At 42.1% G+C, this 57,671-nt stretch carries 50 protein-coding genes and 2 tRNA genes (1 of these 52 running past the window's edge); 11 read left to right on the top strand and 41 right to left on the bottom strand.

Annotated elements, in window-relative coordinates:
* The 6 genes from ACQKIC_RS18100 to ACQKIC_RS18075 form a co-directional block, all read right to left on the bottom strand.
* On the bottom strand, positions 1 to 2,037 hold the beginning of the coding sequence (locus ACQKIC_RS18100; protein WP_427592079.1) for an amino acid adenylation domain-containing protein. The gene continues 5,136 nt to the left of window position 1, outside the view; the window shows 2,037 of its 7,173 coding nt (coding positions 1-2,037); it begins with the start codon at positions 2,035 to 2,037; the stop codon falls past the left edge of the window.
* Positions 2,038 to 2,072: 35 nt separating this feature from the next.
* Positions 2,073 to 2,981, bottom strand: a complete 909-nt coding sequence (locus ACQKIC_RS18095) for an isochorismatase family protein (protein ID WP_402991405.1) — start codon at positions 2,979 to 2,981, stop codon at positions 2,073 to 2,075.
* Positions 2,982 to 3,002: 21 nt separating this feature from the next.
* Positions 3,003 to 4,640: a (2,3-dihydroxybenzoyl)adenylate synthase gene (locus ACQKIC_RS18090; RefSeq protein WP_427592095.1), complete on the bottom strand. Its 1,638-nt coding sequence runs from the start codon at positions 4,638 to 4,640 to the stop codon at positions 3,003 to 3,005.
* Positions 4,641 to 4,661: 21 nt separating this feature from the next.
* Positions 4,662 to 5,879, bottom strand: coding sequence for an isochorismate synthase DhbC (gene dhbC, locus ACQKIC_RS18085; RefSeq protein WP_407406613.1), 1,218 nt, complete (start codon positions 5,877 to 5,879; stop codon positions 4,662 to 4,664).
* 57 nt (positions 5,880 to 5,936) lie between these two features.
* A complete protein-coding gene (locus ACQKIC_RS18080; protein ID WP_402991399.1) occupies positions 5,937 to 6,722 on the bottom strand; it encodes a 2,3-dihydro-2,3-dihydroxybenzoate dehydrogenase in 786 nt (261 codons plus the stop codon).
* Between the two features lie 220 nt (positions 6,723 to 6,942).
* Positions 6,943 to 7,809 carry an alpha/beta hydrolase gene (locus tag ACQKIC_RS18075; RefSeq protein ID WP_402875604.1) on the bottom strand — a complete coding sequence of 289 codons (867 nt, stop codon included), beginning with the start codon at positions 7,807 to 7,809 and terminating at the stop codon, positions 6,943 to 6,945.
* Between the two features lie 418 nt (positions 7,810 to 8,227).
* On the opposite strand from ACQKIC_RS18075, the gene ACQKIC_RS18070 reads away from it, so the two are divergent.
* The 4 genes from ACQKIC_RS18070 to ACQKIC_RS18055 are packed head-to-tail and all read left to right on the top strand — an operon-like array spanning position 8,228 to position 12,087.
* Complete coding sequence (locus ACQKIC_RS18070; RefSeq protein ID WP_427592080.1) at positions 8,228 to 9,196, top strand: iron-hydroxamate ABC transporter substrate-binding protein; 969 nt, start codon at positions 8,228 to 8,230, stop codon at positions 9,194 to 9,196.
* Positions 9,197 to 9,218: 22 nt separating this feature from the next.
* Entirely contained in the window at positions 9,219 to 10,226 is a 1,008-nt protein-coding gene (locus tag ACQKIC_RS18065) for a FecCD family ABC transporter permease (RefSeq protein ID WP_427592081.1), read from the top strand.
* Between the two features lie 28 nt (positions 10,227 to 10,254).
* Positions 10,255 to 11,247 carry a FecCD family ABC transporter permease gene (locus ACQKIC_RS18060; protein WP_402991445.1) on the top strand — a complete coding sequence of 331 codons (993 nt, stop codon included), beginning with the start codon at positions 10,255 to 10,257 and terminating at the stop codon, positions 11,245 to 11,247.
* A gap of 15 nt (positions 11,248 to 11,262) precedes the next feature.
* Positions 11,263 to 12,087, top strand: a complete 825-nt coding sequence (locus ACQKIC_RS18055; protein ID WP_427592082.1) for an ABC transporter ATP-binding protein — start codon at positions 11,263 to 11,265, stop codon at positions 12,085 to 12,087.
* Positions 12,088 to 12,138: 51 nt separating this feature from the next.
* On the opposite strand, the gene ACQKIC_RS18050 is transcribed toward ACQKIC_RS18055, so the two are convergent.
* Both ACQKIC_RS18050 and ACQKIC_RS18045 read right to left on the bottom strand, forming a co-directional pair.
* Positions 12,139 to 15,264, bottom strand: a complete 3,126-nt coding sequence (locus ACQKIC_RS18050; protein ID WP_427592083.1) for an MMPL family transporter — start codon at positions 15,262 to 15,264, stop codon at positions 12,139 to 12,141.
* Complete coding sequence (locus ACQKIC_RS18045; RefSeq protein ID WP_427592084.1) at positions 15,265 to 15,729, bottom strand: MarR family winged helix-turn-helix transcriptional regulator; 465 nt, start codon at positions 15,727 to 15,729, stop codon at positions 15,265 to 15,267.
* Positions 15,730 to 15,900: 171 nt separating this feature from the next.
* Here ACQKIC_RS18045 and ACQKIC_RS18040 point away from each other — a divergent pair, with 171 nt between their 5' ends.
* Positions 15,901 to 16,434 (top strand): YtxH domain-containing protein, encoded by a 534-nt coding sequence (locus tag ACQKIC_RS18040; protein ID WP_402875593.1) that lies wholly within the window; start codon positions 15,901 to 15,903, stop codon positions 16,432 to 16,434.
* A 42-nt stretch (positions 16,435 to 16,476) separates the two neighbouring features.
* On the opposite strand, the gene ACQKIC_RS18035 is transcribed toward ACQKIC_RS18040, so the two are convergent.
* The 11 genes from ACQKIC_RS18035 to ACQKIC_RS17985 all read right to left on the bottom strand — a co-directional run bounded on the left by ACQKIC_RS18035 (position 16,477) and on the right by ACQKIC_RS17985 (position 31,375).
* A complete protein-coding gene (locus tag ACQKIC_RS18035; protein ID WP_427592096.1) occupies positions 16,477 to 18,258 on the bottom strand; it encodes an ABC transporter ATP-binding protein in 1,782 nt (593 codons plus the stop codon).
* A gap of 31 nt (positions 18,259 to 18,289) precedes the next feature.
* Entirely contained in the window at positions 18,290 to 20,032 is a 1,743-nt protein-coding gene (locus tag ACQKIC_RS18030) for an ABC transporter ATP-binding protein (RefSeq protein ID WP_402875591.1), read from the bottom strand.
* A 280-nt stretch (positions 20,033 to 20,312) separates the two neighbouring features.
* On the bottom strand, positions 20,313 to 21,203 hold the full coding sequence (locus ACQKIC_RS18025) for a peptidylprolyl isomerase (RefSeq protein WP_407406621.1): 891 nt from the start codon (positions 21,201 to 21,203) through the stop codon (positions 20,313 to 20,315).
* 226 nt (positions 21,204 to 21,429) lie between these two features.
* Positions 21,430 to 22,503, bottom strand: a complete 1,074-nt coding sequence (locus tag ACQKIC_RS18020) for an ABC transporter substrate-binding protein (protein WP_402875589.1) — start codon at positions 22,501 to 22,503, stop codon at positions 21,430 to 21,432.
* Positions 22,500 to 23,303, bottom strand: a complete 804-nt coding sequence (locus ACQKIC_RS18015; protein ID WP_402875588.1) for an ABC transporter permease — start codon at positions 23,301 to 23,303, stop codon at positions 22,500 to 22,502. The genes ACQKIC_RS18020 and ACQKIC_RS18015 overlap by 4 nt, the downstream gene beginning before the upstream one ends.
* Position 23,304: 1 nt before the next feature.
* Positions 23,305 to 24,108 carry an ABC transporter permease gene (locus ACQKIC_RS18010; RefSeq protein WP_402875586.1) on the bottom strand — a complete coding sequence of 268 codons (804 nt, stop codon included), beginning with the start codon at positions 24,106 to 24,108 and terminating at the stop codon, positions 23,305 to 23,307.
* Positions 24,098 to 25,207: an ABC transporter ATP-binding protein gene (locus ACQKIC_RS18005; RefSeq protein WP_403125207.1), complete on the bottom strand. Its 1,110-nt coding sequence runs from the start codon at positions 25,205 to 25,207 to the stop codon at positions 24,098 to 24,100. The genes ACQKIC_RS18010 and ACQKIC_RS18005 overlap by 11 nt, the downstream gene beginning before the upstream one ends.
* Before the next feature lie 72 nt (positions 25,208 to 25,279).
* Positions 25,280 to 25,822 (bottom strand): helix-turn-helix domain-containing protein, encoded by a 543-nt coding sequence (locus tag ACQKIC_RS18000; protein ID WP_402875580.1) that lies wholly within the window; start codon positions 25,820 to 25,822, stop codon positions 25,280 to 25,282.
* A gap of 328 nt (positions 25,823 to 26,150) precedes the next feature.
* Complete coding sequence (locus ACQKIC_RS17995; RefSeq protein ID WP_427592085.1) at positions 26,151 to 27,533, bottom strand: protoporphyrinogen oxidase; 1,383 nt, start codon at positions 27,531 to 27,533, stop codon at positions 26,151 to 26,153.
* A gap of 268 nt (positions 27,534 to 27,801) precedes the next feature.
* The gene (locus ACQKIC_RS17990; RefSeq protein ID WP_402875650.1) at positions 27,802 to 29,835 is read right to left on the bottom strand and encodes a Na+/H+ antiporter; all 2,034 of its coding nucleotides are present in this window, start codon (positions 29,833 to 29,835) and stop codon (positions 27,802 to 27,804) included.
* 643 nt (positions 29,836 to 30,478) lie between these two features.
* Complete coding sequence (locus tag ACQKIC_RS17985) at positions 30,479 to 31,375, bottom strand: diacylglycerol/lipid kinase family protein (protein ID WP_427592086.1); 897 nt, start codon at positions 31,373 to 31,375, stop codon at positions 30,479 to 30,481.
* A 431-nt stretch (positions 31,376 to 31,806) separates the two neighbouring features.
* Here ACQKIC_RS17985 and yhfH (ACQKIC_RS17980) point away from each other — a divergent pair, with 431 nt between their 5' ends.
* The 4 genes from yhfH (ACQKIC_RS17980) to yhfH (ACQKIC_RS17965) are packed head-to-tail and all read left to right on the top strand — an operon-like array spanning position 31,807 to position 32,454.
* Positions 31,807 to 31,941 carry a protein YhfH gene (gene yhfH, locus ACQKIC_RS17980; protein WP_402875574.1) on the top strand — a complete coding sequence of 45 codons (135 nt, stop codon included), beginning with the start codon at positions 31,807 to 31,809 and terminating at the stop codon, positions 31,939 to 31,941.
* Positions 31,942 to 31,986: 45 nt separating this feature from the next.
* Positions 31,987 to 32,127 carry a protein YhfH gene (gene yhfH, locus ACQKIC_RS17975; protein ID WP_427592087.1) on the top strand — a complete coding sequence of 47 codons (141 nt, stop codon included), beginning with the start codon at positions 31,987 to 31,989 and terminating at the stop codon, positions 32,125 to 32,127.
* Positions 32,128 to 32,149: 22 nt separating this feature from the next.
* A complete protein-coding gene (yhfH, locus tag ACQKIC_RS17970; RefSeq protein ID WP_402959255.1) occupies positions 32,150 to 32,290 on the top strand; it encodes a protein YhfH in 141 nt (46 codons plus the stop codon).
* Positions 32,291 to 32,316: 26 nt separating this feature from the next.
* Positions 32,317 to 32,454 (top strand): protein YhfH, encoded by a 138-nt coding sequence (yhfH, locus tag ACQKIC_RS17965; RefSeq protein WP_402959257.1) that lies wholly within the window; start codon positions 32,317 to 32,319, stop codon positions 32,452 to 32,454.
* Between the two features lie 154 nt (positions 32,455 to 32,608).
* Here yhfH (ACQKIC_RS17965) and ACQKIC_RS17960 read toward each other — a convergent pair whose 3' ends face one another.
* The 11 genes from ACQKIC_RS17960 to ACQKIC_RS17910 form a co-directional block, all read right to left on the bottom strand.
* On the bottom strand, positions 32,609 to 34,240 hold the full coding sequence (locus ACQKIC_RS17960) for a PucR family transcriptional regulator (RefSeq protein ID WP_427592088.1): 1,632 nt from the start codon (positions 34,238 to 34,240) through the stop codon (positions 32,609 to 32,611).
* 259 nt (positions 34,241 to 34,499) lie between these two features.
* Positions 34,500 to 34,715, bottom strand: coding sequence for a hypothetical protein (locus ACQKIC_RS17955; RefSeq protein ID WP_402875565.1), 216 nt, complete (start codon positions 34,713 to 34,715; stop codon positions 34,500 to 34,502).
* A 13-nt stretch (positions 34,716 to 34,728) separates the two neighbouring features.
* Positions 34,729 to 36,213, bottom strand: a complete 1,485-nt coding sequence (locus tag ACQKIC_RS17950) for an NCS1 family transporter (RefSeq protein ID WP_402875563.1) — start codon at positions 36,211 to 36,213, stop codon at positions 34,729 to 34,731.
* Between the two features lie 44 nt (positions 36,214 to 36,257).
* Positions 36,258 to 37,676, bottom strand: a complete 1,419-nt coding sequence (gene hydA, locus ACQKIC_RS17945; protein ID WP_402875561.1) for a dihydropyrimidinase — start codon at positions 37,674 to 37,676, stop codon at positions 36,258 to 36,260.
* Positions 37,677 to 37,690: 14 nt separating this feature from the next.
* Positions 37,691 to 38,977, bottom strand: a complete 1,287-nt coding sequence (gene preA, locus ACQKIC_RS17940; protein ID WP_402875559.1) for an NAD-dependent dihydropyrimidine dehydrogenase subunit PreA — start codon at positions 38,975 to 38,977, stop codon at positions 37,691 to 37,693.
* A gap of 26 nt (positions 38,978 to 39,003) precedes the next feature.
* The gene (locus tag ACQKIC_RS17935) at positions 39,004 to 40,362 is read right to left on the bottom strand and encodes an NAD(P)-dependent oxidoreductase (protein WP_402875649.1); all 1,359 of its coding nucleotides are present in this window, start codon (positions 40,360 to 40,362) and stop codon (positions 39,004 to 39,006) included.
* A gap of 559 nt (positions 40,363 to 40,921) precedes the next feature.
* The gene (gene hflX / locus ACQKIC_RS17930) at positions 40,922 to 42,184 is read right to left on the bottom strand and encodes a GTPase HflX (RefSeq protein WP_403125198.1); all 1,263 of its coding nucleotides are present in this window, start codon (positions 42,182 to 42,184) and stop codon (positions 40,922 to 40,924) included.
* Between the two features lie 331 nt (positions 42,185 to 42,515).
* Positions 42,516 to 44,636 (bottom strand): heavy metal translocating P-type ATPase, encoded by a 2,121-nt coding sequence (locus ACQKIC_RS17925; protein ID WP_427592089.1) that lies wholly within the window; start codon positions 44,634 to 44,636, stop codon positions 42,516 to 42,518.
* Entirely contained in the window at positions 44,629 to 44,991 is a 363-nt protein-coding gene (locus tag ACQKIC_RS17920) for an ArsR/SmtB family transcription factor (protein WP_402875647.1), read from the bottom strand. Before ACQKIC_RS17920 ends, ACQKIC_RS17925 begins: the two co-directional genes overlap by 8 nt.
* A 319-nt stretch (positions 44,992 to 45,310) precedes the next feature.
* On the bottom strand, positions 45,311 to 45,511 hold the full coding sequence (locus tag ACQKIC_RS17915) for a cold-shock protein (RefSeq protein WP_034304915.1): 201 nt from the start codon (positions 45,509 to 45,511) through the stop codon (positions 45,311 to 45,313).
* Between the two features lie 289 nt (positions 45,512 to 45,800).
* A complete protein-coding gene (locus tag ACQKIC_RS17910; RefSeq protein WP_402876098.1) occupies positions 45,801 to 46,322 on the bottom strand; it encodes a TetR/AcrR family transcriptional regulator in 522 nt (173 codons plus the stop codon).
* Positions 46,323 to 46,420: 98 nt separating this feature from the next.
* Here ACQKIC_RS17910 and ACQKIC_RS17905 point away from each other — a divergent pair, with 98 nt between their 5' ends.
* A complete protein-coding gene (locus ACQKIC_RS17905) occupies positions 46,421 to 47,239 on the top strand; it encodes an SDR family oxidoreductase (RefSeq protein ID WP_427592090.1) in 819 nt (272 codons plus the stop codon).
* A 173-nt stretch (positions 47,240 to 47,412) separates the two neighbouring features.
* On the opposite strand, the gene ACQKIC_RS17900 is transcribed toward ACQKIC_RS17905, so the two are convergent.
* The 8 genes from ACQKIC_RS17900 to sigW all read right to left on the bottom strand — a co-directional run bounded on the left by ACQKIC_RS17900 (position 47,413) and on the right by sigW (position 55,921).
* The gene (locus tag ACQKIC_RS17900) at positions 47,413 to 48,408 is read right to left on the bottom strand and encodes an HAAS signaling domain-containing protein (RefSeq protein ID WP_402991439.1); all 996 of its coding nucleotides are present in this window, start codon (positions 48,406 to 48,408) and stop codon (positions 47,413 to 47,415) included.
* A 272-nt stretch (positions 48,409 to 48,680) separates the two neighbouring features.
* Positions 48,681 to 50,483 carry a glutamine--fructose-6-phosphate transaminase (isomerizing) gene (gene glmS, locus ACQKIC_RS17895; RefSeq protein ID WP_402876101.1) on the bottom strand — a complete coding sequence of 601 codons (1,803 nt, stop codon included), beginning with the start codon at positions 50,481 to 50,483 and terminating at the stop codon, positions 48,681 to 48,683.
* A complete protein-coding gene (locus tag ACQKIC_RS17890; RefSeq protein ID WP_427668725.1) occupies positions 50,453 to 50,830 on the bottom strand; it encodes a hypothetical protein in 378 nt (125 codons plus the stop codon). The genes glmS and ACQKIC_RS17890 overlap by 31 nt, the downstream gene beginning before the upstream one ends.
* Positions 50,831 to 50,941: 111 nt before the next feature.
* Complete coding sequence (gene glmM / locus ACQKIC_RS17885; RefSeq protein WP_402876104.1) at positions 50,942 to 52,291, bottom strand: phosphoglucosamine mutase; 1,350 nt, start codon at positions 52,289 to 52,291, stop codon at positions 50,942 to 50,944.
* Between the two features lie 53 nt (positions 52,292 to 52,344).
* Positions 52,345 to 53,682 (bottom strand): CdaR family protein, encoded by a 1,338-nt coding sequence (locus tag ACQKIC_RS17880; protein ID WP_427592091.1) that lies wholly within the window; start codon positions 53,680 to 53,682, stop codon positions 52,345 to 52,347.
* Entirely contained in the window at positions 53,675 to 54,499 is an 825-nt protein-coding gene (cdaA, locus tag ACQKIC_RS17875) for a diadenylate cyclase CdaA (protein ID WP_402876108.1), read from the bottom strand. Before cdaA ends, ACQKIC_RS17880 begins: the two co-directional genes overlap by 8 nt.
* Positions 54,500 to 54,711: 212 nt before the next feature.
* Positions 54,712 to 55,341 carry a zf-HC2 domain-containing protein gene (locus ACQKIC_RS17870; protein WP_427592092.1) on the bottom strand — a complete coding sequence of 210 codons (630 nt, stop codon included), beginning with the start codon at positions 55,339 to 55,341 and terminating at the stop codon, positions 54,712 to 54,714.
* Positions 55,342 to 55,357: 16 nt separating this feature from the next.
* The gene (sigW, locus tag ACQKIC_RS17865) at positions 55,358 to 55,921 is read right to left on the bottom strand and encodes an RNA polymerase sigma factor SigW (protein ID WP_402876112.1); all 564 of its coding nucleotides are present in this window, start codon (positions 55,919 to 55,921) and stop codon (positions 55,358 to 55,360) included.
* 175 nt (positions 55,922 to 56,096) lie between these two features.
* Between sigW and ACQKIC_RS17860 the strand changes: the two genes are divergently transcribed.
* Positions 56,097 to 56,276, top strand: a complete 180-nt coding sequence (locus tag ACQKIC_RS17860) for an aspartyl-phosphate phosphatase Spo0E family protein (RefSeq protein ID WP_402876114.1) — start codon at positions 56,097 to 56,099, stop codon at positions 56,274 to 56,276.
* Between the two features lie 138 nt (positions 56,277 to 56,414).
* Here ACQKIC_RS17860 and rocF read toward each other — a convergent pair whose 3' ends face one another.
* The 3 genes from rocF to ACQKIC_RS17845 form a co-directional block, all read right to left on the bottom strand.
* Entirely contained in the window at positions 56,415 to 57,317 is a 903-nt protein-coding gene (gene rocF / locus ACQKIC_RS17855; protein ID WP_402876116.1) for an arginase, read from the bottom strand.
* Between the two features lie 158 nt (positions 57,318 to 57,475).
* Positions 57,476 to 57,551: transfer RNA gene (locus tag ACQKIC_RS17850), tRNA-Ala, on the bottom strand.
* A gap of 25 nt (positions 57,552 to 57,576) precedes the next feature.
* Positions 57,577 to 57,648, bottom strand: a tRNA-Gly gene (locus ACQKIC_RS17845).
* Between the last annotated feature and the right edge of the window lie 23 nt (positions 57,649 to 57,671).

Raw genomic sequence — 57,671 nt, 5'->3', positions numbered from 1 at the left:
GACGCAGCTGGCTCCATTAAGAAGTGGCAAGTACATTTCTAAACCGGATATGTCAAATGCGATGGTGGTGACCGCCAGAAGCCTATCTTCTTGATTCAAGGAAAATTGGCTTTGCATGGAAGAAAGGAAATTAATCAGGCCTTCCGATTGAATGACGACACCTTTTGGATTCCCTGTGGAACCGGATGTATAGATCATATAAGCTGGGTTAAGAGGTGATAGGGCTCCATTCCTGTTTGACTCATCCACATTTCCATCGGAATATTTTCCTGATGAAAGAGCATGCTCTGCCTCATCCAATAAGATGAGTTCCGCTTCACCACCACTTGGTAGTTTTGAAGCAATTTCACGGTTTGTTATTAGACAAATAGGCTTCGCGTCGTTCAATATGTATTCAATGCGGTCAATGGGATAATCGGGATCGATTGGTAAATATGCAGCCCCTGTCTTTAATACGCCCAACATGACCACGACCATGTTCGCAGAGCGCGGTAAAGCAATCGCCACGAATTTTTCCGGACCTAGATCTTTTTCCAATAAAAGATGGGCAAATTGATTGGCACGCTTATTCAATTCCTCATAACTAAGGATCGTCTTTTCATCTACCAGGGCTGTTAGGTATGGGCTTTTAGCTACTTGTTTTTCAAACAGGCTTGGCAAGTTGGCAGACGGAATCTCCTCGGCGGTTTGATTCCACTGGTGCATGACCCTCTCACGTTCTTCAGGTAAAAGCACTTCAAGTTCCCCGATCATGTGGACCTCTTCTGCAGTGGCCACCTTCTCGAACAACCTTAAGAATCGGGTATGGTGAATGCCTAGCTCTTCCAAATCGTACACTTCCGGGTTAGCATCCAAATCGATTCTTAATCCATTTCCATCAGACTTGTCATATATGTTTATCGATATGTCATCGACCGGGCCTGTGGCCAGCTTATGTGTAATGGCTTGATTACCCGCAAAGTCCAATCCATAATCAAAAGGCATGACATTGATTTGCGGACCGAATAATCTTTGATTATCACCAAGAAGCTTAAGGTCACGGCGAAGTTCTTCATGTCTATAGTTTTGATGGCGGCGGATAGTACGCACTTCGCTTGATACTTGCTTCACTACTTCCTTCAACGCCATATCCGGTCGAACGGTTACACGCAATGGAAGTAAGTTCATCACCATACTCGGAATATTGATTGAAGCAGAGCCCAAACGCCCCATCATCGGCAGGGAGAGGATGACGTCTTCCGTTCCCGTCAGACGATGAATATATACAGCAGCGACAGCCATTGCCACTTCATGCCACGTCCCCGAGTATTTATGAGCATTTTTTTTAAAAGATTGTGTGGCAACAGTCGATAAATAACCCGTTTGGCTAAGAAAACCGTTAGATGTCCTAGGAGCCCGTTCAGCAAGGCTCATGACTTCCGGTTGATCAGCAAAGCGCTCCCGCCAAAACTGACGATCGGCTTCGAATTTCTCGGACGCCCTGTATCTAGCATCTTCCTCCAATAGCTTAACGAAAGGACTAAAGGCTGCCTCTTCACATGGTCGACCTTGGACAAGTGCCGTATACAGCTTCGCGACCCGCTGCGATATTAGTGAAAATCCAAAGGCGTCCATTACTATATGATGAATCCGCTGATACCAGAAATACCGTTCTGGTCCAACCTTAAACAATGCTTGAGAGTAAAGGCTGTCCATTTTTAAGTTAATGGGGTGAAGCAGGTCTTCTCTCATCCATTGCAAGGCCTTCTCTTCAGGATTATCTTGATCGCTTACATCCAAGAACTGAAAGGGTAGTTCAGTGGAGTCCACCAGGACTTGATAAGGTCCGCTTTGGTCCTCCCCAAATTGAATATGTAAACTTTCTGCCTCCCTTACTGCCTGCATGAGCGCTGCTTCAAACTTACTTACTTCTATTTTCCCTTTAATCTCTATGTATTCACCCGTATTGTAAATCGGGTTATCCGGCTCTAGTTGCTGCGCAAACCATATGCCGGACTGTGCGCCGGACAATGCCATGCGAGTTTTTTGGTTCTCCATATTACTCACCTCATTTACCTCCTTTTCACATCGGATCAAGCTAAAACTTTCTGGGAAGATAGCAGGTTCCACCAATCAGCAATTGTCGGTTTCTCAGCCATTTGCATGAAATTGATTTCCGCCCCTTTTCCTCTCAACATTTCCACAAGGCTCATCATGCGAATGGAGTCCATTCCTCTATCGATTAAATCCTCATGATCTTCAAGACCTTCTGAAGGGTCTTCGCCAAGAAGGTCGAAAATCATCATCCTTAATTCCTCTATTGTCCAATCGGCTCCTTCCTGACTAGCAGGTGATGATTGTTCACTGACTTGTAATTGGTCAAGCAACTGAAGCGTTGAAGTTGTAAACGCACATCGCTCTGCGGCATATTTCAGGGCCATTTTATGTTCTTCCAACGAAAAATCAGCGACCGCATCTGCCACCAGGAATGGTTGTATATCTTGCATAAACGCTTCGCTTGCCGTTAAAAGGCATCCAATATGGGCATATACTCCACAAATGATAAGTTGATCACGTCCCTGTTCTTCCATTAATTCAAGAAGATTGGTTCGTTTGAATGCACTGTATCTCCACTTAGTCAGCATGATGTCGTCATCAGACGGAGCAACGTCGCCCACGATTCTTGTCTGGTTCGGGTCATCATCGAGCCCCGTTCCCCAAAAATCTGTCAGGAGCGCACGGTCCTTAGGATTTTGATCTCCCGGTTGCGCCGTATAAACTACCGGTATGCCTAATTCCACACAACGATCCTTGATGGTTGTTATGTTCTTCAATAGTTCCGGTATGGGTGAATCATTTTTTTCGAAAAAATCGATAAAATATTGTTGCATATCATGAATGAGAAGAACCGAACGCTTCGGTTCCGCCTTCCATGCCACCTTGTTTTTTGGTAAATCAGATTCAACTGGCATTGCATATGGTGTGATAGCGGGAATAGCCATCAAATCACTCCTTTTTCTAATTTATTTTAATAATGTTGTTATTTTACGTTCATTTAGCTTGTCAGAAATGATTTGTCTAAGTGCCTTTTTGCTTACTTTTCCTAATGGCGTTTTAGGAAAGGTCTCGATGAATTCCACTCGGTCGGGAATTTTAAATGTAGCCAGACCCCTATCCTTCAAGAACTGTTTGAGCTCTCTGGCTTTAGGGGTTTCCCCCCTTGGTATCACGAATGCGCATGACCGCTCCCCAAGGTATTCATCAGGCATCGAGACAATCGCTGCATCATGAACGGCTTCATGGGCCAGCAGATGGTTTTCCACTTCTTCTGCCGCAATTTTTTCGCCACCTCGATTGATTTGATCCTTATCTCGGCCCTCAACGACTAAGTAGCCTGAAGAATTTATGCTTACCAAGTCACCCGTACGGTAAAATCCATCTTTAGTAAAGGCCTTCTCATTATGTTCCGGTGCCTTGTAATAACCGCAAATCGTATAAGGCCCCCTTGTCAATAATGTCCCTACTTCACCGGGCGCAACTTCCTTATCTTCTTCATCAACCACACGAATTTCATCAAATTCTGACATTGGACTTCCTTGAGTGTTCACGATGAGCTCATTTGAATCATCAAGCCTCGTATAATTCACTAGTCCTTCCGCCATGCCGAATACTTGCTGTAATTTACACTGAAAGGCCGGGCCTACTCGGCGGGCCGCCTCAGCGCTAAACTTCGCCCCTCCAACTTGCATCACTTGAAGGCTGGATAAATCATCATGACGTGATGAAACCGCTTCAAGCCATCTCAATGCAAGGGGCGGTACGAGTGCAGTAATCGTCGCACCATGTTTTTCAATGAGAGGAAACGCTTCATCAGGGCTAGGGCCAGGTGAAAGGACAATCTGTCCCCCACCATACAACGTGCCTAGGATGCCAGGGGAACTCATCGTAAAGTTATGGGCGATGGGAAGCACCGCTAGATAGATGCTATCTTGATTGATTCCGCATATTTCAGCGCTTAACCGTAAACTGTATATGTAATCATCATGTGTTCTTGGAATTAACTTTGATAAACCCGTACTTCCGCCGGATAACTGTAGGAAAGCGACATCGCTAGACTGGACGGGTGTTTCCACCAATTCGTCAGGTTCTCCGTATAACCCTTCCAAACTTGTGAACTCCTCTGCATCCCCTGTCACGATCACATTCAACAAGCTATGATTCTTACTTTGAACGCCTCGGGCAAGTGTTCTGTAGTCAAATCCACCATGTTTATCTGGAATGATGTAAGCAACGGCTTCCGTGAACTCGCAAAAATACCCGATTTCATTGCTGCGATGGGAAGGAAGGGCATATACAGGAAGAGCCCCGATCCTGAATAAGGCGAAAATGACTTCAAAAAACTCAATGACATTAGGAAGCTGGATGACGACCCTGTCATTCTTCTTTATTCCTAACTTTTGAAGGCCGACCGCTAACCGATCGGCACGGTCGTCCAACTCTGCATAAGTCAGGTTTCTTTCCCCTCCGGTAATGGCAATCCGATCTCCATGCTCCTTGGCACGGTCACGTAGTATGCCGCCAAAGGTCTCCCCTTTCCAACAACCTTCTTTTCTATATAAATCAGCCAAATCCTTAGGCCACGAAGTAAAACCTTCTAACATCATCTTTCCCCTCCATGCCAATTACTTTGATAATTCCGTATCAATCCCCATTGCGCGAAGCATGGTTTGAAACTTAGCCGAAGTTTCGGCAAGTTCTTCTTCCGGTTTAGATTCTCCGACCACGCCGGCTCCGGCAAACAAACGAAGCGCCTTTTCTTCCACTTCTGCGCATCGAATCGTGACGATCCATTCACCGTCACCATTTGCATCACACCATCCAACCATTCCCGTGAAATATCCCCGATCGAAAGGTTCAATCTCCAAGATGGATTCCCTTGCCCGCTCAAACGGCGAACCGCATACGGCAGGAGTCGGGTGAAGCGCGATGGCAAGCTCCAAAGAAGAAGTTTCAGGATCCGCAAGTTCCCCCTTCACTTCTGTCGATAGATGCCACATTGTCTCTGTACTTATTACCGATGGGCTTTTGGGGACTTCCATCTTCTTGAAAAATGGACGAAGTGCTTCCGCCACTGCCTCTACTACGACAGCATGTTCATGTAAATCTTTTGAAGAAGAAAGCAATTCCTTCGAACGTCTTTGATCTTCCACTGGATCGTCACTTCGCGGTCGGGAGCCTGCCAACGGATTAGCCACCACGTGTAAGCCAGTTCTTGAAACTAGTAGTTCCGGGCTTGCGCCGATTAATGTTTTGGTGCAAACGCTTGAATCTTCTTGCTCTCCCAAATCAACGGCAAATGTATAACCCTTTGTATTTTGTCTTGCCAAGTTATGAAGCAACTCATTGATATTTACACTTATCGAAGATGTAAGTTGCAAGGACCGAGCCAAGACGATTTTGTCCAGATGACCACTGGCTATCTGTACTAGTCCTTCTTCGACACCTTCTTTATATTGGGCAGGCTCTGGAACCGATTTAATTTGGTATGTAGGGACTGAATCCGTCTCCACTGTTCTACTAGGACCATATTCTTGAACACGTACAGTTGAATGTATCGTCTCTGGCACATGCAGATTAGCGGGCTTCTTATAATCGAACGGTATGGCGCCGGTGACGATTGGATTATCCTGTCCAAGCCTTTTTGCTCGCTCCAACGTTGCTGCAACCCTGTTAGCAAGATCCTCCATCTGATTCTCTTTTTCTTCATTTCCCGGAACCGTTAGCAAGGAACCTTTTCCCAATAAGGTTTGGTTCGGGCTTGATAGAAAGAAGTCGCCATCTTGGTAATCTTCCAACATCGGTTTTTCCAATACAGTCGAATTATATGGATGTTTAGTCATGTGCTATAACCCCTTCGTTATTGAATATTCAGATATTATAGTGGTCTTCCGAGCTTATTAGACTCCTAATGTAGCTCCACCATCTACACAAAGATTACTCATGGTAATATGATTTGATTGGTCGGATATGAAGAAAAGAATGGCATCGACAATGTTAGAAGGTTCCGCAATTTTTTTCAGTGGAATTCCTACTTTATATAATTCAGGCATGCCATCGATGACCGGTTTTACCCCATTATCACCTTCCCATAAAGACCACTGCATTTCCGTAGCGGTCGAACCAGGAGCAACGATGTTACAACGAATATTATGCTGAGCTAATTCCAAGCCTAGGCACTTAGTAAACATGGTGGCCGCTGCCTTGGATGCCGCATAGGCCGCTAAATTGATTCGTGGGACACTCGCTGCATTGGAACCCACTGTAACAATCGAACCTTTTTTCCTGTTTATCATATGTTTACTCACGGAACGGGAGACATTGAAGACACCAGTGGAATTGACGGCAAAAGTCCTTTGCCAGTCTTGATCACTATAGGACTCGATTAGCCCCGGGCTAAGAACCCCGGCTACATTCACCAATATTTCTATTGGACCAATCTCTCGCTCGACCGTATCAACAATGCGGTCGATGGCTGGACTATCACTTACATCTGCTGAAAACCCATATACCTCTAAACCTTCAGACTTCAAGGCATCTACGTGTTTCTGTAATTTATCTGTTTGGAAGTCAACCGCCGCTACTACGATACCAAGCTTGGCTAACGACTGAACGACTGCACCTCCAATCCCTTGTGCTCCTCCCGTTACGAGTGCCACTTTCCCCTTACATTCCTGAAAGTACATGCTTAACTCTCCCTTTCTTAATAAAAGAATCTAGTGCAACCATGCAACAGATTCTCAGTTTCATTACAAAAATCGTTTGGTAGAGAACCCTTTAACCAGCTCTCCCTCTATCTTTTATCAATAATGATAATCATTATCATTTAAATTCTACAGGTAATGTTATACATTTCTATCTTCACGGTCAATGGGTATTCATCGATTTGCTAAGAAAGACCTATTCCTACACAGGTCCATTTGCCCTTAAAGCAAAACGTAGTCCCTTGTTAATTAATGGAGGTAAAACAGACACGTGATTTTCCTCCTCGAACTCCGTGAACTTTACATGTAGCCGGCCTTTCGTTGAAGTTCTTAAACGGTTAGAGAGTTCTAATGCATTTTCATTCATGCCACTTTTGTGATTTTTTTCGAATTCCCCCACACCTACAAATAAGGAGATATCCCTATCATCCCTTCCCAATCGACTCAGGAAATGATTCTCTTCTTCCGAAAACCACTTTTTATTCCAATGAATCGAGGGACTACCCGCGATATATGTTTGAAAAGCTTGAGGATTACTGAATAAGGTATACAGGGTAAACAAGCCACCTAATGAATGACCGAGAAGCGCTTGTCTACCCCGGTTGATGTTAATGGAACTCATAATCTCGGGCTTGAGGTCTTCTTCAATGAAATTCAAGAAGTTCGCCGCCCCTCCATGTGGAGGCCAATCCCCCCCATCAGGTTTCTTTGGCAATTCTGAATAATCGACGGGCAATGTGAAGTCATAATAACGGTCGGTGGAAAATGCTCCGTCTATCGGATATCCAATACCGACGATAACGGCAGGTACGATCCCTGTCTTTTCAGGTCGCTTCGACTGCAAACGCATGGCCTCGACAATGGTTCCAAACACCGAATTGGCGTCGAGCACATATATGACTGGAAATCCTCCTGCTGGCTGTGCCTCTTTTGGTCGATAGATGAAAATTTGGTACATCCGTCCTTCCCTACTAGATTTCATGAGGAATTGACTCGTCCCTTTCAAGACTACTTCTCTATCTTCCCTAAAGTGACCCACCATTGCTGCCTTATCCTTTTCTTTCTCCATATTCTTTCATTCCTCCCATTACTTAATTTTCGACTATTAATCTTCACTTCTAGTTATCATGTATTTCATAACCCATTTATTGATAGTACTTACTTCCCACTAAATGATAATGTTTCTCATTTAGTTTATCAACAATGGTGAAATTTGCAACCACGCCTTTTCCTGAATAACTTTTTCTTAGAAAATTAATGATGATATTTTATTTTTTTACAAAAATGCTATTGATAATTTTGCAGATTACCTATATATTGTATATTGCATGATAATGATAATCGTTATCACTAGTTACCTTCGTTTAACTCACTAGATTCCTAGTTGGACAGGTATCGAAATAAATTTTTAACTGCGCTAGAGAGCATCTACATATTGTTTGTAACACATTTTTAAAAAAATATTTTAGAATAAGGGGAGTTAGAACATGAAGAAAAAGTTAATGGTACTTGGCATGGCGGCAGTCTTTAGTATTGGACTTGGAGCTTGCGGTAATGCTGAAAACAGTTCAGGAGATACTACTGAAAAAAGCAGTGCGACCGAAACGAAAAAGCAAGAGACACAAAAGATAAGCTATCTTGGCAAGGAATATACGATTCCTTCTGAAGTTAAAAGAATAGTGACAGCAAGTTTGGAGTCAATGGAAGATGCCGCTGCATTAGGAGTTAAACCAGTGGGTGCTATAACGGTAGGTGGAAAACTTCCAGAATATTTGGCGAAAGACCTTGAGGGTGCAGAGTCAATTGGTGAGAAAATGCAGCCAAACTACGAAACCATTCTTGGCCTTAAACCAGATGCTATCATGTGGACATCCAAATCCGACGGTACGGTAACGGAAAAATTAGATAAAGTGGCTACAACATTCCCTTACTCACATATTTCTACTGATTGGGAGGACAACTTACGGTTAATGGCCAAGCTGTCCGGCACGGAAGACAAGGCCGAATCCATCATCTCTCAATACAAAGAGGATGCTGAAAAAGCAAAAGTGGAAGTCGGCGAAAACCTGAAGGATAAAAAGGTAATGGTTGTGAGGGTAAGAAACGGTAGTCTATTCCTCTATCCTCAAGATGTATACTTCAACCCAGTGTTATATGCTGATTTAGGATTAACGGTTCCTGAAGAAATTAAACCAGTCAAAGCGCAAGAAATGATTGCATTAGAGAAATTTGCTGAAATTAACCCGGACTATATCTTCCTACAGTTCTCAGAAAGCGAAAATGCTGAAAAACCAAAAGCTTTAGAAGAATTGGAAAGCAACTCCATTTGGAAGAGCATCGAGGCTGTTAAAAACGATAAGGTGTTTGTGAACTCTGTTGATCCGCTTGCACAAGGTGGAACAGCTTGGAGTAAAACAGCCTTCTTAAAAGCTGCATCGGAAAATTTAGCTAAATAAGCAGTAAGGTGCGTTGATTGATATGGCAAAAATAAATTCATTACCGATCATAATTCTATGTATGGCACCCGTCTTAATTATTCTGACAACCATTTTGTCCATTCTTTATGGTGCAAAAAATATAGACTTAATAACAGTATGGAATGCATTTTTGCATTATGACCCAGAGAACGTCGATCATGCTATTATAATCACTTCACGATTGCCAAGGGTTCTGGGTGCCCTTCTTGTTGGGGCATTTTTAGCCATATCAGGAGCACTCATGCAGGGGATGACAAGAAACTATCTTGCATCCCCTTCAATCATGGGAGTGACCGATGGCTCTGCATTTGTCATCACTCTTTGCATGGTTTTCGCTCCTGGCATGTCTTCTTTCCATATGATTCTTTTTTCGATGCTGGGTTCTGCCTTAGGGGCTGGCATAGTTTTTGGTTTTGGTTCATTACTACATAATGGTTTATCCCCGGTACGCCTAGCCATAATCGGTACGGTAATCGGAACATTTTTGAGTAGTATATCGGCTGCGATAGCCTCCTACTTCCAAATTTCCCAGAGTGTTAGTTTTTGGTATAATGCAAGATTGCATCAGATCAATCCGGACATCCTGAAACTTTCGATCCCCATTGGGGCAATTGGCATCATCCTTGCTCTATTCATTTCCAAATCCATCACCATTCTATCTCTGGGGGATGAAGTCTCCATCAACTTAGGTCAACGTACGAAACTAGTTAAGCTTGTCTCCCTACTCTCTGTCGTATGCCTAACGGGTATTGCAGTAGCACTCGTCGGCAAGATTGGATTTATAGGGTTGATCATCCCACACATCACACGCTTTTTAATAGGAATCGATTATAAATGGATCGTTCCCTGTGCTGGTGTAATCGGTGGAATTTTCCTAGCATTATGCGATGTAATCAGTAGGTTCGTTAATTATCCATTCGAAACGCCGATCGGAGTGGTCACCTCCTTAATCGGCATCCCTTTCTTCCTATATTTAATAAGAACGAAAGGAGGAGAAAAAAGTGTATAGTCAATCATCGAAACGCTTGGTTATCACAATGACAGTCGGTATCTGCCTAATCATAGCGACAAGCTATTTAAGCTTGGTAAGCGGTACCTTTGATATGACCGTCATGGATGTCGTTCGGACGTTATTCCGTATAAACCCGGTCGCAGACTACGATTTGGTCATTTTTGATTTTAGGCTCCCCCGCATTGTCATTGCCGGTCTAGTGGGACTTGCACTAGGTATTGCAGGAGCTGTCATTCAAGGTGTAACGAGAAACGGTTTGGCGGATTCAGGCATCTTGGGAATAAATGCAGGGGCCGGAACTGCCATCGTCATCTTCATGTTTTTCTTTCAAGGTAAATATATTGGAGCAGGTTCTGATTGGCTGTCCATCATGAGCGTTCCGTTGTTTGGATTGGTTGGTGGAATTTTAGCCGCCCTCATCATATTCCTTATTTCGTGGAAAAACGGATCCCTTGATACGAGTCGTTTCTTACTGACCGGGATTGCGATTGGCTCGGCATTTGGGGCCCTTTCCCTCTACATATCTTTGAAGATGAAATCTTCGGATTTTGAAATGGCCACTGTATGGATCTCAGGCAGTATCTACTCGGCCAATTGGAAATACATCGTCGCCATGTTACCTTGGCTAATAATCTTAATACCCATCATTATGAGGAAGGCCTATTTATTGGATTTGTTTCAATTGGAACAGACCAGTATAAAAAGCCTCGGAATATCAGTAGAAAAGGAAACTTCGATTCTCTTGCTCAGCAGTATCGGCTTAGTGAGTGCATGTGTTTCCGTATCAGGTAACATCGGATTTATCGGGTTGATGTCCCCACACATTGCAAAACACCTTGTAGGAATCCACCACAAACATGTGCTTCCTGTGTGTGGGGTGATTGGGTCCTTCCTGGTAATCGCTTCCGACTATATCGCAAAGACGGTGTTTGCACCGGCTGAATTGCCAGTAGGAATCGTCATTTCCATTATCGGTGTTCCCTATTTTCTCTATTTATTAATAAAAGAAAAAAGATAAAAGGAGAGATGGCCCGTGAGCATTCTGCAGATGGAAAATCTGGAAACCAATTATGAAAAATTCACAGTGTTCAAAGAATTAAATTTGGAAATAAAAGAAGGACTGATCACAACCATCATTGGACCGAATGGATGCGGTAAATCCACTTTACTAAAAACAATAGGGCGCATCCTTAAGCAAAAAAACGGGACCATTTATCTGCAGGGGCAGGATTTACAGTCCATTCATACAAAGCGGATTGCCCAGTTAATGGCCTTGCTTCCCCAAAACCCTGTCGCACCTTCTCAATTGAAAGTGGAGGAACTTATTTCATATGGTAGATATCCACACCGCAATAATGTCAATAAATTAACCAGAGACGATAAAGAAAAGATTGAATGGGCTATGGACATTACCAAGACCCTCCCTTTTCGTGATAGGGAAATAGCCAACCTATCCGGTGGGCAGCGTCAAAAGGTTTGGCTCGCCATGGCATTAGCACAGGAAACGGGCATATTATTATTGGATGAACCTACGACATACCTTGATATGGCTCATCAATTGGAAGTTCTACGGATCGTTGAAAGGTTAAACATAGAACAAAATAGAACCATCGTCATGGTTTTACATGACATCAATCATGCGGCCCGCTTTTCTGATGAAATCATCACCATGAAGAATGGAAAAATCATGAAGGTTGGAACCCCTTCCGAGACGATTACACCGGAAGTCTTGAAAGAGGTCTTTCAAATCGATGCACGGATCATGATAGACCCCTCCAATGGGGCTCCCGTATGTTATGGATATGATAATATCGGCCAACAAGAAGAAGCAGCAAAAGATGTTTATGTAACGAGTTAATGCTAAGAAAACAAACGAAAGGCACCCAGGTGGGGTGCCTTTCGTTTTGTATCATTTCTCAGATTGCTGTTGGTTCATAAACGGCCACCAGTTAGCTTTTCCGAACGTTGCAACCATCACTGGGATAAACAGTGGCAATATGATGAACGCGTATAGAGCTAGGCCTACCAATATTAAAGTCGCAATCTCTAGGAGTGACAGAACGCCTGCAGGCATCATGGCCGCGAAAGTCCCACCAAGGATCACGGCCGCGGAGATAATGACCGTCCCCATTTTCCGCATCGATAAATACATCGCTTCTTTTACCGGTTTACCTTTCCACTCATTAAAGCGATCCATCAAGAAAATACTATAATCGATTCCGAGTGCTATTAAGATAACGAAAGCGAAGAATGGAACGGCCCAGCCTATGCCCGCATACCCCAGAATGTTAACGAATATCAATTCTGTAATCGCCGCTGCCGTGAAGTATGTCAAAACAAGAGACACGATTAAATAGATTGGCATAACCAACGATCTAAACATAAAGAATAGAACGATTGCAATACCTGAAAGCATCAACACCACTGTCTTAGAGAAATCAGCCTCTGACATCATGCTCAAATCATGATGGGTGCTTGTAATTCCGCCGATAGCAATGTTGGCATTTTCTAGTTTTGTTCCTTTCGTTACATTTTTGACCGCATCCTCAATCCTATCAATTTGTTCAATGGATTCGTTGGAATATGGATTCGTCTTGAAGATTACATCAAGTGTCATCACTTTGCCGTCGTCAGATAGATAGGTATTCAGTGATTCTCCAAATTCCTTGCTTTCCAACACCTCTTTTGGAATGTACATGCCTGTGGCCGTTTTATCCGTCTTCGCAAGACCGGATAAATAGCCCTGTGCAGATGATAATCCATCATGGACTTCATTCAGGCCATCGGCACTTTTATTTAAACCATCTTCCAATTGGTTTAGCTGACCACCCATGCTGGAAAAGCCATTCAATAGCTCTTGCTGACCACTGCTTAAGCTTGTTAGGCCCCCTTCAAACTGAGATAGATTTTTAATGACTTCGCTTTGTCCATTGGCCATGGTCGTTAATCCTTTTTGCAAGGTATCCACGCCTATGATCAACTGGGTTAGACCTTTCCCCAGGGCTTTTTGTCCGTTCACGATTTCCGCCATGCTTTTATTCGCGGTATTCAAGCCACCAGATACAAGGCCGAGATTCTTATTGAGTTCCGTTAGTCCAGCTGCCATCGTCCCTACCCCACTCTGTGCGCCCTGGACCGTTTGTTTGATTGTTTGGTAGTTCACATCTTGCTGAAGCTCCGGATTACTAGCTTCCATTTTTTCAAAGGATGCGTTCAGCCCCGTAAGACTTTTCGACACCTCATTAAGATTTGTCTGAATATCTTTGTACCCGCCTTTAAGTTCATTCAATCCAGATGTGGACTGCTGGTAGCCTTCCAAAAGCTTTCCACTGCCTGTAGCCAGCTTTTCAAGGTTAGACTTGACCTCTTCCAGTCCTTTTTTCACGTCCCCTGTACCTAAGGAGCCATCACGGATACCTGCTTCAATACTCGTTAAAGCGGTCTCTACCTGGCCTACCCCATTTTTCAATTCATTGGTTCCAGAGATCAGGCCTCCGATTCCGTCTGTCGCCTTCTTTAAACGCGGACCAGATTCTGAAAGTTCACTTCCTGCCGTCTTTAATCCGTCACTAATCTGTTCAATCCCTTGATTCCCTTCTCCGATTCCTTTTTCCAACGTTTTGGCCTGATTGGAGACAAACAAATCCTCTATAGGCTCACCGGTCGGACGGGTTACAGAACGGACGACATCGACGTCATCCACCTTCGTGATTTCCACACTGATCTTCTCCGCAAGCCCGACATAATCCTCTGAATCCATCCGCTCATCATTCTGGATGACGATCTGGGTTGGCATGGATTGTCCCGGACCAAATTCGTCGGCAATGATATTGAAGGCCATGATTGAGGGAACATCATTCCCAGCCTCTTCAAGAGAGTTATAAGAAATCTTCCCTTCATACATAAATAAAAAGGGAACACAAACAATCGCCACGATAAGCAAGGCCAGCAAAGGACGATTTAAGGAGAAGTTTCCTAATCTGCCCCACAACTTACTATCGCTATGTTCAAGCTTGCCTTTTGAAGGCCAGAATAGCTTCTTGCCAAGCACTGCCATGAAAAATGGAACGATTGTATACAGGGCAACCATCAGGATAAAGACTCCGATGGCCACGGCAGCTGCTGATTGATATAGCTTAAACGTGGAAAAGCCAATGGCCGCAAATCCGATCATCACGGTCAATCCGCTGAAGAAGACCGTTTTACCAGCCGTACGATACGTTTCTACAATGGCTTCCGTCAATGACTCCTGTCCTGATAATTCCTCTTTAAAACGACTTAACAAGAGAATGCAATAATCCGTTCCGATCCCGAACAAAATCCCGACCAAGAAAATCTGGGTATAGGACGAGATGGGAAAATCCCAACGGTCCACCAAAAAGGAAACGATGGATTGGGAGCATAAATAGGTGAAGCCTACTGTAATCATCGGAATGAGAGGCGTCACTACCGAACGGAAGACCACCAATAATACCACCAATATGAAGATGACGGTGATTCCCTCCGTTTTTTTTAATCCTTCCTGGGAATTGGTATTAAGATCTTCATCGATTATCCAACTGCTCGTGTAATAATGATCAACATCTATTTGATCCAATTCCTTATAAAGCGCTTCAATGACGTCCTTTGCCTCACGGTCTCCCTTGGTCATGGTGATGGAGGTCAGTATCGTGGATTGATCTTTCGAAACTAACTGTTCTTTAAGGGATGGTTCTTTAAAATGGGTCAGTATTTCTTTGATGCCCAGTTCCCCTTTATTCACTTCTAACCTTTGTATCCCCTTTTCAATCTCTTGCCTTTCATCTGCAGTCAGCTTCTTTTCACTATGAAAAACCAGGGCCACCTGCGATTCATCCTCATTTTGCACTTGCTTCAAAAGTTCATTCGCCATTCCGGAAGAATACTCTTTCGGAACATCCAACTGTCCCTTTTCCTTGACGAGTTCCGCCATATTAGGAGCTATGAACAATAATCCAACTGTAATGGCAATCCAGATAATGACGATTGCCCATTTTCCTTTTATAATTGCTCTCATTTACCTTTCCTCCCTTATCCCCGTCTTCATCTCGGCAAAAGTCCGTGAAAGCTTTTCATATGTATCCAGGAAACTAACAATCTCTTCATATTTAAAATTCCCCATGATTGTCTCTACGACTATATGAATCTTCTGCTCCATTTCCTGAAATAATATTTCTCCCTTTTCGGAAAGCCTCAAATGGACCACCCTTCGGTCATCAAGGTCACGTGTACGCTCTATCAAGCCTTTGCCTTCAAGGCGGTTAATGTTCGATGTGACTGCGCTTTTATTGACATGGAAAGCCTCACTAAGCTCGGTCGAGGTACAGAATTGCTGTTGTTTTATGAAACGCAAAGTATAATATTGTTCATTTGTCAGTACATCACAAATCTCGTCTTTAATGAGAAGCTCCCCCATCTTATTCACATGAAAGGAAACCTTCATGTATCGATCAATCAATTCGGTAACTTGTTTATCACTCATCCCTTCACCCCATAAAAAGTAGTTCAGTCACTTAACTATTTGCCATCTTACTATAAATTGGATTAATATGTCAATTAGATGACAGTTTTATTGTTATCCGTTTAAATCATGGAAAATTAGGGAAACAAGAAAGTAAGAACATACTAACCATTCTTAAAGGAGGAAGTATAGATGACTCAATCAAATAATCAAAACGAATCGAATAGCAAACTACTAAAAGGTATTATTATCGGAGGAATTGTCGGCGGTGCCTTAACATTATTGGACTCGAACACAAGAAATAAAATGAAACGTTCTGCAGTTCTTTTAAAAGACAATTCCATGAATATGATTGAACAGGTAAAACAAAATCCCGGTGAAGTGAAGGAACAAATGGTATCCGGCGTTAAGGGTGCAACCGAAACGATCAAAGAGGCAATCAGTGACGTTGAAACCCTATATGAAACCGTTAATGAAGAAGTCGTAGGAAAAGTATCGGAAGTGAAAGAGATTTCCACCAACGCCCTCGGTTCAGCGAAAGATGCAACAAGTGAATTGAAGGACATTAGCTCCAAAGTCGTAGTGGCTGGGAAGCAATTGAAGGAAACTCCTGCACAATCCCTGAAAACGGAAAAGGAAGATAATAAAAAAGGCGAAAAAGATAGCGATGAAATGGTCACCAAATCCCAACTATCAAATGAAAAATCCATCTCATCCAACTTCTAACACATAAAGAAAGAGCAGAGAAAACTCTGCTCTTTTTTCGTACTAAATATTGAATTGACTATCGTACAAATCCTTATAAAACCCTCGACTCATCATAAGTTCGTGATGGGTACCCATTTCGATGATTTCACCATCTTTTATAACCAAAATCTTGTCGGCGGTTTCTATTGTTTTCAATCGGTGGGCGATGACGAAGCTCGTGCGCCCCTCCGTCAAGCGGTTCACTCCTTTTTGGATTTCAATTTCCGTCCTTGTATCAATACTCGATGTCGCCTCATCTAAAATCAACACATCCGAATCCGCCAAGATGGCCCTGGCTATGGCCAAAAGCTGCTTTTGCCCTTGACTTAAATTCAAACCGCCTGTTGTGATCCGGGTCTGATACTGATCTGGCAAGTGTTTGATGAAGCCATGTGCCGAAGCAACCTTAGCCGCTTCAATCACTTCGGAATCCGTTGCATCTAACCGGCCATATCGGATGTTTTCTAAAATGGTCCCCGAAAATAGAAAAGTATCCTGGAGAACAATACCGATTTTCTTTCGTAAATCACTAATTTTATAGTCTTGTATGTTTCGACCATCCATGTTGATTTGACCCTGGTCCACTTCATAAAACCGGGATAGCAAATTAATAATCGTCGTTTTCCCCGATCCGGTCGGACCAACAAGGGCAATGGTCTGCCCGGCTGATGCCGTAAAGTTAATTCCCTTTAGAATCGGTTGATCCTTGGAATAGCCAAAATGGACATCTGTAAACTCTACATCCCCCTTAAAGGCATCGACGGGTATTGCACCCTTTTTATCCTTCATATCAGGCGTTTCATCCAAGATTTCAAATACACGTTCGGCTCCTGCAATGGCTGATTGAAAGGTATTTAGTAGACTGGACAGTTGATTGATTGGTCGGAAAAATTGCCGGGAGTAGGTCACAAAAGCGGCAATGAGTCCCACCGTGACCGTTCCCTTTACGGCCATCAAAGCACCGACACCGATGACAATAGCTAAGCCGATGTTGTTAATGAAGTTATTAATTGGCCCCAAGAACCCGGAAACTGTATCAGCGGCCATTGAAGAACGGCGAAGCCTCTCATTAACGGTGGAAAACTGGCTGAAGACCTTTTCTTCTTTTCCAAATAAAGTGATGACTTCCGTTCCTGAAATGGATTCCTCGATGAACCCATTTAACTCCCCTAAGTCACGTTGCCTTTTTATGAAGTTACTGCTGCTGTATTTGATGATCTTTTTAGTCGTCAGTATCATCAGCGGGACAATCAGTAGGGTTACCACCGCTAAAATTGCATTCATGGAGAACATCGCTATCGTCACACCGGCAATCATGAGCAACGAATTAAAAATTTGGATGACACTTTGACTTAATGCATTGTTCAATTGATCAATATCGTTCGTCACCCGGCTCATCAAATCTCCATGAACCCGGTTATCAAAAAATCGTAAGGAAAGCGTGTGAAATTTATTATATAAGTCTTTACGCAGCGTTCGAATGGTCCGTAACGATACATTTATCATGATGGCTGTCTGCATCCAGGTGAACAGAGACGATCCGATATAGACAGCTGCAAGTACCCCTAGCATTCTTACCGTACCCGTAATATCTTTCGGAATAATATAGTGATCTATGATTCTTCCAATCAGATAAGGTCCTGATAGACCAAGTAATGTCGAGAGCACCACAAATAAAATCGATATGATCAAACCCGCTTTCTGCTTCTCTACATACTGCCAAATCCTTTTAACCGTCTGTTTTTTATTCTTTGCTTGAACGACCGGACCACCAAATCCTCTTGGTCCGCGGGCTTTCCCCATCACATCTGATACTGGAGGTTGATTCATCTGCTTATTCATGGGGAGCTATCTCCCTTCCGCTTTGCGTCCGATAAATATCCTGGTAAACACGACTTTTGGCGAGTAGTTCTTCATGAGTACCCTTCGCCTCAATCATTCCGTCATCCATCACAAGAATCTGATCGGCATCCATAATCGAAGATATCTTGGATGAAACAATGAACACCGTCGAATCGGTAAATTCCCGCTTCAACGCCTGTAGGACCTTTGCTTCCGATAGGGCATCTATCGCTGACGTCGAGTCATCCAAGATCAAGATCCTAGGCTTTCGGATAAAGGCCCTTGCAATAGACAACCTTTGCTTTTGCCCACCTGACAAATTGTTGGCACCCTGAGTCAGCCTATACGAGAATGCCCCCTCAAAGCCCTTAACAAAATCAAGAGCGGCCGCGGATTGAGTCGCTGCTTCCATATCTGCCGTCCCCGCCTCCTCTTTTCCGAACCGTAGATTTTCTTCAATGCTTCCGGAAAACAGCGAGGCCCTTTGAGGAATATACCCAATCTCACCCCTTAGGCTTTTTAGAGGATAATCCTGTAAAGGGATGCCATCAATAGTAATCGTACCGGTATCAGGATCATATAAACGCGGAATCAACTTAACGAGGGTGGACTTCCCACTGCCTGTTGAACCGATAATACCTATCTTTTGTCCTCCTCGGGCATGAAAACTAATATCTTTAATCACATATTCACCATTTTTGCTATAACTGTAATTCACACGTTCAAACTTCACATCCCCCGTCCTTGCCTGAACAGATGCTGGTTTGGAAGGTTCATTAATATCAATTTCCGTATCCAACACTTGTTGAATCCGGTCTGCCGAAGGAAAGGAGCGCGTGATCTGCATCAAGACGTGACTACTCGACATCAATCCGTTCATGATGATATTCAAGTAGTTGATGAAAGCTAATATGACACCGACCTGCATCGTTCCGTTTTCTACCCTGATTGCACCCATCCACATACCAGCCACCACACCCAAATTGATAACAAATAACAAAATGGGCATTAAGGCCATAATGGTCTGCTCTGCCGCTACATTTCGTTTCGTCAGCTTATCATTAAACTCCTTGAAACTCTCCTTTTCAAATTCCTGGCGGTCATATGCCTTAATGACCCGGATGCCACTCAGTGTCTCCTGGAGCTTTGTATTCACATGATCCATGGCTTCTTGAACCCGTTTAAATAACTTCCCTGCCTGTGAGGAAAAATAAATAATGGCGACCATCAAAACAGGTACAGCGACCGCTAATACCGGAAACAATTCACGTGCTGTCACCCAGACGATAATGACACTCCCAATAAACATGAGCGGCCCCCGGACAAATATCCGTAAGGTCATCATAAGAGAAGACTGCACAGAGGTAATATCATTTGTCACAATCGTGATCAGCTTACCTGTCCCGAATGAATCAGTATTCTTACTAGAAAAAAGTTCTGTTTTCCAAAAAACATCCCTACGTACATCTGAAGCAAAATGAACAGCGGCTTTCGTGCTGTAAACGGTACAACCCAATCCACCTATCAGTCCAATCACTGCAGCTCCCAGCATCAAAAAGCCTAGTTTGGTCACATACACATTGTCTTGGTTGGCTATTCCCTCATCAATGATATGCTGCATCATAGTGGGTTGTAGTAAATCCATCGCTACCTCTATACACATACATAACGGTGCTAAAATCGCAAACAGCGTATATGGCTTCAGATAGGGCAATAACTTTCTTAACGACTTCACTTGCCTTCCCCTTCTTTCTAAAACAGTTCCTATTGGTTTAAAGGCTTTAACATTATTTTCACATGAAACTTTCTTCCATCACCCATTCCGTATACCTTGTAAAATAGCCCGTCAACATGTCCATTTTATGTAAACCTTTCTTCATATCGATTAATTTTAACACCGTAAAACCACTAAAAACAATTGAAATATCGCCAGATTTCATCTCACAAAATCGTATATAAACAAAAAATGGTGCAAAATCGTATGTTACCGATTTTGCACCATTTTCCCTCGTATCTTATTTCGTTGCTTCGAATTTATTCGTTATATCGTAATCTTTCTTCACTTCTGCTAACCAAACCGTGTATTCTTCTTGTAATTTATTATTTAGAAGCGCTTCTTTGATTTCTGACTTGCTATCTTCTAAATTCGCTTTTTTAGCTTCTTTTTTACCCGTAACTTTTATGATATGGTATCCATACTCCGTTTTGACCGGGTCACTGACTTTATTAACGTCCATGTTGAAGGCAACGTCTTCAAATTCTTTAACCATATTACCTTTTCCGAAGTATCCTAAGCTTCCGCCTTTTTCCTTCGTTCCAGCATCAGTGGAATACTTGGTTGCCAGCTCAGCAAAGTCTCCGCCAGCAGCAAGTTCTTTTTCTACTTTTTCCGCTGTCTTTTTGTCTTCCACTAAAATATGACTAGCTTCCACTTGTTCTTCTTGGGCAAACGTATCTTTATTTTCTTCAAAATACGCGCTGATTTCATCATCAGTAACAGTAATCCTAGGTTCAACTAATTTTTTCGTATGAAGATAAACCACGATGTCTTGTTTCAATGCCGCTAGGGAAGAACCGCTCGCTTCCAATTGCTCTTTTAAAGCATCTTCTCCACCGTATGATTCAGCTAAGGTATCGATTTCTTTTTGGATTTCTTTCTCTGTAATTTTAATGCCTTCCTTATCTGCTTCTAATTCAACGATTTTATCAGTGATTAATTGATCGACCGTTTCTGCTCCATAATTTTTGACAAGCGTATCTTGTAGCTCTGCCTCTTTAATTTTCTCTCCGCCTACGCTCGCGACTGTCTTATCAGTAGAGACTACCATTGCATATATTAGGATGGCGGCGATAATTAATATGGCGCCTGCCCATACATATGTCTTCGTGCTTTTCAATAAATTCATATTCTCTCTCCCTTGATTTTTCATTTTATAATAGCAGGAAATTATTAAGAATATCTTAAGATTCCTCTTCACTCTGCTCTTAATGATTATACTAACATAATTTTTTCTCCACCGACATTTTAGAGTATCAAAGGAAACCGGCTTATCCAGTGGGCGACTTATCTACTATGCAAAAAAAAGCCTGGTCCGAGAAGGAGGACAACACCTTCTCAAACCAGGCTTCCATTTATTTGCGATGCATCTTGAATTCTAGAAAAAGGTCGTTATAACGGGCCAGATTTTTCTTTCCGATGTTTTCGTACACTTCTAGTTTATCAGTCAGTTCAGGAGATGGATAGAACCTCTCATCCTTCACTACTTCTTCCGGTAAATACTTCAAGGCTGCTTTATTCGGAGTGGAATAGCTTACATATTCCGCATTCTGTGCAGCCACTTCGGGATCTAACATGAAATTAATAAACTGATGGGCCGCATTCACGTTTTTCGTTGTTTTTGGGATGACCATATTATCGAACCATAAGTTCGATCCCTCTTTGGGCACCACATATTCAAGGGCTTCGTTTTCCGCCATGATTTCGGAGGCCACTCCTGACCAGACGATTCCAATAGCTGCTTCCTGCGTTTCCAGGAGCATGCGGCTCTCATCTCCAACAATCGCTTTTACATTTGGAGTAAGGCTATCAAGCTTCGTTTTCGCTTCTTGAAGGTGTTTTTCATTCGTATCATTTAGGGAATAATTCAACGAGTTTAGACCCATGCCGATTATTTCACGAGCACCATCCGTCAAAAGGATTTGATTTTTCAAATCTTTATCCCATAAGTCTTCCCAGCTTGTTATTTCTTTTCCCCCAAGCATCTTGGAATTATAAACAACCCCAACGGTGCCCCAGAAGTAAGGGACCGAAAACTTGTTTTCCGGGTCGAAAGGTAAATCGATAAATCGCTCATCGATGTTTTTCAAATTTGGAAGCTTGGAATGATCCAGTGGAATCAACAGATTTTCTTTACGCATTTTATCAATCATATATTCGGACGGAATAGCCACGTCATAGGTGGTACCGCCCTGTTCAATCTTTGTCATCATTGCTTCATTCGAATCGAATGTCTCGTAAATGACCTTGATTCCGGTTTCTTCCTCGAATCGGTCAATCAAATCCGTATCGATATAGTCTCCCCAATTATAAATGGTCAGTGTATCGCTACTTGTAAACCCTTGCGATGAGTTCAACTTCGATGTCACATATAACAGCAAGGCAGAGGTGATTGAAATGACTAGGAACATTTGGACAATCTTCTTCATCTTTTCCCCCCCATTCCTGTATGCTTGACTCGCTGCGTAACAAAGTAATAGACAACGACCAATATTAGTGTGACAAAGAATAGCAAGGTCGATAACGCATTAATATTCAAGGAAATCCCACGGCGGGCCAATGAATAAATTTCCACTGATAAAGTAGAGAATCCATTACCCGTTACAAAGAACGTAACCGCAAAATCATCCAGTGAATAAGTCAATGCCATAAAGAAACCGGCAAAAATACCCGGTGAAATATAAGGCAGAATGACTTTCGACATTACATTCCATCGGCTCGCCCCTAAGTCTCGGGCTGCATCAATCAAGGTAGGGCTCATTTCTTGAAGCTTTGGAAGCACCAGTAACACAACAATTGGAATGCTAAAAGCGATATGTGATAGCAGTACCGAGTAGAACCCAAGCTTGATGCCAGCCATTGTGAAAAGAATCAAAAAGGAAGCACCAATAATGACATCTGGACTTACAATCAGGACGTTATTGAGGGATAAGAATGAATTCCTCATTTGGCTGTTTGTAAAAGAACGGATCCCAATAGCACCGATGACCCCGATAATCGTGGCGATTAGCGCCGACAATAAGGCAATCACAAGCGTATTTAAAACAATGATCAACAGCCTTGTATCCTGGAAAAGCTCCTTATACCAATCCAGCGTGAAACTCTCGAAGTCATACATCGTTCCACCGCTGTTAAACGAATAAAAGACTAAAAAGAAAATCGGCGCATAGAGTACCAGAAAAATCAGGACAAGGAAAACCCTCGATAACGGCGATAGTTTTTTTCTCAATTTACACACCCTGCTTTCGGTTACCCGTTACGAACATAATCAGGAACATAATAATGATTAAAAAGACGGCAATGGTAGAACCCATTCCCCAATCCTGGGTCACCAAGAAATGCTGTTCAATTGCAGTTCCGAGCGTAGTGACCCGATTTCCAGCAATTAGCCTTGTCAGCATGAACAGTGAAAGGGCTGGGATGAAAACAACCTGGCAGCCGGTCTTAACGCCATCGATCGTTAACGGGAATATCACGCGTCGGAAAGTCATCCAACGTGATGCGCCTAAATCATTAGCCGCATCTACAAGAGTCGGATTCATTTCGTCCAACGCATTGAATATTGGTAAAATCATGAATGGAATAAAAATATAAACGGAAACGAATATGAAACTGAAATCAGTAAAGAGTATCTGTTGTTTTCCAATTCCTATCGCTTCCAAAAAGGCATTCGTCATGCCATATGTGCCGAATATGCCAAGGAACGCATAGGCTTTTAATAACAGATTGATCCATGATGGCACAATGACCAGCAGCAGCCAAAGTTGCTTGTGTTTGGTCTTGGTCAGAAGATACGCTGTTGGATACGCTACTAATAGCGAGATCGCTGTAATTAAAAAGGCATACCAAAACGAACTGAGTGTCATCTTCAAATAAACGGGAGTGAAGAACTTTTGATAGTTAATTAACGACAGATTGCCTTCGATATCGAAAAAGGAATAATACAGAACCAGTAGTATCGGCGCAATGACGAAAAATGCAATCCATAAGATATAAGGGATAAAGTAAATATTTCTAGAAAACTTATTTTTCATGGCTTTCTCCACCATGGTACGCTTCTAAACGCTTATCGAACTCTTCCTCTGTTTCTCCCAAACGCATGACGTGTATGGCCTCTGGGTCAAAATATAGACCGATTTCATCCCCGACGGTCACCTTTTTCGTCGACTGGACTAGCCATTCATTTCCATCATGGTCATAACAGCTGATTTCATAGTGCACGCCACGAAATAACTGAGAGTCCACCCGAACTTGCAGTTTCCCTCGATCGACTGAAGTAATCTCTAAGTCTTCAGGTCGGATGACAATTTCCACGGCTTCATTACGATTCAATCCTTGGTCCACACATTCGAATTGTCTCCCTACAAACTCGACAAGGTAATCTTCAATCATTTTTCCTTTTACGATATTGGATTCGCCAATAAAGTCGGCAACAAAGCGATTCAAAGGTTCATCATAAATATCAATAGGCGTTCCGCTTTGTTGGATTTTCCCTTTATTAAGGACGAAAATTTCGTCTGACATCGCTAGCGCTTCTTCTTGGTCATGAGTGACGAAGATAAAAGTAATGCCAAGTCTTTGTTGCAATTCCCGCAATTCATACTGCATTTCGGTACGCAGTTTTAAATCCAGGGCTGATAATGGTTCATCTAGAAGAATGACTTCCGGTTCATTCACAATCGCCCGTGCAATCGCTACCCTCTGACGCTGACCGCCTGACATCTCCCTGATTTCGCGTTTTTCATAGCCATCCAAATTCACGAAACTTAGGGCTTCTTTCACCTTAACCTCGACGTCGGCGTTCTTCATTTTTTTAATCCGAAGTCCAAATGCCACATTCTCAAACACATTCAAATGTGGAAATAGGGCATAGTCTTGAAAAACCGTGTTGACCTGACGTTTATTGGCCGGAACATTGTTGATTTTTTCACCCTCAAAATAAATATCACCTTTTGAAGCTTCCGTGAACCCTGCTATCAATCGTAGGATGGTCGTCTTACCACAACCCGATGGACCCAGTAGTGTATAAAACTTCCCTTTTTCAATTTCAAAACTGACATTATCCAGAACAACTGTATCGTCATCGAATTGCTTCGTAACATTTTCAAACCGTATAATCTTTTCATTTGCCATAGAGACTTCCCTCTTTCCATTGAACCGCATGTTCTACTTTTCAAATAGACAAGCGTTTGCAATCACTAAATTCTATAAATATGATTCCGTCACCACCAGCAGTAATTCGGATGCCCCATCAAAATCATTGATGATTTGATGTTCATCGGATGCATGAAAGTAAATGGATTCCCCAGCTTTTACAAAATAGGTATGTGTACCAAGCTTCACAATCACCCTGCCACTCAATACATATCCAAAGGTTTCTGACAACGAGGGTTCAAACTGCTTGAACTCCCCTTTTTCCTGAAGTGTCAGCCGAATCGGTTCCATTTCTTTTTCATTGGATTCTGGTACAAGCCACTGAATCTGATAACCGCGCTCTTCATCAATGAAAAAGGTTTGCGTTTCTTCCTCATACACTACCTTTTGAACTTGCTCCTCTTCATCAAAGAAGTCTTTTGGAGTGCAGCCAAGTACTTCAAGGATATTAAAAAAAGTCTCTATTGAAGGTGAACTTAAATCTCTTTCCAGCTGCGAGATATACCCTTTACTTAAATCCGTTCTCTCTCCCAGCTCTTCCTGAGTCAATCCTTTTTTTAAACGGAGATTTTTAATCTTTTTGCCAATATGCATAGTATTACCTCAATCCGTTTAGGAATAGTAAACTTACAGTCAATAAAGTTTTGTATTAGTAAACTTTAAGTTTAATTTAATTTTAATTTAACGGTCTTTATTATACAGGAATTAAGTAAAAGTTCAACGGTAATGCAAGGAAAAAATCCCGTTACGATGAGATGGCTAGATAGTCCGCCAACAACTGGGAAAAAGGAAGGCTGACTCTTGTATCCTTACCAGTATTTAATCAATCGTTTAATGAAAGTTTACCCGTTTAGATGCCCAATCCATTCTGCCGAAAGATGTGCATAATAAAAGGACCGCCATTTTCGGCAGTCCTTTTTCATCATAATCTGGCCGCAATCTCCTGGGCCCTTTTCTCTCCATCCGTAATACAATCAGGGATCCCTACCCCATAATATGAGCAACCTGCAAGAAGTACATTCGGATAGTTCGCTTTCATTTTCTGCTCTAGGGATTGAACAATGTAAGGGTGTTGAATGTGGTAATTCGGCATGTTGTCCTGCCACTTCGTAACTTCGCTTGATACAGGATACTCAGAAATATCCAAGCTTTTTTTAATATCCCCTAATGCCACTTGTATTAATTCTTGCTTCGATAATGACTGTAACCGATCATAATCAGGGTTGGAGCTTTTATAAAAGAGCCGGACTAGCAACTGGCTATTTTCTGAAGTATGCTCCCATTTCCGACTAGTCCAGGTACAGGCATTGCACATCAAATCACTATTTTCACCGACAATGAATCCTGTTCCATCAGGCAGTGTACTGTCGGGGATATCGAATCCAAGGTATATGCTGATCATCGAACTATTAAGCAATCCGGCAAAGTCCTGGTCCAGTTCAGTGTCGCCCAATAGTTTTTGCGTAGTCGTATGTGGCGTACTTAGAACGATGAAATCCGTCTCGATGGTTTCTCCATTTACCAAGGTAACCGTATAGCGCTCTTCATTTTTCCTTATTCTATCAACCGGATTCCCTTTTAAAATGTCCACACAATCGAGGAGTTCTTCCAACCGTTCAACCAACATCGATAAACCATTCTTAAACGAAAGGAACTTTTTGTTCCCCTTGCTCCTGTATTTATCCTTATTCTCCGATAAGCCGCGGATGATGCTCCCATATTCATTTTTATAATCCAACATTTCCGGTAATGTCTTGGCAATGGTCAGGTCATGTAACTTACCTGAATAAACGCCAGATAAAACTGGAGAAATCTGCTTCTGAACGAGTTCCTTACCCAGAAAGCTTTCCAGAAATAAACCGATTGAATCATTCTTCGTAAACGTCTCGTTTTTTGTATAAAAATCTCTTAACGCGTCCACCTTACCCTGTGGAGAAATGAGTTCGGTTTTTGCCAAGGACTCCAGGCTCATCGGAATACCGAATAGAGCGTCTTCAGGTATTTTCTTCAGTTTCCCGTCCGTATGGATGAATGATGTTCCTGTGGCATTGTAGACCACATCATCTTCAAGACCCAATTCTTTGATAAATGGTTTTACATGTTGTTTTCTGGCAACAATCGAATCCGCACCCGCCTCCATCTTAAAAGCACCATCATGAATCGTATTGATTTTACCGCCTAATGTATCATTTCCTTCTATCAGGATTAATCTTGCGGGAAGGTTATCCGCTTTCACGACCTTCTGTAAATGATACATGGTCGACAACCCTGTAATTCCTCCGCCAATGACTACAACTGTTTTCATATTTTCACACCTCTATTAGCATACTTATCAATAAACAAAGTGTACCATAAGGCAGAAGGGAAATTAAAACAGCCACGAATTCAACATGGACTTTTGAACCGGCTGTAACATTTCAGACAAATTCCAATCACTTGATGGTGTGCGAATGTTCCTTATCGATATCCCACTCGCTTTGTTTTATCTTTTCCTTTTCTCTACGGTTGAAACTCCTCCAAGCGCACCGAAAAAGCACGGTCGATTAATTCGACCGTGCTTATCCTGAATATGGTCAATGACTGTTTTCGTTGATACTAAGTGCTTCGCGTAAATTGATTTGCTGCCGGATTCTATTGGCAACATCCCTTGGTATTTTTCTTTTTTCAAACATTTCCTGAACGTCGTCACGTTCTGCCTGAATCGCCTTATAAAATAGTTCTCGTTCATAATTGACCATTTTACTAGGTTTACGCCCTTTATTTTCTCTTTTGTATCTCAAAATAAGTAATTTATACTCTTCGATGATCATGGAAGAGGTCTCATGGTTTTCAGGTGTAATGCCTGCTTGTATCTCTTGGATAGCCACTTTATACATCCTGATCTTAAGGTCTTTCACCTTTTCTAGTCTCTCCAAATTGATTCTTCTTATTTCTTTTTTATTCGGGAAGAATAGTTTAAACACCTTTAACATCGATCGTCTGAAAAGTGTCAAGGACCTGTAAAAACGGAATTTCATCCGATTAGTGACTGCCCCTTCCATACGTTGGATATATTCCAAGCAAATATAAGCGGATTCCCTATCTACTTTCTCCTCTTTAATGAGTTGGTCCAGGAATTTCCTCTCCGCCTCAAGAGCTTTAAAGCGAAGTTCTTTTTCTTCTTCTCCAATTGTATTTGAACTTTTGCCCTGTTCAACATAGGAAAGCGCATTGATTTTCGTATGGTATCTCGAAATAATGGACATAGCCGCTTCCCGGTTTTCATCCGTCATTTGAGACTCCACAGTTTTAATCGCCGATTGATGTGCATGAATGGTAGCCAATTTTAGCTTATCAGCCTGCTTATCCACCACTTCTTCTTCCTCTGTTCGGGCCACGATAGGAAGGAAGACACTTGCAACGATCAAAGAAAGTAATATGACGCCCGCTGCAATGAAGATGATTAACGAGCGCTCCGGAAATGGACTTCCATCCGCTAATATATAGGGAATCGAAAAAGACCCTGCTAGTGTAACCGCTCCGCGTACTCCGGAAATGGTAATGATTCCTGCTGCCATGAAGTCCGGTTTTTGGACACCGGATTTATACGTCATCCAACCGATTGACCAAGCGGCAGTAATCCAGATGTATCTTAGGATAAATAGGAACAGAGTAATGACTACAATATAGAGAATCACTTGTCCATTATGGAATGCTGGATCTTGGAATATGATCTTGGCCACGCTAGGAATTTGCAGACCTAATAGAACGAATACCAAACCATTTAATACATATAGAATGACAGACCACGTACTCTTGGATACGACCTGCAATTCGACTGTTGGTGATAGCTCTCGATCTCGTTCTATGGCATGAACAATTCCTCCTGCCACAACCGCTAAAATGCCTGAAAGGTGGAAATGCTCCACAACGAGGAAAATGATAAAAGGTGTTAGGATTTGGATCAACGTATGCATCGTTACATCTTCCATACCCAACCGGCGAATGATGACACGTAGCCTGATAATAATGAAGGACAAAACAGCCCCACCTACAAATCCCCCAATAGCTATCAAAATAAAACTAAATGTTGCATCGACCAGGGAGAAGACCCCCGTGACAGTAGCCGCAACAGCGAATTTAAAAGCTACCAGACCTGAAGCATCATTCATTAACCCTTCCCCTTCAAGAAGGTGCATGATACTTTTCGGTAACTTAAGCCTACTAGCCAAAGCACTGACCGCGACAACATCCGTAGGAGAAAGGATGGCCGCTAATGCAAATGCAGCAGGCAATGGGATAGAAGGAATCATCCAGTTAATAAGATATCCTCCAGCCCAAACGGTGACGAACACGAGGCCTAAAGCAAGCATGAGAATCGGTGTCCTCAACTTCCATAAGGCTGTACGAGGCACATTTTTACCATCGTTAAATAAAAGCGGTGCTATAAACAGAAGCAAAAAGAGTTCTGTTTCCATTTGTATATGTATACCTAAAGGTAAGAGTGCTATTACGACACCCAGTGCTATTTGAATTAACGGCACCGGTACAAAAGGGACAAAATGATTGATTACATTAGACGCTCCAATTAAGATAAGAAGCGCTAATATAACAAGAAAAAACTCCATACGAACATTCAACTTCCTTTCTTAACTATTTTCATAACTATAAGCGTACCATAATATACCCCCTCCGTTCATTCATTAACTATACTTCCCTTGAATTATGATGAGTTATCGATTTTTTTCACTAAAACCTTTTGAGCTCTATGATACTTAAGTCCGAAACCCTTTCCTCTTCTGGCTATACGCTATGTTCTGAATGGGTAACCTTTAGACACTAAGACCTCCTCCCTCAAGATAGATTGAAGAGATAAAAATGATTGAACGGACACTTTTGAAAATAGAAGGGGCAAGCACTACGGACATAGAATAGATGTTTGATTTTTGTACTATGTCTGAAAAGTGCAAGCCAAAAGAAATGTGTTAAAGAAGCCCATGAACTTAAAAAGATGGTCGCCGAAACGTTTCAAAGAATAAACAACTACTAAAAGTATCGATTGAAATCGCACGAGGTCATCTACCGAACCTTATATAGAAGGAAATGATCCATGGACCCGACGATCCACAGGTTCAAAATGCAGTAGTGGCCTGGCACAAATACCTCACGGATCCCTTTTATGATGTAGCTTAGACATACTAAAAAAAGCCGTACGGCCAAATTGGTCGAACAGCTATTAGCTTTTCTAGTATGCGCAATCTATTCATCCCTTCATTCAGGATGCTCCGGTACGAATAAACGCAGGTGCTTATGCAATACGGCTGCCTGAAAAGGCATTTGGACGCCCTTCTCCCCATCAATGTTAACCCCAAGGTCCTCCGAAGTGGAAACGTGAAGCCTAGAGGTCTGAATATATTCGATTTCATCGTGATGCTTAATCTCTCCCCTTAATAAACTTGGAATAATTTTTACAAGGAGTGGAAGAGAAAGATCTTTAATGATAAATATGTGCAACTTCCCGTCATTCACTTCCGCCTCTGGTGCAAGTTGTTCAAAACCACCGACAGAATTTGTCATCGTAGCAAACAGTAAATAAGTCTCACCGGTCCACCTTCCATGATCATGTTCCACAGTTATAGGGAATGGTGTCTTCTTGACTAACGTCTTTGCTCCTTCCAAAAAATAAGATAGTGAGCCAAGACGCGTTTTCTGCTCCACACTCACATTATAGGTAGCCTCTGCAATAGCCCCGACCGCCAATACATTCATGAAATACCGATTATTGATCTTACCGATATCCGCTTCTTTAACCGCAGATTTTGTGTACATCTCCATTGCTTTGATAGGGTCTAACGGTATATTAAGTGCCCTAGCAAAGTCATTCACTGTTCCGAGTGGGATAATCCCTAATATGGGCCTATGCTCCTGTTCCGCGAGACCATTGACCGTCTCATTTACCGTACCATCTCCCCCCATTGAAATTACGGCATCATATTTCCCTTCACATGCTTCTTTTGCAAACCGCGAAGCATCACCCTCGCCCTTCGTTTTCCGAACCACTACTTGTTCATAAATATCTCCAAGCACCTTTTCCACATTGGGCAAAATTTCTCCTGCTTTTTCTTTTCCAGAGGATGGGTTAATAATGACCATAACTTTTTTAGACATAAGTGACCTCCTGTTATTTATTGCTATTAACAAGTTACCTCTTTACTAAAATGCTAAAACCAATTTCCCATTCTTTTGCGAAAATAACCCCATCGATGAGCCAAAATCTTAGAAAACCCTTCGAATCTCACCCCCGTACTAGCAAAAATCCTCTGTACTATTCTGTTGTATAAATTAATCTATTTAGTCTTGGACGCTCCATCCCATCAATCCCACTTTTTAGGTAAACGTAGTAATCAGGTTTAGTTAAAAAGAAAAAAATAATAAAATATATCACAGAAAACCCTTGTTACAATAGGATTCTCCATACTATTTTGGGAATATTTTTAAATTTTCTGTGAAATGCCTATACTTTTTTAACCATCGGGTATATACTGTATTATAACAACAGATAGATATTAAAAACTGTACTACAGAAAGGAGAGTGTGACATGCAAACGAGTCAATTAGAAAACATGAAAGACCAATCATTAGCACAATGTACCGAATGTGGTGAAACCCTTTTTGATGGAACAGAATCTTACTTGATGGAATGCGATCGCTGCCTTTCTAAACGTGAAGAATGAATAAGTCTTAAAAATAGAAAAGACCTTATAAAGGAGGAAACCACCATGCAAACTAAAAAATCCATTGAATTTTTCAACAGTATCCCTGTCAAATATTGCCCAGAGTGTGGCGACCATATCGTCGAACACGCCGAATCTTACTTGATGGAATGTGACCGTTGCCTTTCTAAAAGCGAAGACTACTAAACAACTAAAAGGAGGAACAAATATGCAAACTAAAAATCCAATGGAATTCTTCAGAACCCTTCCACCCAAGCAATGCACCGAATGCGGGGAGCAAATCGTGGAACAAGCTGAATCCTACTTGATGGAATGTGACCACTGCCTTTCTAAAAGCGAAAACTATTAAAAAACAAGAAGGAGGTACCACCTATCATGCAAACTAAAAATCCAATGGAATTCTTCCGGACCCTTCCACCCAAGCAATGCACCGAATGCGGCGATCAAATTATGGAACAGGCTGAATCCTACCTCGTGGAATGTGACCACTGCCTTTCTAAAAAAGATGAATAATAAGAAAAGCCGCTGACATCAAAAGCTGTAAAGGCCAACTCTTTGATGTCAGCATATTTTTTATAGAACCTTATCCCCTACCTGCGACGAAATTTTTATTCATAATAAAAAGGATGCCTCATAAGACACCCTATTATCATCTGCTTTTTACATTTCAGTTTTCCACAAACCCATCCGCTGTTTTTCCGTTTACCTTCGTCTTGCGAAGTTTCAAATAATCTAAAGCAAAAATCATGAACTCAATGCCGAGTCGTTGTTCAGATTTCATGAAATTGGCACCTAATAGCCTTTCTAACTTTTCAAGGCGGTGGTAAAGTGTTTGTCTTACGATAAATAATTGTTTGGATGTCTCCTGTTTAGATCCATTACAGGCAAGATACGTTTTCAAGGTTGGCATTAACTCCCCGTTATTTCGTCTGTCATACTCAATGACAGGACCTAAATATTCATATACGGTTTCTTCCAAGTTTCCATGTTTGTTAATGAGCGCAATCATTCGATACATATGTAAATCTTGATAAAAATAGCTTCTGCTTTCCTCAGTTAATGTTTCCTGAAGCAACAAGGTCTCACGTGCCGTTTCATAACTCTTGTAAATTTCACTTAACTTTTGAACATATTTCCCAAACCCTATTGAAAGCACATTCATTCGGTTGCGACCCGTAGCATCCATCATTCTGATTCGATCCAGGGCCCCCGTCACTCTCTCTTTCCAATCTCCAGGTGAACGGTTATCCCCTAAAATAAAGACCAGATGTTGGTGTACTTCCATAGAGAAAATCTGAAATCCATATTGTTCAAAAACGGATCTAAACAGGATTTTAAAATAAGTCCCTTCTAGTTTAGCAGAACCTTTATTATACCTTGAGTGTTGTTTGCAAATGCATACGATGCCGCCTTCCAATTGCATCTTCGGATCAATATAAGATAGTTGCTCCCGGATGACTTCATCACTATATTCCCCTTCGAGCCAGTTCGTTAGCCATTTGCTCTCTTCAGATATCTTTTTTTCCTCTAAATAGATTTCACGTAATAGATATTGAGCTAAAGCCGTAGCCGTTCGATCCAAGATAAGGGAATCAAAGTCGGTCAATTCTCGATTACTACTATAAATGACCAGTTCCGCATAATTTTCACCAAGGACACGAATCCTTTGTTTCAGAACGAATTTACTTAAATTTTGCTTTTCATATACTTCGGCTAACAATTGCTGGATGAGTTTTTTCTTTATTTTTGGAATACAGGCTATATCATTCTCATTGGGAATAAACAGCACCTGAACATTTAAATACGAATGAAGAAATTTTAGAATTGGTTCATAATGGTCAATTTCGAGGAGTTTTTTATTCAACTGCTGTGAGTAGGTTTCTAGGTTGGAGATCATCTGATACTGTTTATTAATGATTAAGGAATGAATGTCCTGAGTAATTTCAACAAAAGGAACTTCCTGATTAAATAAAATGAGGGGAAAGCCTTGCTCGTCTGCAAGGTCTATCGCACTCTGTGGAATGGCCATGGCATGGGTAGCCATCTCTATACAGAGTCCTGCCGCATTACATGTAATGAGCTGATTTAAAAAAGAAAGGAATGTACTATCTGAATCCTTCCACCCCAGACCGGTGGTAAGAATTAGTTCGTTTCCATTTAACAAGTGACTGATTTGGGTGACTTCCAAACAGTGGACCCATTTGACTTGGCGTTTTAACCCACCTTCGCCTCCGACCACATCCGTCCGGTTAAAATGCCTGCGCGTTAGAATTTCCTCAATTGTAATCGACGTATTCATCCATCCACCATCCTTTTATAGCTATAAAACCTATTATAAACGGACTGTCTGTAAATCTCCAGATACTGGACATAATAACTAACGTCAAAATTATACAAAATTTTCAGTTATTTTTGTAGAAATCATGCTATGCATTTCATTCCTAGTAGTTTCCCTCTTCATATTCTTACTATCTATTCATAAATGAACATAAAAAATGACCTATTCAACTGAAAATAGGCCAGCTTAACAGCTTTACATCCTTAGGGGATACATGTTTTTAATTTAGTTTTTTAAAAAGCAATGTTGAGAAATATTTTCTGCCTTCTGGAGTCTTGATATTCAACTGCTTCCATTCCTGCTTCGTTCCTTCAATCAATTCGAAATCAAGGAAAGCGCCACTTAAGTTTTCAGAAACCCGGGTGATTCTGTACCCTCGTTCAAGTAAAAAATCAATTTGTTCCCTTTCTAAGCGATACTCTTGGTATTCAGACATGTCCCACTCCTCCTTATTTAACGTTTTCCCCGCCTAAAGGCATATTCAGTACCTCTTCTTCGTCAACCATTCTCTTTCCGATATCCCAATCCTTGCCGACGGAGATTCCTAAATATTTCTCATCGCTCGGATCTATAATCTCTGCCTGTTCGTACTTCTTGAACCACCAATATTTAGCCAGTACATAATAGGTTGCACTTCCGAGTATAAAACCGACTATAAATGAGTAATTGGAAAAAATCGTTGCCCCGCTTCCACCAATGATCCAGGCAATGATTCCCGCCCAATTTACACCGTTTTTATACTTATATTGCCCTTCACTTTCATATAGTTCTGGTACATTGACACGGCGCTTACGAAGAAAGTAATAATCAGCCACCAAAATACCCACAATGGAGGCTAAAATCCCACCGACAATTAACAAAACCTCAATGATGATACCGAAAAGGCTCCATGGCTGAACAACGATTCCAATGATTCCCGCAACCACAACTCCCGACCAAAACGGCATTCTTGGTCCCATTACATTCGAGAAGATGGTTGCTGCCGGAATAACATTAGCCGAAGTATTCGTTGACCACTGAGCAAAAACGATCATTAGTAATAGAACACCAAGGGTAATGCCACTGGCTGACCCCTGTATAGCAACAACAGGATCATAATTGGAAACGGCCATGTAAGAAACGGCTCCGATAATAACCATGAAGGTTTGGGTAATAGGATAGGTAATAACGTTCCCTATAATCTGCCCTTTATTGCGTTTGAACCAGTTCTTCTCATTTTTTGGTGCCTCTATAAAACGGGAAAGTGTCGGCATATCCGCGGTCAACGTTCCCCAAAACCCCATATTCGACATGATGACGACCATGAAAGCTGTTACAGCCGCCCCTCCGGTTGCCGGACTCTCAATCCATGACCAGACTTCCCTACCTTGTGCGACTGCTTGGTCAGAAAGCGTAAAATACATCCAGCCGGAAATCAAGATGATAACTGGGGCTGCCAAATCGGCAAACCGTTCGATTGACTTGATTCCCATGGCTGTATTGACTAATTGCAAAATGGCAAAAACCAAAAAGCAGATAAACCAATTATTAAAGTTAAAAAGAGTGGCAAAGATAGCGTTCATCGCAGTAGCACCGAAATAAGTGTTCAATCCAAACCAGCAAGAGGCAACAAACGCCCTGACAAGTGAAGGGATATGAGTGCCAATCGTTCCGAAAGGCGCCCTCATGTATACAGGAAATGAAATTCCATGTTCAACGCCTATATCCCCTGTCATTGTCATCAAGAAGCCAAGAACTACGCAGGCGATTACTGTCGCAAGTACGACCCAACCAAGCGATAGGCTTTGGACCCCATTCCCTCCAATGGCAAAGGCGGCCAATACGACAGCCATCCCCACCCAGATGAAGCCAAATCCTACTGCGCTAATGTTCTTCTCTCTATGCGGTATAGGCAGCAAATCGGGAGACTTTAAATAATCCTTATTTTCGCTCATCCATAAAATCCCCCTTTAATTTGCTTTAAATATCCATGATAACTTTAGACCGGAAGCTTATTCTCTGAAACCGACTCAAGCGACGTATTATACTTAGCCCGCTTCAAGAACTGCCCTTTACCAGCCTCCCCTACAAACTGTTTATCACGAATGACGAACTGACCACGAGATAAGACAGAAACGGGTTCACCTGTAATTTCCAGTCCTTCAAAAGCATTGTAATCTACAGCCATATGATGGGTTTCAGCGGAAATGGTCCGCTCCACTTTCGGGTCGAAGATAACAAGGTCGGCATCCGATCCAACTGCAATCGTTCCTTTTTGTGGAAATAAACCAAACAACTTGGCTACTCTTGTAGAAGTAATATCGACAAACTGATTCAGGGTGATGCGGTCTTTTTTGACTCCCTCTGAATAAAGGATACTCATTCGGTCTTCAATAGTCGGTCCACCGTTCGGAATCTTGGTAAAGTCGTCCCGACCCAAGTCCTTTTGTCCTTTAAAGTCAAAGGAACACTGATCAGAGCCTATGGTTTGCAGCTGGCCTGTCTTTAAAGCATTCCATAGCACATCCTGATCCTTCTTCTTCCTCAATGGTGGCGACCATACGTATTTGGCCCCTTCAAAATTGGGCTTTTCAAGATAGCTTTGATCCAGCACCAGATATTGAGGACATGTTTCTCCCCAGATATCGACGCCCTTATTTCTTGCTTCAGTAATCTTCTCAACCGCATCTTCGCAAGTGACATGAACGACGTAAAGCTGTCCATTCGCCATTTCCGTCAACTTCGCTGCTCTTCCGGTCGCTTCTCCTTCAAGCTCAGGAGGTCTAGTTAAGGCATGATAAATTGGATCGGTCTGTCCCTTTGCGAGTGCCTGCTTTGTTAAATAATCGATGACATCTCCATTTTCTGCGTGGACCATGACAAGGGCACCAAGTTCTTTCGCCTGCAGCAAAGTCCGATAAAGCGTTGCATCATCTGCTTGAAAAACATTTTTGTATGCCATGAACACTTTAAAGGAAGAAATCCCTTCTTCATCAATGATGCTTGGCAGTTCAGCCAGAACTTCATCATTGATTTCACTGATCATGAGATGAAAGCTATAATCGATGGCGGCTTTGCCGTCCGCTTTCTTGTGCCATGTTTCAATGGCATTCTTTAAAGGCTCCCCCTTTTCCGTTAAGCAGAAATCGATGACCGTCGTCGTGCCCCCATATGCAGCTGCAATCGTTCCCGTTTCATAATCGTCCTTCGTGGTCGTCCCACCAAACGGCATATCTAGATGGGTATGTGGGTCTATACCCCCTGGGAATATTAGTGCGCCCTTGGCATCAATGATTTCAGCTCCCTCGGCTGATAGGTCTTTACCAATCATTGTAATGACTTCATTTTCAATCAAAATATCTGCTTGGTACGTATCTGCAGCCGTTGCTATAGTGCCGTTCTTAATAATTTTTTTCATAATTTACCCCTCCATTATTTTACGAAATCCACACGTTCATTACCGATGTTGCCTAGCAAACCTTGACGCTCATTCCAAGTCATAGGGGCTAGATCGCTGGCCATTTCAATCATGTCAATCGCTCCATCGACCGGACACACGATTGAACAAAGGTTACAGCCGACGCAATCTTCTTCACGCACCCGTAAAAATGAGTTGCCTGAAGTGTCCTTTAACATATCAATACATTGGTGGGAAGTATCTTCACAGGCTATATGGCATTTATTGCAGTTGATGCACACATCATTATTGATGCGGGCCACGACTTTATAATTCAAATCCAGATTTCCCCAGTCGGAGTAGCGCGATACGGACTTACCGACAATGTCCATTACAGAAGCAATCCCTTTTTCATCAAGGTAATTGGATAATCCATCAATCATGTCTTCGACGATCCGGAAACCATGATGCATAGCGGCTGTACAAATCTGTACGCCAGTCGACCCCATCAATAAAAACTCGACCGTATCCTGCCAGTTAGAAATCCCCCCAATACCGGATATCGGGACATTAATCCCTGGGTTCCTTGCGCATTCAGCCACCATATTCAAGGCTATGGGCTTCACTGCAGGACCACAGTACCCGCCATGGGCCCCTTTTCCGCCAACATGGGGGATTGTATTCCAGGAGTGAATATCCACCCCTGCAAGGCTATTGATCGTATTGATCATACTAATTGCATCCGCACCGCCTCTTACGGCTGCTTCTGCCGTAACCGTGATGTCCGTAATATTTGGGGTCAGCTTGACGATGACAGGTTTCGAAGCCGCTTCCTTCGCCCAATATGTTTGCTTTTCCACCAGTTCAGGTACCTGCCCTGAAGCAGCCCCCATCCCTCTTTCGGCCATGCCATGCGGACATCCAAAATTCAGCTCGTAACCATCAACGCCTACATCCTCTATCCGTTTGATAATTTCATGCCACTTTTCCTGTTGTGGCTCGACCATTACGGACGCTATGATTGCGTGATTGGGAAACTTCTTTTTCGTTTCATATATCTCTTTAAGATTCACTTCAAGAGGTCGATCCGTAATTAGTTCAATATTATTGAATCCAGCAACTCTTTGGCCGTTAAACCCAACGGCTGCAAAGCGGGAAGAAACATTTAGGATTGGATCCCCAAGCGTCTTCCAAACAGCTCCTCCCCATCCGGCTTCAAAAGCCCTCTGCACTTGATAACCCGAATTAGTTGGTGGTGCCGAAGCAAGCCAAAAGGGGTTAGGAGATTTGATACCTGCAAGATTAATTGATAAATCAGCCATTGATACGCCTCCTAGTTATTGTTTTATTAAGCTATATCTTCTGTCTTGCTCATTAACACTCCGTCAATTTCATAGGCTGTCATTTTCCCTTGCTGGGCAGCGGAAACGACCATAGCCTCTCCTTGGCCCTTCCCAAATATGACATCGCCACAGGCGAACACTTTTTCATTCGACGTCTTATAGGAGTCTCCAGTTAAGGTAACGACACCTCCATCGTGATCGATGTTAAATTGTTCAAGTAGACCAACATAACGTGATTGACCAATCGCACGAATCACACCATCGGCCGGAAGGATGAACTCAGAGCCTGCAATTGGAACCGGTCGTCTGCGACCATCTTCCCCTGCCTCACTCAGTTCCATCTTCACACATTCAATGCCTGTTACCTGGCCCTTTTCATCGGCAACGATTCTTGAAGGATTCGTCAGCCAATGGAATCGGACACCTTCCTGTTTGGCAAACTCATATTCAAAATCATACGCCGTCATTTCCGCCTGGGTCCGACGATAAATGATACCAGCCTCTTCAGCACCAAGACGGACCGAGCAGGTTGCAGCATCGATTGCTGTATTTCCAGCTCCAATGACCATCAGCTTCTTCCCAACGAACTTATCGGTGATATCCTCCGTTTTCGTTGCTTTTACGAAATCGATTGCATCGTAGACTTCAGCCAAGTCCTCCCCTTCAATCCCAAGCTTTGGTACATCCGACATACCAATTGCCAAAACAACGGCATCATAGTCCTTAATCAGTTGGTTAGCGGAGATATCCACCCCAACCCTTGAATTCGTTCGGATCTCGACATCAAGGTTCTTTACTTGATCGACTTCCCAATAGGAGATGTGCTGAGGTAATCGGAAAGACACTATTCCGTAAGTGTTTAATCCGCCAGGGTTCTTTTCTGCTTCGAAGATGGTTACGCTGTAGCCAAGCAAGGCCAATTCCCTTGCTGCAGACAAGCCAGCAGGACCACTGCCGACAATGGCAACCGTTTTGCCATTCTTCTTGCCAGCCTTGAATAGAGCTTGTTTATTTTGAATGGCCCAATCTGTGGAATAACGCTGGAGATCGCCAATAGGAATTGGCTTTGTAGAATGATTTAGAACACATGCCCCTTCACATAACTCTTCTGTCGGACATACCCGCGCACAACTGGCACCGACTGGATTAGCCGTCATGATCGTTTTGGCCGACCCTTTTAGATTTCCTGATGCGATTTTTTTTATAAAGGTCGGGATGTCAATCCCTGTGGGGCAGGCCTGGATACAAGGAGCATCATAACAGTATAAACATCGATTAGATTCTTCCAGTGCCTCTCTTGGGGTTAAGCCCCTCTCTGCCTCCTGAAAGTTTCTCTTCAAATCGTCTTTTAACGAGCTTGTCATATCCATCTACTATTCTCCTTCCAAAAAATTATTGTGGAAAATAAAAAAGGAGGAATTGCCTATAGTCAATGAACTAGCAATATCCTATCCCTACTTTTGATGATTTATGGCTGTAGCACTGTCATTTTTATCTTACAGGTTACATTTAAAAAATCACCATTAGCCCCCTACTTATTCATGAATCTCAAAATTAAATGAATATTCTTTATTTTATAATGATAGATAGGGAGTTACATTATACAAAGTGTAAAATAATGCGGACAACTTAATGTGCACTATGTCATGTTTCTTTACAAAAACTGATAAAAAAAGTCAACGTCCTACACTTCTCGCTACATTCTCGACATCATTCCTAAGGTCTTAGTAAGGGAATATCAAACAATCTACTTATCAACAGGTTGTCCACAAAAAAAAAGCCTTGAAAACTTTTTCAAGGCTTTTTGAAAGTTATCCACAAGTTATACACAACTAAACGATATATGTATAACTTGTGGATTCATGGTTACGGAAATCTTTCAAAACATTCTATTTAAATTCAGTTCAGTGCCTGGAAAAAACATCAGGATTTTTCAATCACGTAGTTATGATATTTTTCATAATCGGTCTTCTTGCATTCAAGCTTTAGCTTGGTCCCATTTTCCTCATATTCCGTTTCCGTTATATGGCCATTATCATTGAAGTAAGATACTAGTTTTCCCTGGTCATATGGAATCAGCATTTCACAATGAATATAGTCCATGAATACATGGCTACGGATCTGATCAATCAATTCCTTAAGGCCTACCTTCTCTCTGGCCGCCATATAAACGGAATCACGGTTAACCTTTGGAATGTCCATATCGGTCAAATCCGCTTTATTATAAGCAAATATGGTCGGTATCTCTTTGATGCCAATATCTTGTAAAGTCTTTTCGGTAATCTCTATCTGTTGTTCATAATTAGGATTGGAATAGTCCACAACATGGATTAATAAATCTGCTTCCACTACTTCTTCAAGGGTAGACCGGAATGCCTTTACCAGATGGTGTGGTAGTTTAGACACGAACCCGACTGTATCTGTGAGTAAAAACTCCTTGTTATCTGGCAAGGGAATGTTTCTAACGGACGTCTCAAGTGTAGCGAAGAGCATATCCTTCTCGAGTACCTGCTTCTCGGATGTCGGTTGGAACATCTCCATCAATGCGTTCATGATGGATGATTTCCCGGCATTCGTATACCCGACTAATGACACAACAGGGATGGCATTCTTTTTCCGTTGTTTCCTCTGTGTTTGACGGTGTGCTACAAGTTCCTCCAATTCCTTATTCAAAACACTGATGTTTTCCTCAATCCGCCTACGGTCAAGTTCAAGCTGCTTTTCCCCAGCACCCTTGTTCGTTCCCACTCCTCCACTTTGTCGACCTAACGATTCTCTTAAGCCGATAAGGCGTGGAAGCATATATTGAAGTTTTGCCACTTCTACCTGGAGCTGTGCTTCCTTCGTTTTCGCCCGTTGTGCGAAGATGTCTAGGATCAAGATGGAACGGTCGATCACCTTGCAATCCATATCCCGCTCCAAATTACGAAGTTGTGAGGGGGATAATTGATCATTGAAGATAACGACATTTGCCTCTTTATATTCAACTAGCGCCTTTACTTCCTCAATTTTACCTGTACCGATGAAATGTGAGGAAGTGACACGATGTAGATTCTGTGTGATCGTTCCAACCACTTCTACCTCACAGGCTTCGGTTAAATTGGCGAGCTCCTCCATCGAATATTCAAAATCCTTTTGACCGTTCAGATTGACTCCAACTAATATTGCCTTTTGATGTAATTCCATCTTTCAAATCCCTTCCTTTAATACCTTTGATCTATTCAACAACCGTACCTAACGATGGCATGCATTCCTTTAAAAGTCAGCCAAATTGTAGCATACTACCTATCCTGTTCATAGTTTTAACCTGGCTATGCATTCAATATATCCTAATGTCCATTAAAATAACAAAGTCCGGGAACTAACATCCGTTGGTGGTTCTAATTCTTAATGATGGATTGTGGTCTAACAATTCCAAAGAATAATGGAGGCACTTTTCCAGAGTTTCACATGAAACGTTTAGATATAGCAAAGGGCTTCTGGATTCCCTTCAAGAAATCCAGAAGCCCTTTATCTATTATTCTTTTATTCTGAGCAACCTCAGACTATTCAAGGTCACGAGTAACGTCGCACCCATATCCGCAAAAATCGCCAGCCAAAGTGTCAGCCAGCCCGGTGCAATCAACAATAAGGCCAATAATTTAATCGCTAATGAAAACGTAATGTTCTGCTTAATGATTTGTAATGTCTTCCTGCTTAATGAGATGGTGTAGGGCAATTTCGATAAATCATCACCCATTAGAGCGATATCGGCTGTTTCAAGGGCCGTATCCGTACCCGCTCCCCCCATTGCAATTCCTACCGTGGAAGCCGCTAAAGCAGGGGCATCATTAACACCATCGCCAACCATGGCCACTCGGTTATACTTCTGTTTCCATTGTTTGATGAAGAATAGCTTATCCTGCGGTAATAATTCTGCTTGAATTTCATGAACGCCCGCCGCTGTTCCAATCACATTCGCTGTCCCGATATTATCACCGGTCAGCATGATTGTTTTTTCAATCCCTAAAGCATGTAATTTACTGATAGCTTCCTTACTGCTTTCTCTTATTTCATCCGCAACGGCAACCAGGGCTAGAATATTAGTTTGATTACCGAGAACTATAACTGTCTTTCCTTCATTCTGATAGTTATTGATCAGATGTTGAGCCTTTTCAGAAATGGTTAACCCCACTTCATCAAAGAGTTGTGGTTTTCCAATATAATAGACTGCCTGATTGATTGTTCCTTTTAACCCTTTGCCTGTCAATGCAGAAAAATCATCTACCATCAGAGAACGATAGTCTATATCCTGCAGATCCGCTTTCTGAAGAATGGCCGTGGACAATGGATGTTGCGAGCGGCTTTCTAAAGCAGCCGCTATTTTCAAAGCATCCCGTTCGCTCATTTCATCCACCATTACGGAAAAGTTAGTCACTTCAGGTATTCCCTTTGTCAATGTTCCCGTTTTATCAAATGCAATCGCCTTCAAAGCTCCAGCTTCCTCCAGATGGATTCCACCTTTAATCAGAACACCGTTTTTCGCTGCATTTCCGATAGCTGTAACAATGGCAATGGGTGTGGATATGACCAAGGCACATGGACAGCCGACAACTAACACAGTCAATCCGCGATAAATCCATTCACTCCATTCTCCGCCCAGCATCATTGGTGGAATGGTTGCAAGTGCCAAAGCAATCAGCATGATTGCCGGTGTATAGAATTTTGCAAATTTATCAACGAACGCTTGGGAAGGGGCTTTTTCCGCTTGTGCCTCTTCTACAAGATGAATAATCTTTGCAATCGTCGTATCCTCAACCCTTTTCGTGACTTCCACTTCCAAAAGACCTTCGCCGTTCAACGTACCAGCAAACACTTCTCCTTCGACCATTTTAAATAGTGGCACCGATTCACCAGTAATGGCCGCCTGATTCAGTGTGGATGCACCTTTTATGATCCTTCCGTCCATCGCAAGCTTCTGGCCCGGTTTGACAATCATGGTGTCTCCCACCTCGATTACATCGACAGCCAACATCATTTCATGATGGCCCCTCCTGATCAGTGCCTCTTTAGGGGCAATATTCATAAGGGACTCAATGGAATTTCGAGCTTTATCCATCGAATACTTTTCAAGCGCTTCACTTATAGCAAATAGAATGACGACAGTGGCTGCCTCGCCCCATTCGCCAAGTATAGCCGCTCCAATAATGGCGACCGTCATCAGCGTATGCATATCAAAACGAAGTCTTACGAGATTTTTCAACCCATTGATGAATAAGGAGTATCCACCAACTAAAATGGAAGTGGCATAACCCAGAACCGGCAAAAGACTACCCTCGCCATATTGATGTTCCAAAATCCAACTGATAAAAAGGAGGATAGCCGAAAGAAAAACCTTAATGTTTTCTTTTTGCTTCCAAATTGGTTCTTTTATTGTCACCTGCTCTTGTTCAGTACGAATTTTCAGGTTATCAAAGGCTCCAGCCTTCTCAATTTCTTCAATCGAAGCACTTCCTGAAATAGAAATCTTCGAAGCCCCGAAGTTGATTTTTGCCTCCTTCACACCTTCAAGTTCCCGGACATTGTTTTCAAATTTGGCTGCACAGTTCGTACAGGACAGCCCTTGAATCCGATAAGTCTTTAATTGGGAATCAGCCATTGACCCTCACCTCCCGCTGATGTGCTATCGCTATAAGGATTAATTGTTTTATATGATCATCGTCTAAAGAGTAAAAGGCTAACTTTCCCTCTTTTCTGTATTTCACAATTGCATGTTTATATAGAGTACGGAGATGATGAGAAGTTGTTGCCATTGACGCCCCAATGATATTTGCCAAATCACATACACATAACTCTTCATCCTCACAAAGTGCATACGAGATTTTCACTCTGTTTTCATCACCGATTACTTTAAACAACTTTGACATACTTGAGATATCTACCTGACCGATTTCCTTTTGGATACGGTTCACCTTTTCTTGATCATGCAGATGAACTTCACACATATCCTTCATCTCATCCATCTTCTCACATCCATTCATTCAAACCTACGTTTGATTATAATATACCACATTTCACATTATACTCAAACCTGTGTTTGAATGTGTATGAATAATGGTCCCTGACTCAAAAAAAGAAGTTCCCGCTGTCCAACCTCTTCATTTACAAATTCTTTTTTCTGAAAAAACTATGTTATACTAGGTAGACCTTTTTAAGCGATTTACTTTACTCATTCCATTTACCCTACTCAACATTGAGCAGGGTTTTTTATTATTGAATAAAACAAAAAAGGCAGACCCTAGTAATAGGGTCTGCCTTTTTTGTTTTTAGAAATTATGCTTTTTGAACGTTAGAAGCTTGAGGTCCGCGTTGACCTTGTTCTACTTCAAAAGTAACTTCTTGACCTTCGTCTAAAGATTTGAATCCTTCGCTTTGGATAGCTGAGAAATGTACGAATACATCGTCTCCGTTTTCGCGTTCGATGAAGCCAAATCCTTTTTCTGCGTTAAACCATTTCACTTTACCTTGTTCCATTGTTGTTGCCTCCTAGTGCCAAAGCACATTGTATTACTATCCTTGCTCTAAGTCATCATCGAAACGAAAAGTAGTACTTTTAGTATCCTTAGTACCGAACATGAATAATTAACCTAAGCATACCATCAAATGGTAGGGATTGCAAATACTTTAAGCAATCTTTTTCAAAACAAAAGTACTTGCACACTTTTAAAACAAGATTCGTCTCTTATCTTTGCTCCTCGGGCGTTTAGTTCCTTCCATCGATTTCATCAGTTCCTACCCTCTTTTTCAGGTCTACAGCTTCCCGCTACCGCTCTATTCCATCTAATTTTGCATCCAATACTTTTGTCCAGTTTGTCAGGCCGATTTTCAATAGTTTTTCCGCTGCCACAGCCGGACTCATGGCGTACCCGTTCCTTACCCAAAAACCCAAATAACCGATGGTGCCATAGCTCGCAAATAGGGCATAGTCTGGATCCTGGAACACTTCTTGTAAATGTGCTGCAAGCTTATCTGATAATTTTTGAATAGCGTCCGCCTCTGCAAATTCGAGTTCATAAAATGAGCGATATTTGAAAATATGTTCACATAAATGGAGGGTGATTGGCTTACCCCATTGGTAATCCATCTCATAAAATGACAAGAACCGGTCGTTTAACTTCCGTCTCACCTCATCCATCAGTTCGTATTTGTCTGCAAAATGCAAATAAAATGTGGATCGGGAAATGCCCGCCTTTTGAACAATTTCTTTCACAGCTAACTCTTCAAAGCTTTTCTCAAATAAAAGCTGTAAATAAGCGGCAACTATCGATTCTTTTGCCGTTTCCATTTTTGACACTCCTCTGGACATTTTTAGTGGAAATGTCTTGCTTATTTTATTATAAAACCGTTTACACTAAGTTTATATCAAGTTTAGGGGGAATTGAAATGGATAAGCATGTTTATGTAATTACAGGCGGTTCTGGTGGTATGGGTAAAGCCACTGCAGAACTGGTTGGCAAAAAAGGAACCATATTGTTGGCAGATGTTTCTGAAGAACGTTTAATCCAAACAAAAGAGGAATTAGCGACTAAAGGTATAACTGATGTCCATTATCAAACTGTCGATATTACATCAAAGGAAAATGTTGCTGCTTTAGCTAAAAAATCTGCCGAACTTGGGATATTAAAAGGATTGGTTCACACAGCCGGGCTGTCACCGACGATGGCCAATTCGAAACGCATTACAGAAGTGAATTCTGTTGGCACCGGAATTGTCCTAGATGCGTTTCTTCCACTTGCTACAGTAGGTACTGCTGCGGTATGTATCTCTTCGATGAGTGCCTATATGGCGCCCCGTCAAGGTCCTTATACGGAAATTTTAAAACAGCCTTTAACCGAAAACTATATTGAGACCATGGAGCAATTTACACAAGGCGACTCAGGTGCGGCTTACAGCCTATCTAAATTGGGGGTTGTCTTATATGTGGAAGACCAAGCGTGGGCTTGGGGTGAAAAAGGTGCACGTATCTCATCTATCTCTCCGGGTACCATTAACACGCCGATGGGGCGTCAGGAAGCATCCCAACAAGAGCAAATGAAAACAATGCTCGAACACACGCCACTCCGCCGTGAAGGAGAAGCATCCGAGATCGCAACAGCTGTGGAATTCTTGCTTAGCGATGCAGCTTCCTATATCACTGGCATAGATTTACGTGTGGATGGTGGTACAATCGCGAATATTCATCGCATGAAGACGCAAAAATAAAACTCCAACAATAATCTTACAAGACAAGGGCCATCCAACATTGATACTTTGCTTATGTCGGGTGGCTTTTGTTCTTCCTATTCCATTCTGATTAAAAAGTAGCTATCCGTTTAAACCGTTTGGAGCAACTGGTTGGATAACAGCTGGTTGGAACCATTATCGAATACATGTCATCAATGGATTCTAGACTTGCGGTATCCATCAAATACATTTAATGCTGCGGCTAAAATGAAGATGGTAATTGAGCCTCCTACAATCGCATTTCGAAACTGCATGGCCGTTGTATCGGATAAACTCCCCATATATGTAAGGAATTCAGGGTTCATTACATCCGGATTACTTACAATGACAATGAATCCGATGGTTGTGATCATTTCAAGAACCAAATTGAAATTTGCCAGTTTTTTTGTCCATTGCCTTTTGATACTCTTATAAAAAGCTAACCAGATTTCCATGGCGATCACCAAAAGAATGAACGGCCAATAGTTAAGTAGGATATCCTGTTGGAAGACCGGAATCACAAGTTCAATCCTATCTCCACCTTCATACACCCCGACAAATTGATTTGCATAAAAGTATACCGTCGTCCAAATCGCTGTCCACATCAGTCCACTGAATACATTGAACCTCGTAATCTCTTTCTTCTTGTGAATGTAAGGGATACTTCTCAAATCATTTGGGGTCCATTTCTGTAGGCTTGCCGATAGTGGACTTTGGTCCTTTCCTTTATCCGTTCGCTCCAGAACCGCGAAGACAATCGTCACCCAGAAGAAGACTTGAAAGCTGACTTCAAGGACCCGCAATATGCCTTCGACTATAAGGGTAATCACTTTAGGAATAACTGCTTCATCTTGGCTAAACCCCATAAAAGAATCGATAATCAGCGAAATGAGTGCAATGCCCGCTGCTATGGGAAAAACCACTTTCAATAGTGAAATATATAAATCATAATAACGCGGTCCGATCAGGTGCATCGGCTGAGCCCGATACCCACTAGCCACTGTCGCTGGGTTCCCCAATTCGCCCAGAACCTCCTCCACATCCAGTTCACTATAATCATCAGGAAGCATCTCTTCAATGGTTGACCGCAACTCGAGTGCAATATCCCTGCGTTTTTTTTCAGGCAACCTGCGTGTGACCTCTTGTATATAAACCTCAATTAAATCCAACATCTTCCTCCCCCTTCAATAGGCCAAAAAGTTTTTCATATTGCTTATCTAACGATTGATTTACCATTATATGTTATAGGGTACTTGACATATATTATGTATCACACACTATTGTGGTGGGAAGGAAAATTGATATATGTCCCTGTTTTTATTTTTCCATTTAGATATTCTCTTTCTTTCGGACATAAAAAAACCCATTTAGATAATGGTATCTAAATGGGTAAATAAATTTTTATAAACATTTATAGATATGACGCACAAATCATTTCTACTTATTCAACCGTTACACTTTTCGCAAGATTACGTGGTTTATCCACGTCACACTCCCGGTGTAAGGCAGCATAGTACGCAATGAGTTGAAGCGGGATGACAGAGATAAGAGGTGTTAATAGTTCGTTCACTTCCGGGATGACAAAACGATCATCTTCTTCTTCCAACCCTTTCATTGAAATGATGCAAGGATTAGCGCCACGGGCGACGACTTCTTTGACATTCCCACGGATGCTTAGATTGACTCCTGCTTGCGTAGCAAGAGCGATAACAGGTGTGCCTTCTTCGATTAGGGCAATCGTTCCATGCTTAAGCTCACCGCCGGCAAACCCTTCTGCCTGGATGTATGAGATTTCTTTCAGCTTAAGCGAACCTTCAAGACCCACGTAATAATCAAGGGAACGACCGATGAAGAAACAATTACGCGTAACAGACAGGTATTCACGAGCAATCTCTTCCATCTCTTCTTTCGAATCGCAAAGAGCTTCCATGCCTGTCGCAGCTATTCCAAGCTCTTTGACAAGATCGAAATCGAATGCAAGGTTACGGAACTGGCCAGTTACGTTCGCTAATATCGCCAATACCGCTACTTGAGCCGTATAGGCCTTCGTAGAAGCCACGGCAATTTCAGGACCTGCATGTAATAAGAGCGTATAATCTGCTTCTCGTGACAGCGTAGAGCCCGGTACATTTGTGATGGTCAATGCTTTATGGCCAAGCTCTTTGATGGCCACTAAAACTGCACGGCTATCTGCCGTTTCCCCACTTTGCGAAATGAAGATGAACAGTGGTTTTTCGGATAATATCGGCATATTGTATGTGAACTCTGATGCTACATGCACTTCAACCGGAATTTTAGCCATTTTTTCAATGAATTGTTTACCGATTAGGCCTGCATGGTAGCTTGTTCCACAAGCCACGATATAAATACGGTCTGCCTCGCTCACTGCTTCTGTAATATTGTAATCAATCGCCAGTTTACCTTCTTCGTTTTGGTAAGATTGAATGATTTTACGGATAACAGTAGGCTGCTCATCAATTTCTTTAAGCATATAATGTGGATACGTACCTTTTTCAATATCACTGGCATCGAGTTCCGCCGTGAATGGAGCACGAAATACTTCTTCGTTGGAAAGGTTTTTAATTGTCACTTTTTCTTTTGTGACAATAACCATTTCTTTATCCATTAATTCAAGGAATTGATCGGTAACTTGCAGCATAGCCATTGCATCAGAAGCGATAACGTTAAAGTCTTTTCCAACACCGATTAGGAGTGGGCTTTTATTTTTAGCAACAAAAATCGTTTCTTCGTTTTCAGCATCCAATAGGGCAAGGGCATACGAACCTTCTAAAAGGGTAAGCGTGTGACGGAATGCCTCTTCCACTTCCATGCCGTCATTCACGAACTTCTCAATAAGCTGAACGATGACTTCCGTATCAGTGTCGCTTTTAAAAGCAACATCCTTCAAATATTCCCGTTTTAAAATCGCATAGTTTTCGATGACCCCATTATGAACTAATGTCAGGCGACCTGAGTTACTTTGGTGAGGATGAGCATTATCACGACTAGGTACACCATGAGTGGCCCAGCGAGTGTGTCCAATCCCTGTATTCGCCGAAGTCCCTTCATCCACAACACCGCGTAAGTCTGCAATCCGTCCCTTTTCCTTGAAGACCTTGATGCCTTCCTTATTTTGCACAGCTATACCAGCAGAATCATACCCACGGTACTCTAACTTTTCAAGACCTTTTAACAGGATTTCTTTCGCGTCATTTAGACCAATATATCCAACAATTCCACACATAATTTCTGTTCCTCCAACTGATTAGAGGGAACAGGAATGCACGAGGGCATCCCTGCCCCCTCATCTCTGATATTTTTATAAAGGAAATACCCGAAGGCTTTTTCCCATTGTACATTTCCAACTCTTTGTGCAGTCGGTTGCCCCACTGTTTTAAAATTGGAATTATTACGGCTGTGTACTTCAGCCGGGAGGTATCCGCCGAACATTCGATACTCCTCCTCCTCGTCAACTAAACCCGTCTCGACCCAGTTTAGTTCAGGCGCTTTAGTTTTCCTATTATCTTGCCTGGCCTCCTTTTCCCTTATAACCATTTTATGGTAAAAGTAGTTGTAAATCAGGATAATCATACCCTATACATGGGACATAGGTCAATTCTTTACTACCATTAAAACAAAATATGATTCTTAATAAAAATATGCATAAAAGGAAATTTTCGTTCCCCTTTATGCATAGGTTGTTTATTCGTTTAGTCCCATTTCTGCTCTTACCGTTGCTACGATGCGGTCTACATAACGCGTACATTCTTCAATAGTAGGCGCTTCAGCCATAACACGGACAAGCGGTTCAGTTCCAGATGGCCGTACCAGAATCCGGCCGTTACCACCCATCTCCGCTTCCACTTCTTTTATGACTTCCTGTACTTTTTCATTCCCCGTTACCCCATGCTTGTCAGTTACTTTAACATTAATGAGTGTCTGCGGATATTTTTGCATCTCACTCGCAAGCTCAGATAGAGGTTTTTGCGTCTCACTCATGATGTTCACAAGCTGTAAACCCGTTAATAAGCCGTCCCCAGTTGTATTGTAATCCAAGAAGATGATATGCCCGGATTGCTCTCCACCAAGATTATAGCCACCTTTACGCATTTCTTCCACTACATAGCGATCGCCAACTGCTGTTTGAGCACTATGTATACCATGTTCCTCAAGCCCTTTGTAAAAGCCAAGGTTACTCATGATCGTAGAAACCACGGTTCCTTTTTTCAATCGATTATTCTCTTTTAAGTATTTCGCACAGATATACATGATTTGATCGCCATCTACGATATTTCCTTTTTCATCAATAGCTATTATGCGGTCGCCGTCGCCATCGAAAGCAAGTCCAACATCTGCCCCTTTTTCCTTCAAGAATTCAGCCAGAGCCTCAGGGTGGGTAGAACCGACCCCATCATTGATGTTCAAGCCATTCGGTGATGCCCCCATTGTCGAAATATCTGCATCTAAATCAGCAAATAGATGCATAGCCAAGGAAGATGTCGCACCGTGAGCACAATCAAGCGCAACATGTATGCCCGTAAAGTCTTCGTCAACCGACTGTTTTAAGTATTGCAGATATTTTTGGCCGCCTTCGAAGTAGTCATTTAAATGGCCTAAGTCTCCGCCCGTAGGACGCGGTAACTCATCATTCTCCAGATCAAGCAATGCTTCCACTTCCGCTTCCTGTTCATCTGAGAGCTTGAAGCCATCCGGTCCAAAGAATTTAATTCCATTGTCCGCTACAGGATTATGAGAAGCTGAAATCATAACACCCGCTTCAGCACTTAAGGCTTTTGTCAGATAGGCCACTCCCGGTGTCGAAATGATGCCCAGTCGCATGACTTCAGCGCCGATGGATAATAATCCGGCAACAAGAGCACCTTCTAACATTTCCCCTGAAATACGAGTATCGCGCCCTATTAATACCTTTGGTTTTTCTGAATTCTTAGTAAGGACATAGCCGCCAAAACGGCCTAGTTTAAATGCCAACTCCGGCGTTAACTCCGTATTTGCTATTCCCCTAACTCCATCTGTTCCAAAATATTTACCCATCTGTATCGCTCCTTCTTCAAATCATTACTAAATTAAATGATGTTAAGGCCAGGTTACGTTTCTTCCTCTTCTTGGGCCATGGAAACTGACACTGCAACTCTTTTAGAATCTAATTCCCAAGATACTCCCGCGGGGACTTTAACTGCCAGTTCAACATCATGCTTACCTTCATCTAAATTACTTACATCGACCGTGAGCGAAATGTCGTCTTTAGATATTTTTTTTAGATCTTCCGCTTTCCCATTCAATGTAATGCTCATCACATCCGTATCCAATTCCACTTCTTGATCATCCTGTTTACCTACCGGGATTATTTTCAAGTTGGTGAAAGTTTTGGATTCCGTGGTTTCCGGTTCAACCTTATCTACCGTTTTTTCTTCTTCGACAACTACTTCTTCTGCCTCTTCTTCAGTATCCTTATCTTCCACATCCACTTTTTCGGTACGAATCTTCACCGTAGCTTTACTTAAGGACATTTTCTGCACACTTTCAGGTTTTGAAAGATTAAGTTCCAATTCGGTATCTCCATCTACTTTCGAGATATTGACTGGAAGATTTAATGCATTTATTTTATCCAATGATGCTTCTTGTCCATATAGAGTTACCTCTGTAGGGTCGACACTAATACTCTTGATACGAACTCCGGCCTTGGCCTTCCCAGTTTGCTCTGGCACGATTGATACCTTTTTGGAAGGAATACTGACCTTTAACGAAACTGCCACGGAAGCTGGCTCAATCGCGACATCTAATTTATTCAAATCCCGGTCTAGCGCTTTTACCGTTGCCTGCCCGTTCACCGATTCGTTTAGCCCTTTCCTTATTTCAAGGTTGGCCTTTACATAGGATATTTTTTCAATTACATCTTTGGCACCCGTAATTTTTACGGTTTCAGGATTTACTGTTGGCTGCCCAGCGGTATACCCTTCCTCCAGTAATGAACTGTTATATTCTGCATCGACCTTAAACTCTTTCGTCATCCGTTCCTGAACATTTACTTCCGCATATTCCGGATCTATCGTTGCCACGAGCTTTTCATTTAAATCGCTTATTTTAAATGTGACAGTTCGGTCCCCCATCGAGATTTCGGGATCAGAAAGATCTACATATACTTTAAAATCCCGTTGGCTTTTTGCGTTGATCAGAAGGCTTTTTGCCCCCTTCAATGTGACATCCACCGTTTCAGGTACGCCGCTGACCACTAAATTTTCACGATCATAGTACACTTCAACCGGAACATTTTCAATGGTTTCCGTACCATTCTCAGGCGCAGTGGACAATCCAAGGGACTTTTTATCGGACTCCATCTCGAAATTAACGGATATAAATAATAGAGCAGCCAAGGCGAAAGCGACAATTCTCATAAACCAAGCGCTATTCGTGAATTTATCCATTTTTCTTCCCCCTCCAATTCCAGATACCCGAGGAAGTTGTTTTGACATTCTGCAATACCAGTTCACTTGTTAGCATGGCTCTAAATGATTCCTGATTTAAATCGCGGTATAGCTCCCCATTTTTGGTGACAGAGATACCTCCCGTTTCTTCAGAAACAACAATTGTTACACTATCTGTTACTTCACTCATTCCAATGGCAGCCCTATGCCTTGTGCCCAGCTCTTTTGAAATGAACGGACTTTCCGATAAGGGCAGATAGCAAGCTGCTGCTGCGACTTGATTATCCTGTAAAATAACAGCCCCATCATGGAGGGGTGTATTCGGAATGAAAATATTAATGAGCAGTTCAGAAGAAATATAGGACCTTAAAGGAATTCCCGTTTCAACGTAATCACCCAGTGCCGTTCCTTTTTCAATGGTAATCAAGGCTCCAATACGCCTTTTTGCCATATACGTAGAGGCCTTTAGAATTTCTTCTACTAACCGCTCTTGTTGATTCTCTTCCGGAGCACTGCCCCTTGAAAAGATCTTTCCTCGTCCTAATTGTTCAAGTGCTCTTCTCAATTCAGGCTGGAAAATGACGAGAATTGCCAGAACACCCCAGTTCATGACTTGTTCCATTAACCATCCGAGTGTATTGAAACCAAACAGATTGCTCAAGCTTTTCACAATGACAATTACAAAAATTCCCTTTAGCAGTTGTATGGCTTTCGTGCCTCGAATTATAGTTAACAATTTATATATCACAAACCAAACAAGGAAAATATCAATGAAATTTACTACATAGTCCCAAACATTCAAATTGGATATAGACATGTTGTTTCCTCCAGTCCGTAATACTCCAAAAACACAATAACCATCGTTATGTAATAACCTTAATAGTATACCATTTTTTAAATCATACTTCTAAAACTAGTACAGAAATTTATATGGGAAGTAGTGCTAGTAACCACTATTTTTGTCTGGATACAATATAAAGCTGAACAAAAGCACCGTTCTGATTAGAACCATGCTTATGCTCAGCTTCATTATTCCCCACCTCTTTCCTCTTTTGTAGAAGGAAGTAGAGATGTTCCAATATCCTTTATTTTGTACCACATCCACTCAAAGGCTTGGTCAATGACTTCTATATCACCGGTTACATTTCCTGCCTTGGCCATATACTCCTGACCATTAATGACTGTTACATTCCCCTTTACTTCGCCCTCTATGCGTATGTCCCCATTTTGAACCACAACGTTCCCTTCAATGGTTTCCCCACTAGGGACAATGACCGTTTCCCCTTCTACCAATAAGTTAGGTTGCTTGGAGACGGAAAAATGTTCGTCCTGATTATAAGTGGAAAAGATCGATCCTGTCATTAATACAACGAACATCGCCGCGGCTGTCATAAACGGATGAGCCTTAAACCATCTCTTTGCCCCCGTAGCCTTCTTTTCCTTAGGCAATTGGGCCATTACCCTTGCCGTAAAATCATCCGGGGCCTTGATATGGGAAGTGCTTTGTACAAGGGCAACTGCTTTTTTCATTTCATTGAAAAAATCTCGGCATGCAGGACATGTAAGCAGATGGTCCCTTAAAATTTCTTTATGCTCGGGTTTAATGTCCTCATCTAAATAATCATGCATATAATTAATGATTTCCTCGTGGCAGTTCATTTTTCTCACCTTCTTTTTATAAATGGCGCAGTTGTTTACGCAAAGCTTCTCGCCCACGATGTATTCTCGTTTTGACAGTGCCTACCGGCAAATCAAGAATCTCACTGATTTCCTTTAACGATAATTCCTCAATGTATTTTAATACGATGACCGAACGATACTTTTCCGGCAACTTCATAATTTCGACCTGGATGGTTTCCTGAAGCTCTAACGACTCTACTTCTTCCTCTGGCATCGCCATGTCCGATGCAATTTGAGAATACATATTCAATCCCTCTGTACCAGTGACTTCCGCATCTAAATAGTAATCCGGCTTTTTCTTACGAAGTCGGTCGATACAGAGGTTCGTCGCTATGCGATATAACCATGTTGAAAACTTCATATTGATATTGAAACTGCGAATGTTCACAAAGGCCCTTACAAAAGCTTCTTGGGACAGGTCTTCAGCCTCCTGCCGGTTTCCAAGCATTCTAAAACAGATTTGAAAAACTTTATCCTTATAAATTTCGACTATTTCCCCAAATGCATTGTGGTCTCCCTTTAACACTTGGTTTATTCTCTCTTTAACAAGTCCATCCATTTTTGTTTTTTACCCCCGCTTCATGCGGCTATACGATTATTACGAATCGCAAGCTAAAAGGTTTCATAATTTATTACTTTTATTTTAGCAAACTTTTACATTTTATGTTTAAAACGAAAAAAACAAGGATATATATAGTAAGAAATTGTAAAAATAAAGGAAGTGAACCTTGATAATGACTGCAGAACAAATACTAGATAACATTGAGCGATATAGACAGAAAATGATTATCTTAGCTTCCCGTTCCTCTATGATAGATAACGAAGTGGTCGAAGTGAGTAGCAAACTTGATACCCTGATGAATCAATATTTTCAATTGACCCAAAGCGGAACGAAAAAGCAAACAGTAAAGTGAAGAGGGAGATTGCCTTGGAATCATATAACGTTACCTTCGTTCAACATTATCTAAATCATATACTTTTGTATTCTAGCATATAGAAAAACAGTAACCCATAAAAAAACCGGTTACTGTTTCTTTTATATATTGCGTTAGTTATAATAGCTTTTCTCCAAATAGAGAACCCATCAGGGCTACCGCCACGATCGCCGTTTTATTACGCTCGTCTAGTACGGGGTTTACTTCTACAAACTCAGCTGAAGTAATCAACTCTGACTCCGCAAGCATTTCCATGGCCAAATGACTTTCCCGATAGCTTATCCCCCCAAGCACTGGTGTTCCTACTCCAGGTGCCTCTGCAGGGTCTACCCCATCAAGATCTAGGGATAGATGAACCCCATCCGTTTTATCACGTAAGTATTCAATGCATTCTTCCATCACTTTCGTCATACCAAGCCTATCAATTTCATGCATCGTATAGACCTTGATGCCTTTATCACGTATTAGTACCTTTTCTCCTTCGTCCAAGGAACGGGCTCCAATAATGACGATATTCTCTGGTTTCACCTTTTGTGCATACCCATGCAGATTAACTAAATCAGGGTGACCGAGTCCAATGCTGACAGCGAGTGGCATGCCATGTATGTTTCCTGACGGAGAAGTCTCCTCCGTGTTCAAATCTCCATGGGCATCATACCAAATTACCCCTAAACTCTCATAATGCTTCGAAATCCCAGCAAGTGTTCCTATTGCTATCGAATGATCTCCCCCAAGAACTAGAGGGAATGATCCACTACAAATAATTTCATCTACCCTTGCTGCTAATTGTGCATTCCCCTTAGAAACAAGTGATAGATTCTTCAAGTTTGAGCCAGCCTCTTCAGACGTCCCGGGCCTCCCCACTATGATGTCTCCTAAATCTTCCACTTCTAACTGCAATTGTTGGATTCGTTCGACAACACCTGCACAACGGAGTGCACTTGGCCCCATATCAACCCCACGCCTTGTTTGACCAAGATCCATGGGAAGACCGATAACTGAAATTTTTTGAATAGACATACTATTCCCCCTTTCTGTTATTTTATAACTGTTAAGGAGAATGGTTCAACCCGACATTTTTATGTATAAAGATACAGCCATAGAAAGTTGTTTTTCAAAAAAAAAAAAGCCTTGAACCGAAGAGGTTTAAGGCGTAAGTGTTGGTGTATGTAGTTAGATGGTGGAGCCTAGCGGGATCGAACCGCTGACCTCCTGCGTGCAAGGCAGGCGCTCTCCCAGCTGAGCTAAGGCCCCTAAGTATAAAATCTAATTAAAATAAAGCGAAAGACGGGATTCGAACCCGCGACCCCAACCTTGGCAAGGTTGTATTCTACCACTGAACTACTTTCGCATATGGCTGGGCTAGAAGGGATC

This window comes from Peribacillus sp. NPDC046944 (assembly GCF_050272735.1).
Lineage (GTDB): Bacteria > Bacillota > Bacilli > Bacillales > DSM-1321 > Peribacillus.
Note: the sequence above shows the minus strand (reverse complement) of the source record. Positions and strands in the feature narration are given on the sequence as shown.

Bases quoted from the DNA above. Each gene is read 5' to 3' on its own strand.
- ACQKIC_RS18095 (WP_402991405.1), bottom strand. From the start codon at position 2,981: ATGGCTATTCCCGCTATCACACCATATGCAATGCCAGTTGAATCTGAT.
- ACQKIC_RS18090 (WP_427592095.1), bottom strand. From the start codon at position 4,640: ATGTTAGAAGGTTTTACTTCGTGGCCTAAGGATTTGGCTGATTTATAT.
- dhbC (WP_407406613.1), bottom strand. From the start codon at position 5,879: ATGACTAAACATCCATATAATTCGACTGTATTGGAAAAACCGATGTTG.
- ACQKIC_RS18080 (WP_402991399.1), bottom strand. From the start codon at position 6,722: ATGTACTTTCAGGAATGTAAGGGGAAAGTGGCACTCGTAACGGGAGGA.
- ACQKIC_RS18075 (WP_402875604.1), bottom strand. From the start codon at position 7,809: ATGGAGAAAGAAAAGGATAAGGCAGCAATGGTGGGTCACTTTAGGGAA.
- ACQKIC_RS18070 (WP_427592080.1), top strand. From the start codon at position 8,228: ATGAAGAAAAAGTTAATGGTACTTGGCATGGCGGCAGTCTTTAGTATT.
- ACQKIC_RS18065 (WP_427592081.1), top strand. From the start codon at position 9,219: ATGGCAAAAATAAATTCATTACCGATCATAATTCTATGTATGGCACCC.
- ACQKIC_RS18060 (WP_402991445.1), top strand. From the start codon at position 10,255: ATGACAGTCGGTATCTGCCTAATCATAGCGACAAGCTATTTAAGCTTG.
- ACQKIC_RS18050 (WP_427592083.1), bottom strand. From the start codon at position 15,264: ATGAGAGCAATTATAAAAGGAAAATGGGCAATCGTCATTATCTGGATT.
- ACQKIC_RS18045 (WP_427592084.1), bottom strand. From the start codon at position 15,729: ATGAGTGATAAACAAGTTACCGAATTGATTGATCGATACATGAAGGTT.
- ACQKIC_RS18040 (WP_402875593.1), top strand. From the start codon at position 15,901: ATGACTCAATCAAATAATCAAAACGAATCGAATAGCAAACTACTAAAA.
- ACQKIC_RS18035 (WP_427592096.1), bottom strand. From the start codon at position 18,258: ATGGGGAAAGCCCGCGGACCAAGAGGATTTGGTGGTCCGGTCGTTCAA.
- ACQKIC_RS18025 (WP_407406621.1), bottom strand. From the start codon at position 21,203: ATGAATTTATTGAAAAGCACGAAGACATATGTATGGGCAGGCGCCATA.
- ACQKIC_RS18020 (WP_402875589.1), bottom strand. From the start codon at position 22,503: ATGAAGAAGATTGTCCAAATGTTCCTAGTCATTTCAATCACCTCTGCC.
- ACQKIC_RS18010 (WP_402875586.1), bottom strand. From the start codon at position 24,108: ATGAAAAATAAGTTTTCTAGAAATATTTACTTTATCCCTTATATCTTA.
- ACQKIC_RS18005 (WP_403125207.1), bottom strand. From the start codon at position 25,207: ATGGCAAATGAAAAGATTATACGGTTTGAAAATGTTACGAAGCAATTC.
- ACQKIC_RS18000 (WP_402875580.1), bottom strand. From the start codon at position 25,822: ATGCATATTGGCAAAAAGATTAAAAATCTCCGTTTAAAAAAAGGATTG.
- ACQKIC_RS17995 (WP_427592085.1), bottom strand. From the start codon at position 27,533: ATGAAAACAGTTGTAGTCATTGGCGGAGGAATTACAGGGTTGTCGACC.
- ACQKIC_RS17990 (WP_402875650.1), bottom strand. From the start codon at position 29,835: ATGGAGTTTTTTCTTGTTATATTAGCGCTTCTTATCTTAATTGGAGCG.
- ACQKIC_RS17985 (WP_427592086.1), bottom strand. From the start codon at position 31,375: ATGTCTAAAAAAGTTATGGTCATTATTAACCCATCCTCTGGAAAAGAA.
- yhfH (WP_402875574.1), top strand. From the start codon at position 31,807: ATGCAAACGAGTCAATTAGAAAACATGAAAGACCAATCATTAGCACAA.
- yhfH (WP_427592087.1), top strand. From the start codon at position 31,987: ATGCAAACTAAAAAATCCATTGAATTTTTCAACAGTATCCCTGTCAAA.
- yhfH (WP_402959255.1), top strand. From the start codon at position 32,150: ATGCAAACTAAAAATCCAATGGAATTCTTCAGAACCCTTCCACCCAAG.
- yhfH (WP_402959257.1), top strand. From the start codon at position 32,317: ATGCAAACTAAAAATCCAATGGAATTCTTCCGGACCCTTCCACCCAAG.
- ACQKIC_RS17960 (WP_427592088.1), bottom strand. From the start codon at position 34,240: ATGAATACGTCGATTACAATTGAGGAAATTCTAACGCGCAGGCATTTT.
- ACQKIC_RS17955 (WP_402875565.1), bottom strand. From the start codon at position 34,715: ATGTCTGAATACCAAGAGTATCGCTTAGAAAGGGAACAAATTGATTTT.
- ACQKIC_RS17950 (WP_402875563.1), bottom strand. From the start codon at position 36,213: ATGAGCGAAAATAAGGATTATTTAAAGTCTCCCGATTTGCTGCCTATA.
- hydA (WP_402875561.1), bottom strand. From the start codon at position 37,676: ATGAAAAAAATTATTAAGAACGGCACTATAGCAACGGCTGCAGATACG.
- preA (WP_402875559.1), bottom strand. From the start codon at position 38,977: ATGGCTGATTTATCAATTAATCTTGCAGGTATCAAATCTCCTAACCCC.
- ACQKIC_RS17935 (WP_402875649.1), bottom strand. From the start codon at position 40,362: ATGACAAGCTCGTTAAAAGACGATTTGAAGAGAAACTTTCAGGAGGCA.
- hflX (WP_403125198.1), bottom strand. From the start codon at position 42,184: ATGGAATTACATCAAAAGGCAATATTAGTTGGAGTCAATCTGAACGGT.
- ACQKIC_RS17925 (WP_427592089.1), bottom strand. From the start codon at position 44,636: ATGGCTGATTCCCAATTAAAGACTTATCGGATTCAAGGGCTGTCCTGT.
- ACQKIC_RS17920 (WP_402875647.1), bottom strand. From the start codon at position 44,991: ATGAAGGATATGTGTGAAGTTCATCTGCATGATCAAGAAAAGGTGAAC.
- ACQKIC_RS17915 (WP_034304915.1), bottom strand. From the start codon at position 45,511: ATGGAACAAGGTAAAGTGAAATGGTTTAACGCAGAAAAAGGATTTGGC.
- ACQKIC_RS17910 (WP_402876098.1), bottom strand. From the start codon at position 46,322: ATGGAAACGGCAAAAGAATCGATAGTTGCCGCTTATTTACAGCTTTTA.
- ACQKIC_RS17905 (WP_427592090.1), top strand. From the start codon at position 46,421: ATGGATAAGCATGTTTATGTAATTACAGGCGGTTCTGGTGGTATGGGT.
- glmS (WP_402876101.1), bottom strand. From the start codon at position 50,483: ATGTGTGGAATTGTTGGATATATTGGTCTAAATGACGCGAAAGAAATC.
- ACQKIC_RS17890 (WP_427668725.1), bottom strand. From the start codon at position 50,830: ATGATTATCCTGATTTACAACTACTTTTACCATAAAATGGTTATAAGG.
- glmM (WP_402876104.1), bottom strand. From the start codon at position 52,291: ATGGGTAAATATTTTGGAACAGATGGAGTTAGGGGAATAGCAAATACG.
- ACQKIC_RS17880 (WP_427592091.1), bottom strand. From the start codon at position 53,682: ATGGATAAATTCACGAATAGCGCTTGGTTTATGAGAATTGTCGCTTTC.
- cdaA (WP_402876108.1), bottom strand. From the start codon at position 54,499: ATGTCTATATCCAATTTGAATGTTTGGGACTATGTAGTAAATTTCATT.
- ACQKIC_RS17870 (WP_427592092.1), bottom strand. From the start codon at position 55,341: ATGAACTGCCACGAGGAAATCATTAATTATATGCATGATTATTTAGAT.
- sigW (WP_402876112.1), bottom strand. From the start codon at position 55,921: ATGGATGGACTTGTTAAAGAGAGAATAAACCAAGTGTTAAAGGGAGAC.
- ACQKIC_RS17860 (WP_402876114.1), top strand. From the start codon at position 56,097: ATGACTGCAGAACAAATACTAGATAACATTGAGCGATATAGACAGAAA.
- rocF (WP_402876116.1), bottom strand. From the start codon at position 57,317: ATGTCTATTCAAAAAATTTCAGTTATCGGTCTTCCCATGGATCTTGGT.